Annotated in this window: 59 protein-coding genes and 6 tRNA genes (2 of these 65 running past the window's edge); 10 read left to right on the top strand and 55 right to left on the bottom strand. The window is 38.2% G+C overall.

Annotated elements, in window-relative coordinates:
• The 9 genes from EV282_RS07110 to EV282_RS07070 all read right to left on the bottom strand — a co-directional run.
• Window positions 1-66 carry the 5' portion of a molybdenum cofactor guanylyltransferase gene (locus tag EV282_RS07110; protein ID WP_130294937.1) on the bottom strand. 555 nt of this gene lie to the left of the window's left edge, so the window shows 66 of its 621 coding nt (coding positions 1-66); its start codon is at window positions 64-66; the stop codon falls past the left edge of the window.
• Window positions 51-842 (bottom strand): DUF92 domain-containing protein, encoded by a 792-nt coding sequence (locus tag EV282_RS07105; RefSeq protein ID WP_130294935.1) that lies wholly within the window; start codon window positions 840-842, stop codon window positions 51-53. Before EV282_RS07105 ends, EV282_RS07110 begins: the two co-directional genes overlap by 16 nt.
• Window positions 842-1,399, bottom strand: a complete 558-nt coding sequence (locus EV282_RS07100) for a 5-formyltetrahydrofolate cyclo-ligase (RefSeq protein WP_130294933.1) — start codon at window positions 1,397-1,399, stop codon at window positions 842-844. The genes EV282_RS07105 and EV282_RS07100 overlap by 1 nt, the downstream gene beginning before the upstream one ends.
• Window positions 1,400-1,493: 94 nt before the next feature.
• Window positions 1,494-2,192 carry an aspartate/glutamate racemase family protein gene (locus tag EV282_RS07095; protein WP_130294931.1) on the bottom strand — a complete coding sequence of 233 codons (699 nt, stop codon included), beginning with the start codon at window positions 2,190-2,192 and terminating at the stop codon, window positions 1,494-1,496.
• A gap of 97 nt (window positions 2,193-2,289) precedes the next feature.
• Entirely contained in the window at window positions 2,290-2,439 is a 150-nt protein-coding gene (gene rpmG, locus EV282_RS07090; protein ID WP_066242361.1) for a 50S ribosomal protein L33, read from the bottom strand.
• 100 nt (window positions 2,440-2,539) lie between these two features.
• Window positions 2,540-4,522, bottom strand: coding sequence for a glycoside hydrolase family 15 protein (locus tag EV282_RS07085; protein WP_130294929.1), 1,983 nt, complete (start codon window positions 4,520-4,522; stop codon window positions 2,540-2,542).
• Window positions 4,523-4,525: 3 nt separating this feature from the next.
• Window positions 4,526-6,937 (bottom strand): sugar phosphate nucleotidyltransferase, encoded by a 2,412-nt coding sequence (locus EV282_RS07080; protein WP_130294927.1) that lies wholly within the window; start codon window positions 6,935-6,937, stop codon window positions 4,526-4,528.
• Window positions 6,937-9,738, bottom strand: a complete 2,802-nt coding sequence (locus EV282_RS07075; RefSeq protein ID WP_130294926.1) for a 1,4-alpha-glucan branching protein domain-containing protein — start codon at window positions 9,736-9,738, stop codon at window positions 6,937-6,939. The genes EV282_RS07080 and EV282_RS07075 overlap by 1 nt, the downstream gene beginning before the upstream one ends.
• Window positions 9,739-9,749: 11 nt before the next feature.
• Complete coding sequence (locus EV282_RS07070; RefSeq protein ID WP_165389387.1) at window positions 9,750-10,391, bottom strand: DUF4912 domain-containing protein; 642 nt, start codon at window positions 10,389-10,391, stop codon at window positions 9,750-9,752.
• Between the two features lie 374 nt (window positions 10,392-10,765).
• On the opposite strand from EV282_RS07070, the gene EV282_RS07065 reads away from it, so the two are divergent.
• Window positions 10,766-10,957, top strand: a complete 192-nt coding sequence (locus tag EV282_RS07065; protein ID WP_066290945.1) for a hypothetical protein — start codon at window positions 10,766-10,768, stop codon at window positions 10,955-10,957.
• Window positions 10,958-10,977: 20 nt separating this feature from the next.
• Window positions 10,978-11,442: a hypothetical protein gene (locus tag EV282_RS07060; protein ID WP_130294924.1), complete on the top strand. Its 465-nt coding sequence runs from the start codon at window positions 10,978-10,980 to the stop codon at window positions 11,440-11,442.
• A gap of 268 nt (window positions 11,443-11,710) precedes the next feature.
• Here the strand turns inward: EV282_RS07060 and phoU are convergent, their stop codons facing one another.
• From phoU to EV282_RS07025, 7 genes are all read right to left on the bottom strand, one after another.
• A complete protein-coding gene (gene phoU / locus EV282_RS07055; RefSeq protein ID WP_130294923.1) occupies window positions 11,711-12,370 on the bottom strand; it encodes a phosphate signaling complex protein PhoU in 660 nt (219 codons plus the stop codon).
• 23 nt (window positions 12,371-12,393) lie between these two features.
• On the bottom strand, window positions 12,394-13,203 hold the full coding sequence (gene pstB / locus EV282_RS07050) for a phosphate ABC transporter ATP-binding protein PstB (RefSeq protein ID WP_130294922.1): 810 nt from the start codon (window positions 13,201-13,203) through the stop codon (window positions 12,394-12,396).
• A gap of 22 nt (window positions 13,204-13,225) precedes the next feature.
• Window positions 13,226-14,104 carry a phosphate ABC transporter permease PstA gene (gene pstA, locus EV282_RS07045; protein ID WP_130294921.1) on the bottom strand — a complete coding sequence of 293 codons (879 nt, stop codon included), beginning with the start codon at window positions 14,102-14,104 and terminating at the stop codon, window positions 13,226-13,228.
• Window positions 14,104-15,060: a phosphate ABC transporter permease subunit PstC gene (pstC, locus tag EV282_RS07040; protein ID WP_413466118.1), complete on the bottom strand. Its 957-nt coding sequence runs from the start codon at window positions 15,058-15,060 to the stop codon at window positions 14,104-14,106. The genes pstA and pstC overlap by 1 nt, the downstream gene beginning before the upstream one ends.
• A 99-nt stretch (window positions 15,061-15,159) precedes the next feature.
• Complete coding sequence (locus EV282_RS07035) at window positions 15,160-16,119, bottom strand: PstS family phosphate ABC transporter substrate-binding protein (protein ID WP_130294920.1); 960 nt, start codon at window positions 16,117-16,119, stop codon at window positions 15,160-15,162.
• 229 nt (window positions 16,120-16,348) lie between these two features.
• Complete coding sequence (locus EV282_RS07030) at window positions 16,349-18,403, bottom strand: penicillin-binding transpeptidase domain-containing protein (protein WP_130294919.1); 2,055 nt, start codon at window positions 18,401-18,403, stop codon at window positions 16,349-16,351.
• Window positions 18,404-18,525: 122 nt separating this feature from the next.
• Window positions 18,526-19,803 (bottom strand): MFS transporter, encoded by a 1,278-nt coding sequence (locus tag EV282_RS07025; protein ID WP_130294918.1) that lies wholly within the window; start codon window positions 19,801-19,803, stop codon window positions 18,526-18,528.
• A gap of 100 nt (window positions 19,804-19,903) precedes the next feature.
• Between EV282_RS07025 and EV282_RS07020 the strand changes: the two genes are divergently transcribed.
• Entirely contained in the window at window positions 19,904-20,179 is a 276-nt protein-coding gene (locus EV282_RS07020) for a hypothetical protein (protein ID WP_130294916.1), read from the top strand.
• A 1-nt stretch (window position 20,180) separates the two neighbouring features.
• Here EV282_RS07020 and EV282_RS07015 read toward each other — a convergent pair whose 3' ends face one another.
• From EV282_RS07015 to EV282_RS06975, 9 genes are all read right to left on the bottom strand, one after another.
• On the bottom strand, window positions 20,181-20,792 hold the full coding sequence (locus tag EV282_RS07015) for a superoxide dismutase (RefSeq protein ID WP_130294914.1): 612 nt from the start codon (window positions 20,790-20,792) through the stop codon (window positions 20,181-20,183).
• Window positions 20,793-21,007: 215 nt separating this feature from the next.
• Window positions 21,008-21,083: transfer RNA gene (locus EV282_RS07010), tRNA-Phe, on the bottom strand.
• Between the two features lie 137 nt (window positions 21,084-21,220).
• A tRNA-Ser gene (locus tag EV282_RS07005) sits at window positions 21,221-21,313 on the bottom strand.
• Between the two features lie 7 nt (window positions 21,314-21,320).
• Window positions 21,321-21,397, bottom strand: a tRNA-Ile gene (locus tag EV282_RS07000).
• Between the two features lie 32 nt (window positions 21,398-21,429).
• Window positions 21,430-21,505: transfer RNA gene (locus EV282_RS06995), tRNA-His, on the bottom strand.
• A 21-nt stretch (window positions 21,506-21,526) separates the two neighbouring features.
• Window positions 21,527-21,603, bottom strand: a tRNA-Met gene (locus EV282_RS06990).
• A gap of 4 nt (window positions 21,604-21,607) precedes the next feature.
• Window positions 21,608-21,682 (bottom strand) — tRNA-Asn (locus EV282_RS06985).
• A gap of 152 nt (window positions 21,683-21,834) precedes the next feature.
• Window positions 21,835-22,317: a DUF456 domain-containing protein gene (locus tag EV282_RS06980; RefSeq protein ID WP_130294912.1), complete on the bottom strand. Its 483-nt coding sequence runs from the start codon at window positions 22,315-22,317 to the stop codon at window positions 21,835-21,837.
• Window positions 22,318-22,395: 78 nt separating this feature from the next.
• Window positions 22,396-24,000, bottom strand: a complete 1,605-nt coding sequence (locus tag EV282_RS06975; RefSeq protein ID WP_130296923.1) for a Na/Pi cotransporter family protein — start codon at window positions 23,998-24,000, stop codon at window positions 22,396-22,398.
• A gap of 191 nt (window positions 24,001-24,191) precedes the next feature.
• Here EV282_RS06975 and EV282_RS06970 point away from each other — a divergent pair, with 191 nt between their 5' ends.
• Window positions 24,192-24,734, top strand: coding sequence for a DUF1189 family protein (locus tag EV282_RS06970; RefSeq protein WP_130294910.1), 543 nt, complete (start codon window positions 24,192-24,194; stop codon window positions 24,732-24,734).
• 288 nt (window positions 24,735-25,022) lie between these two features.
• On the opposite strand, the gene EV282_RS06965 is transcribed toward EV282_RS06970, so the two are convergent.
• Window positions 25,023-25,898: a DUF1002 domain-containing protein gene (locus EV282_RS06965; protein ID WP_130294908.1), complete on the bottom strand. Its 876-nt coding sequence runs from the start codon at window positions 25,896-25,898 to the stop codon at window positions 25,023-25,025.
• Window positions 25,899-26,068: 170 nt separating this feature from the next.
• Here EV282_RS06965 and EV282_RS06960 point away from each other — a divergent pair, with 170 nt between their 5' ends.
• Both EV282_RS06960 and ispG read left to right on the top strand, forming a co-directional pair.
• A complete protein-coding gene (locus tag EV282_RS06960; protein WP_130294906.1) occupies window positions 26,069-26,395 on the top strand; it encodes a LysM peptidoglycan-binding domain-containing protein in 327 nt (108 codons plus the stop codon).
• Between the two features lie 93 nt (window positions 26,396-26,488).
• Window positions 26,489-27,589 carry a flavodoxin-dependent (E)-4-hydroxy-3-methylbut-2-enyl-diphosphate synthase gene (gene ispG / locus EV282_RS06955; protein WP_130294904.1) on the top strand — a complete coding sequence of 367 codons (1,101 nt, stop codon included), beginning with the start codon at window positions 26,489-26,491 and terminating at the stop codon, window positions 27,587-27,589.
• A 315-nt stretch (window positions 27,590-27,904) separates the two neighbouring features.
• On the opposite strand, the gene EV282_RS06950 is transcribed toward ispG, so the two are convergent.
• The 9 genes from EV282_RS06950 to EV282_RS06910 all read right to left on the bottom strand — a co-directional run bounded on the left by EV282_RS06950 (window position 27,905) and on the right by EV282_RS06910 (window position 34,178).
• Window positions 27,905-28,270, bottom strand: coding sequence for a DUF4190 domain-containing protein (locus EV282_RS06950; protein ID WP_226535195.1), 366 nt, complete (start codon window positions 28,268-28,270; stop codon window positions 27,905-27,907).
• Window positions 28,271-28,395: 125 nt separating this feature from the next.
• Window positions 28,396-28,608, bottom strand: coding sequence for a DUF1540 domain-containing protein (locus tag EV282_RS06945; RefSeq protein WP_130294900.1), 213 nt, complete (start codon window positions 28,606-28,608; stop codon window positions 28,396-28,398).
• A gap of 67 nt (window positions 28,609-28,675) precedes the next feature.
• Entirely contained in the window at window positions 28,676-29,071 is a 396-nt protein-coding gene (locus EV282_RS06940) for a Fur family transcriptional regulator (protein WP_066294843.1), read from the bottom strand.
• A 32-nt stretch (window positions 29,072-29,103) separates the two neighbouring features.
• Window positions 29,104-29,946, bottom strand: coding sequence for a metal ABC transporter permease (locus tag EV282_RS06935; RefSeq protein ID WP_130294899.1), 843 nt, complete (start codon window positions 29,944-29,946; stop codon window positions 29,104-29,106).
• 12 nt (window positions 29,947-29,958) lie between these two features.
• Window positions 29,959-30,735: a metal ABC transporter ATP-binding protein gene (locus EV282_RS06930; RefSeq protein ID WP_226535198.1), complete on the bottom strand. Its 777-nt coding sequence runs from the start codon at window positions 30,733-30,735 to the stop codon at window positions 29,959-29,961.
• Between the two features lie 126 nt (window positions 30,736-30,861).
• Entirely contained in the window at window positions 30,862-31,512 is a 651-nt protein-coding gene (locus EV282_RS06925) for an HAD family hydrolase (protein ID WP_130294897.1), read from the bottom strand.
• Window positions 31,513-31,620: 108 nt separating this feature from the next.
• The gene (locus EV282_RS06920; RefSeq protein WP_130294895.1) at window positions 31,621-32,541 is read right to left on the bottom strand and encodes a metal ABC transporter substrate-binding protein; all 921 of its coding nucleotides are present in this window, start codon (window positions 32,539-32,541) and stop codon (window positions 31,621-31,623) included.
• A gap of 15 nt (window positions 32,542-32,556) precedes the next feature.
• Window positions 32,557-33,426, bottom strand: coding sequence for a metal ABC transporter permease (locus EV282_RS06915; protein ID WP_130296921.1), 870 nt, complete (start codon window positions 33,424-33,426; stop codon window positions 32,557-32,559).
• A gap of 2 nt (window positions 33,427-33,428) precedes the next feature.
• Window positions 33,429-34,178 carry a metal ABC transporter ATP-binding protein gene (locus EV282_RS06910; protein ID WP_130294894.1) on the bottom strand — a complete coding sequence of 250 codons (750 nt, stop codon included), beginning with the start codon at window positions 34,176-34,178 and terminating at the stop codon, window positions 33,429-33,431.
• A gap of 291 nt (window positions 34,179-34,469) precedes the next feature.
• Between EV282_RS06910 and EV282_RS06905 the strand changes: the two genes are divergently transcribed.
• Both EV282_RS06905 and EV282_RS06900 read left to right on the top strand, forming a co-directional pair.
• A complete protein-coding gene (locus EV282_RS06905) occupies window positions 34,470-35,729 on the top strand; it encodes an NCS2 family permease (RefSeq protein WP_130294892.1) in 1,260 nt (419 codons plus the stop codon).
• 97 nt (window positions 35,730-35,826) lie between these two features.
• Window positions 35,827-36,087 (top strand): DUF2624 family protein, encoded by a 261-nt coding sequence (locus EV282_RS06900; RefSeq protein WP_130294891.1) that lies wholly within the window; start codon window positions 35,827-35,829, stop codon window positions 36,085-36,087.
• A gap of 584 nt (window positions 36,088-36,671) precedes the next feature.
• Here the strand turns inward: EV282_RS06900 and EV282_RS06895 are convergent.
• Complete coding sequence (locus EV282_RS06895) at window positions 36,672-37,562, bottom strand: deoxyribonuclease IV (RefSeq protein ID WP_130294889.1); 891 nt, start codon at window positions 37,560-37,562, stop codon at window positions 36,672-36,674.
• 29 nt (window positions 37,563-37,591) lie between these two features.
• Complete coding sequence (locus EV282_RS06890; RefSeq protein WP_130294887.1) at window positions 37,592-38,875, bottom strand: DEAD/DEAH box helicase; 1,284 nt, start codon at window positions 38,873-38,875, stop codon at window positions 37,592-37,594.
• A 369-nt stretch (window positions 38,876-39,244) separates the two neighbouring features.
• Between EV282_RS06890 and vrrA the strand changes: the two genes are divergently transcribed.
• Both vrrA and EV282_RS06880 read left to right on the top strand, forming a co-directional pair.
• Window positions 39,245-39,883, top strand: coding sequence for a VrrA/YqfQ family protein (vrrA, locus tag EV282_RS06885; RefSeq protein WP_130294886.1), 639 nt, complete (start codon window positions 39,245-39,247; stop codon window positions 39,881-39,883).
• A gap of 117 nt (window positions 39,884-40,000) precedes the next feature.
• Window positions 40,001-40,945 (top strand): 4-hydroxy-3-methylbut-2-enyl diphosphate reductase, encoded by a 945-nt coding sequence (locus EV282_RS06880; protein ID WP_130294884.1) that lies wholly within the window; start codon window positions 40,001-40,003, stop codon window positions 40,943-40,945.
• A gap of 198 nt (window positions 40,946-41,143) precedes the next feature.
• Here the strand turns inward: EV282_RS06880 and EV282_RS06875 are convergent, their stop codons facing one another.
• From EV282_RS06875 to EV282_RS06790, 18 genes are all read right to left on the bottom strand, one after another.
• Window positions 41,144-42,265 carry a Nif3-like dinuclear metal center hexameric protein gene (locus EV282_RS06875; protein ID WP_130294883.1) on the bottom strand — a complete coding sequence of 374 codons (1,122 nt, stop codon included), beginning with the start codon at window positions 42,263-42,265 and terminating at the stop codon, window positions 41,144-41,146.
• A complete protein-coding gene (locus EV282_RS06870; protein WP_130294882.1) occupies window positions 42,262-42,963 on the bottom strand; it encodes a tRNA (adenine(22)-N(1))-methyltransferase in 702 nt (233 codons plus the stop codon). Before EV282_RS06870 ends, EV282_RS06875 begins: the two co-directional genes overlap by 4 nt.
• 114 nt (window positions 42,964-43,077) lie before the next feature.
• Window positions 43,078-43,422, bottom strand: coding sequence for a cytochrome c550 (gene cccA / locus EV282_RS06865; protein ID WP_130294880.1), 345 nt, complete (start codon window positions 43,420-43,422; stop codon window positions 43,078-43,080).
• Between the two features lie 235 nt (window positions 43,423-43,657).
• Complete coding sequence (locus tag EV282_RS06860) at window positions 43,658-45,274, bottom strand: AMP-binding protein (RefSeq protein WP_130294879.1); 1,617 nt, start codon at window positions 45,272-45,274, stop codon at window positions 43,658-43,660.
• Window positions 45,275-45,304: 30 nt separating this feature from the next.
• The gene (locus EV282_RS06855; RefSeq protein ID WP_130294877.1) at window positions 45,305-46,444 is read right to left on the bottom strand and encodes an acyl-CoA dehydrogenase family protein; all 1,140 of its coding nucleotides are present in this window, start codon (window positions 46,442-46,444) and stop codon (window positions 45,305-45,307) included.
• Window positions 46,445-46,695: 251 nt separating this feature from the next.
• Complete coding sequence (rpoD, locus tag EV282_RS06850; protein ID WP_066291044.1) at window positions 46,696-47,826, bottom strand: RNA polymerase sigma factor RpoD; 1,131 nt, start codon at window positions 47,824-47,826, stop codon at window positions 46,696-46,698.
• A 42-nt stretch (window positions 47,827-47,868) separates the two neighbouring features.
• Window positions 47,869-49,677, bottom strand: coding sequence for a DNA primase (gene dnaG / locus EV282_RS06845; protein ID WP_130294876.1), 1,809 nt, complete (start codon window positions 49,675-49,677; stop codon window positions 47,869-47,871).
• A 58-nt stretch (window positions 49,678-49,735) separates the two neighbouring features.
• Window positions 49,736-50,203: a YaiI/YqxD family protein gene (locus EV282_RS06840; RefSeq protein WP_130294874.1), complete on the bottom strand. Its 468-nt coding sequence runs from the start codon at window positions 50,201-50,203 to the stop codon at window positions 49,736-49,738.
• 187 nt (window positions 50,204-50,390) lie between these two features.
• Window positions 50,391-51,206 (bottom strand): pyruvate, water dikinase regulatory protein, encoded by an 816-nt coding sequence (locus EV282_RS06835; protein WP_130294873.1) that lies wholly within the window; start codon window positions 51,204-51,206, stop codon window positions 50,391-50,393.
• A gap of 17 nt (window positions 51,207-51,223) precedes the next feature.
• A complete protein-coding gene (locus tag EV282_RS06830) occupies window positions 51,224-51,883 on the bottom strand; it encodes a helix-turn-helix transcriptional regulator (RefSeq protein ID WP_278043763.1) in 660 nt (219 codons plus the stop codon).
• Window positions 51,884-51,973: 90 nt separating this feature from the next.
• Window positions 51,974-52,717, bottom strand: a complete 744-nt coding sequence (gene recO / locus EV282_RS06825; RefSeq protein WP_130294870.1) for a DNA repair protein RecO — start codon at window positions 52,715-52,717, stop codon at window positions 51,974-51,976.
• Window positions 52,718-52,758: 41 nt separating this feature from the next.
• A complete protein-coding gene (locus EV282_RS06820) occupies window positions 52,759-52,902 on the bottom strand; it encodes a YqzL family protein (protein WP_130294868.1) in 144 nt (47 codons plus the stop codon).
• A gap of 98 nt (window positions 52,903-53,000) precedes the next feature.
• Window positions 53,001-53,909, bottom strand: a complete 909-nt coding sequence (gene era / locus EV282_RS06815; RefSeq protein ID WP_130294867.1) for a GTPase Era — start codon at window positions 53,907-53,909, stop codon at window positions 53,001-53,003.
• Window positions 53,902-54,300: a cytidine deaminase gene (locus EV282_RS06810; RefSeq protein WP_130294865.1), complete on the bottom strand. Its 399-nt coding sequence runs from the start codon at window positions 54,298-54,300 to the stop codon at window positions 53,902-53,904. The genes era and EV282_RS06810 overlap by 8 nt, the downstream gene beginning before the upstream one ends.
• A gap of 19 nt (window positions 54,301-54,319) precedes the next feature.
• The gene (locus EV282_RS06805; RefSeq protein ID WP_130294863.1) at window positions 54,320-54,691 is read right to left on the bottom strand and encodes a diacylglycerol kinase family protein; all 372 of its coding nucleotides are present in this window, start codon (window positions 54,689-54,691) and stop codon (window positions 54,320-54,322) included.
• The gene (ybeY, locus tag EV282_RS06800) at window positions 54,688-55,125 is read right to left on the bottom strand and encodes an rRNA maturation RNase YbeY (RefSeq protein WP_413466127.1); all 438 of its coding nucleotides are present in this window, start codon (window positions 55,123-55,125) and stop codon (window positions 54,688-54,690) included. Before ybeY ends, EV282_RS06805 begins: the two co-directional genes overlap by 4 nt.
• A 26-nt stretch (window positions 55,126-55,151) precedes the next feature.
• Window positions 55,152-57,272, bottom strand: coding sequence for an HD family phosphohydrolase (locus EV282_RS06795; protein WP_130294859.1), 2,121 nt, complete (start codon window positions 57,270-57,272; stop codon window positions 55,152-55,154).
• Between the two features lie 104 nt (window positions 57,273-57,376).
• Window positions 57,377-57,671 carry the 3' portion of a PhoH family protein gene (locus EV282_RS06790; protein WP_066291073.1) on the bottom strand. Its footprint extends 668 nt past the window's final position, so 295 of the gene's 963 nt are visible here — the last part of the coding sequence; its start codon lies off the right edge, out of view — the gene reads right to left on this strand; the stop codon is at window positions 57,377-57,379.

The raw sequence follows: 57,671 nt of genomic DNA, 5'->3' as shown, positions 1-57,671 counted from the left end.
GCTTCCAAATCTCCTGGATTCGCCGCCAGCTAAAACGATACCTGCACAAATCACTGAACTGTCCATGTGTATAATCCCCCCGCTATTAACGCGCCAATAATCGTAGAGCTAAAATTAACAAGATTATTTGTTACCCATGGTAAACCAAATATTCTCACTGTTTTCATTTTGCAATGCCACTTACTCTCAGTTTCTGTTTTACAAACTTGGCAATAATACTTTTGTTCGAACCAAGCTCCAAAAAGGGTATCAGCAACATTTCCAAAAAAACCCGCAAAAATAATAATAAGAGTTCCCATGAAAGTTGATGAATCGAATAGAAAATAATAACTTGCCCCAATTGCTGCAGCACCTAAAACCGCAGCGATCGTTCCTAATCCCGTAACAGCTCCTGAAAGTCCTGCTTCAACCTTTCTCCACTCTTTTAAGTGAAAGGGCTTTGTTTTGGACAGTATTCCGATCTCAGAAGCCCACGTATCTGCTGTAGCGGTCGCAAGTGCACCTGCAAATACCATTAACCATAATGGGTCTGGCATTAAAATATCCCCTATTGCAGCAAGAGAAGATGTACCTCCGTTCGCAAACACTTGACCGGCTGTGCGCCCCTTCTTGTCTTCTAAAGGTTCTGCATTATAATCTATTTTCACTTCTCTTTTCCATTTTGTTAAAAGGGATGATGTTAGAAAAAATACCGCTAAAATAACTAAACCCTGCCATGCAAAAGAATAAAAGATAAGAGCACCTGTAATAAATGCTGCTGTACTTCCCCTAAGTGTAAGCAGCTTAAAAATAAAGGAGACCATACAAAGCAGACCAATCCCCACAAAAAAGAAAACTTCCATTATATATAGCGTCCTTCTTCAGTAATAATTTGTTCAACTGGTACATCAAATTCTTCAAAAGGCAGTTGTTCTGCCGTTTGAAATGAGTAGCAGATCGATAATGTTGAACCTTGATAGTTCTTTAAGAAACGGTCATAATAGCCGCCTCCGTAACCAATCCTGTATCCTTTTTTGTCAAAAACCAGCCCAGGTACGATAAGCAAGTCGATCGTTTCTTTAGGGATTACATTTGTTCTTTCAGCAATTGGTTCATAGAGGTCCATATACACATTCTCTAAATCATTAAAGGAATTCAGTTCTCTAAATTCCATCATTTTGTCAGCCGAATAGCATTTTGGTACACAAACAGTTTTTCCTTCCTCCCATGCTTTCTTTATAATAGTTGTCGTGTCTAGTTCAAATTTCCTGGAAACAGTAATTCCGATAAAGTTTGAATTTTGCCAGAGTTCTGTTTCAAATAATTGTCCCGCTATTTTTGCGCTCAGTACCTTTCGATCATTTGCCTCCATAGAGAGTAATTCATTCTTTATCTTTTTTCGCCATTCAGACTTCGTCATTTGCAGCACCTCTTATGAATTGAATTATGCCTTAATCATAGCACGTGTCCTATAAGAGACAAAAAAAAAACAGTGATAGAGTCGCCAGTATTTTTTAAGGCTTCTTTTTCAAAAAACGAATTAAGCTATCTACGTGAATCGATGTAGTATCAAATAGTTCAATATCTTTCCAGTCATCTTGTTTTAGAAAGATTGGAAGTTCAGTACACCCTAAAATCAATCCATTAATTTTATATTTACTATTTAACTGTTGAATCATGTTCTCTACGGCCATTATATCCTCTTTAATGAATATGCCTCTGGAAAATTGTTTGAAAATCTTTTCCTGCAAGAAGTCTTGCTCGGTTATTTCAGGAACAAAAATTTGGATTTCAGTGTTTATAAAAGGTTTTCTGTATAGATTGCTCTGCATAGTCGGAATCGTCCCTAATAGGCCGATCCGGTTCTTATTGCTTTTTATTACTTCATCAGAGGTCGCATCTAATATGCTGATCACAGGAACACTAACATTCCTTGTAATTTCTTCATAAAAGAGATGAGGAGTATTCGAAGCAATAAGGATAACATCAGCACCAGCTTGCATTAGATCATTCATGGATTCAGATAAATATTGTATGAGCTGCTGATCCTTCTTTCCCGTTGTTAAATGATGCACTTTACTCACATCTACACTTTCAATAACCATCTCAGGAAAAGCTGAGGAGTCTATCTCCGTTTGATACTTGTTTATAATCAGCTTGTAGTATTCTATCGTAGCCTGTGGAGTCAAACCGCCTAAAATCCCAATTTTCATTCTATCCGCTCCCCAATCCTTAGCTTTTATTAAGTTCTATGTACGAAAAAACGCCTGATTCCTCATTCTCATGGGAGTCAGGCGTTCTTAAGTGAAATTACTTCGTTTCACGGTGAACTGTGTATTTCTTTAAACGCGGGCTGTATTTTTTAAGCTCTAAACGGTCTGGATTTGTACGCTTGTTTTTAGTAGTGATGTAGTTACGATCACCAGTCTCAGTACAAGCTAAAGTAATGTTTACACGCATTGTTGTTTCCCTCCACATCTTTACCAAAGTACATATTAATGGTTACTAACAGTCATTATTCTCTATTAAACCATACTTTAACATGATAACAAATTCTTATCTAACGGGCAAGAGAGTTTTGTGAAAGTTTCTGATATACGGTCGTATATTCTTTTAAAACATCGACAAAAGTAGCATGCGACCATGTTAGAGGAGCCACTGATAATGCATCACCTGTGAATGGGTGGAGCTGTTCTGGCAATACCCCCGTTGAAAAACTATGCTCTTGGACCCAGCGCAAAATTTCGTGTGGCCGTTCTAAATCATATACTGTTTTTGCCTTTTGAATGTACCATTTTGCTACCCAAAGTGTACAAATCAGCCATGGGTTTCCTGGAACCCTTCCAACTTCATGTGTTTGCTGAAAATAGTAATCGTTAGTGTACCTTGCAATCCCACCGACGTTCGTTTTTATACTTAAATCCTCTTCCATCTGATGCATCGTACGGATCACTCTTTCATCATCTGCTGGAAATACACCAAAGGCAAATAAGGCATACATGCTTGATTCCATCGTAAAATCCTTTTTATAAGCATTATCATCTAATAAATAGATGCCTCTGATGAATCTGCCCGCACCTTCATCATACAGATGTTTTTCCATACCTGCTTTAATGCGTTCGGCACCTTTTTTATATCGTTCAGCCCGATCATCTTCTCCAAAAAGTGTTGCAAAGGAATATGCAGCCATCAGTCCCCCATATACACTGCTTGCTGTAAACGTAAATATCCCTCTCCTTTCCTCCCAAAGATCATAAGATTGCAGAGGTAGGTCGAGTTCACTATGCATATATTGGAGCAAAAATCTGGCACTTGGTCTGACAAGTGAACGATAAAGAGATTGAGCAAATTCAATATCACCCGTTTCTTTATAGTGCTCCCAGAACGCCCACAAAACAAGTGCAGTTTCATCTTCTTGAATAGGAAGCTGGCTTGCTCCATCTTTATCGATCATCGGATGCCATGAAGAACCAATGGAACCGTCTGGATTATATTTATGATGCAGGTACCCTTCTTTCGTAAGAACTTCAGCACATCTTCTATAAAAATTTTTAACCATGCCGTGAAATCCTGCTTTCGCAGCAGCTGCTGCTATTAACGCTCCGTCTCTTGGCCACATATAACTGTAATGATCGCGGTTATATTGTTGTATATCAGAGTCATTTGCTGCGATGATATAGCCATTCTCATTCGTTTGCGTACGCAAAATAAGCAGACTGCGGTTGTATAGATCGAGCAGTTCGTCTGAAAGATTGCATGGGTTAATCTTCGTTTTGTTAACCCATCTTCGCCAATAAACATCAATTTTGTCCAGTGTTAATGATGGGCCGATCTCCATTAGATAATCAAAAAGAGAAAAAACCTCTTCTCTGCTTTTCCCAACTGTCAGGGAATAAAATGCTTCTTTTGTTTCATTGGGCGGTATGACTCCAGTGACCGAGAACGTACTGTCTATCGATCCTTGAGCAATTGGATTCACATGAAGATGGCCATCTTCAGCATCCTTCCATGTACCCTCTGCGCTTAAAAACCGTTTTATACCTGTGGTGTATTGATCCATTCCTTTTCCATCTAAAGAAGCATGAAACAAAAAATATCGATTCTTTTTATAATGGATAATGACTGACTTATGAGGATCGTAGTAGGCAGTATCACCGACCTCGGTCTCGTAAATGGAAAGATCCTGGTGAAAGAAAAGCTTAATATTCTTTTCTACATCTGTTTCATTCATAATACTGATCTTCCTCATAAACATGTTTTCTCTTTGATGTACAGCATCTTCAATCTTCAGGCACACACCCTCTTTTTTATTCCTTGCGAAGGACTGAGTGACTAAAGAGTCACTGCGGTAACCAGGTTCTACCACCCATTCTCTAGAAGAAAGCCAAGAAAAGGAGCCATTGATACTGGCTCCTACTCGGTTTACATGTCCCTGAACATGATTCTGCTGACCAACATAAGGAAAATAGATGTCTCTAATCTGCAAAAAATCATCTAAGTTGATAAGTAAATTACCGTTACCTAAAACTAAATGTCTTGGCATACTTTACACCCGCTGATACAGCTGAATTTTTTCGATGTATTGTGAAGCAGCCTGTTTTGCTTGTTCGGGATCCGTATTTTGAGAATAAACTGTGAAAACAGGTTGTTCTACATCAGGTAAAATTAATGTCCAGCCCCCTTCTGGATGAAATACCTTTATTCCATCTAGAAGCTCTACATTGTTATCCCTTATATCTTCCATCAGCCTTCGCATTACGCGTCCTTTTTTATCCTTTGGACATGGTACATATTCTCTCAACATATGCACATCAGGCAGCATTTTTACGAGCTCTGAAAGTGTTATTTGCTGCATCGCCATCACTTCAAGGATATGAACAAATGCATATTGTGCATCGTATTGATAGTTTAGGACCCCTTCGCCAACTTCCATTATGGATCTTGGGTTGGCTTTGGTACGGATCAGTTTCCCTTTTAGCCGTTCTGCGATTGAATCTAAAGCAGAAGATCCATAAACAGGAATAGCCATTTCCTTTTGTTTGCCCTGAGAAAAAGCTGTGAAAACGTAAAGAGCCAGCATGGTTTCTTCGTCTAAGACTTCACCAGTTTCTGTAATCAATCGCAAGGTTTCTCCTGCTTCACCAATCAACACACCAATGTTGGCATTTGTTACTCTAACAAATGAAGCCATTTCTTCAGGCTTCGTCTGATAAGGAGCAGTTAGAATTTCACAGTTAAGCCTATTATAGAGATTCGGAATAAAATTCAAATACGGCTGATGATTATAATTCACAACAACCCTGAATTTTGCTTCTTGTATTCTTTTTTCCTGTATTTCTTCAAGCAGTGCAGAAATATAATCCTCGTGTTTATTGGCCTGTACCGCCCCTTTACCAATTCTATCAAACGATGCCCGTCTATAATCTTCCTGCCAGTATGCATTTTCAATTTTTCTTTCAAGATCGGAGTGGATCGGCAAACCTTTGTTATCATAAAACTCGATCATTAATTGTTTTTCACCAGTAGGGTTTGAGAAACGGACGTAAACCCCGCCTTCCAAACGCTCTTCCTCGATTGAAAATCTGACTACTGGTGCCACCGTCGGGCTGATATCAAGTGTATGTACACCTGAAGAATGAAGTCCTTGGATAAAAGATTGCTTGATCATTACAGAAAAATCATGCGAATCACTTGCGATCAGAATCTGTGAACCATACGGAAGAACCGCACCGTATGCAGACGCTAGTCTTGCGATATAATCAGGAGTAATTTCAACATTCGCTATCCCTGAAACTCCCCTTGAACCAAACAAAGACTTGGTCGCCTTTTTTCCCCACACGATTGAAGTATGAACAAGTGCCTCTTCAAAGATTTCTTTTTCCGGCCATATTTTCACATCCGGTTTTAAAGTTGCACTTTTGCCGATCGTACAATGATTCCCTACTACAGCATGCTCAAATATCGATGCATCTTTCTCAACTTTTGTACCATTGGCAATAGTAGCACCTCTCAGCTCACATTGATCGCCTACAAAAACATCATTCCATAAAACTGTTTTTTTCAATGAACTTCCCGAACTCACCACACTATTTTTTCCCACAACAGACAGTTTGCCAACATGAGCTCCTCTTCGTACGACAGCGCCATCTGCAATACTTATAGGACCCTCGATCTTAGCTCCTTCTTCAATAAAAACGTTCTCACCAATCCAGATGCCAGGTTCAACCTCTTTTCCAACAATGGGAAGATTGACAAGGCCATTTAACATATCATAATGAGACTGGCGATATTGCTGCAGACTTCCGATATCTGACCAGTAACCATCTGCTTGATACCCGAACAGATTTTTATCTTCCTTCATTAGTAAAGGAAATAAATCTTTACTGAAATCAACAGGTACATCTTTTTCGATATATTGGAAAACCTCTGGCTCAAGAACGTAGATACCAGTATTCACTGTATCACTGAAAACTTCATTCCAGCTTGGTTTTTCTAAGAATCGTATGATCTTACCTTCCTGATTCGTCATGATTACACCATATTCCAAAGGGGATTCTACTTGTTTCATAAAAATTGTAACAAGAGAATCCTTTTCTTCATGAAAATCAATCCCTTTTTCCAGGTCAAAATCAGTTAAAGCATCTCCGCTAATGACAATAAACCGTTCATCTAAAAAATCTTCAGCATTTTTAATCGAACCTGCAGTTCCAAGAGGGGAATCTTCTACAAAATAATGGAGATTGACTCCAAAATTCCGACCATCTCCAAAATAGTTTTTGATGGCATCTGGAAGATAATGAACGGTAACAGCAATATCCGTTATTCCGTACCTTTTTAACAGCTCAATGCCGTATTCCATAACCGGCTTGTGAAGCATGGGCACCATAGGTTTTGGCATGTTGCATGTAAGAGGTCTTAAACGTGTTCCTTTTCCGCCAGCCATGATTACACCTTTCATTACACCATTCCTCCTACTTTTGCTGTATTATTTTGAACTTTGTTATATAAGTCAGCAGTTTTTTCTGCAATCGAATCCCAGCTGAAAACGGTTCTAGCTGTTTCTTCACCTTTTCTAGTCATTTCTTTGCAATGTTCACGATTAGCAATCATATATTCTACTGCCCATACAATGCTGTGAGGGTCATTCGGATAGATTTTCAGGCCGGTTTCCTCGTGCTCTATAATTTCTTTTAATCCTCCGGTGTCAGAGACAATCGTTAATTTTCCAGCAGCCATCCCCTCAAGTGCAACGATGCCAAAAGGTTCATAATGACTTGGAAAAAGTGCTGCGTCCGCTTTTGCAAACCACGTATTTCTCTCCTCATCACTGACAAAACCGGCCAAATGAACATGATTTTCTAAATGTTTTTTTCTCACCATTTCATTTAGTTCATCAAATAGAGGTCCCTTACCGGCAATCACAAATTTCACTTGAAGTCCTTTGTTTCTTAAAATATCTGCAGCTTCAACAATCGTTTGAAAGCCTTTTTCTTTTACGAGCCTTCCTACTGAAAATAGCAATAGTTCATTATCAGATCGATTATCACCATTAAGTTCATCATTCGATGATTCAGCTATAATCTGCTGCGGATCTATTCCATTAGGCAGAATTGCAATTTTATCCTCAGGTATTTGAAAAACATCCGTAAGTTCTTTTTTCATGTAAGTACTGCAGACAATGAGGCTATCAGAACCATCCATCAGCTCCCACTCTTTTTGATTAATCTCATATTGAAGAGGTGAAGTGATCCCATTGTTTCTTCCATGTTCTGTAGCATGTATTGTCGTAATTAACGGAAGTTCTAAATCTCTTTTTACCGCTAACGCAGCAACAGATACGAGCCAATCATGAGCATGAATACAGTCAAACTTAATTTTCTTGGATAGTTCAATAGCATAATCGGCCATTGCTAGATTCAAGCTACCCGTCCAATGAAAGAAAGATTCAAAAGATGGCTGTTTCCCTTTAATCCTGTATACATGAACGCCATTATTAATTTCGTATTCTGGATAGCCGTCTACTGACGAAGTGAGCACATACACTTCATGCCCCAAGTCAGTTAGTTTTCTTGATAAATCAAATACATGTCTCGACAACCCGCCAACTACCATCGGCGGAAATTCCCAAGAGAGCATGAGTATTTTTTTGCCTTTACGGTCTTCCTCTGCATACTGCATATTCACATATAAATCATGCTGATTTTTAAAGTAATGCCATAAACTTATCATGATAAATGGATATTCATTTTCATATTCTGAGATTTCTTTAACGTTATAGCTTTCATTCTGAATAGCTTCATATAATGTATGAAACCTTTCAATGTGTTCTTGAAATCTATCTTTTGCATATTGTGCAGCGCTATTTCCTTCAATGATAAAAGCCCAATCAGAACTTGCCGCAAGCATCCATTCTCTTACCATTTGGTTAGCATAACGTTCGATTACAATATTCACTTTTTCTGTTGAAAGCTTAGCAGCTAGTTCAACTAATTTCTTCTCACAATAATGGAGATGTCGATACATCCATGCATTTTCATTGTTCAGCCAAACTTCTCCAGTCCCATTCCTTCCCCATGTTGAAAAGCTAGGTCTGACGGTGTCAAGGTCTTGATAATGTCTGTGTAAAAATTCTTGTGGTGTGATCCAGCTGATGCTTCTTTCATTCGAAACTTTCATGGATTGCAGTAAAAACTCGGGTCCTTCAAACCACCAGTGTCCAAAAAGTTCTGCGTCAAAAGGCGCCGTAATAAGTTGAGGAGGAAAAGATTGTTTGTTGTTATGTAAGTAGTCTTTGATGCGGATGTTAAAATCATTGGAGTGCTGTTTTACTTTTTCTTCAGCATACGTTCTGTTATACCAGTCTTTATTTTCGGTATCACCTGTAATTCGCCAATATTTCAGCGAAGTATCTACTCTGATACCGTCTGGATGAATAAACCCTTTTATATAATCAAAGTCACGTTCATAAGCTACGTCGCGATAAAACTCCCTGTAATCAAAATCACCTGGGTATCCAATAGAAGAATTCCAAATAGTCTCAGAAATAAACTGATTTCTAGGGAATAACGCTACCCCATGAGGGGAATATACAGGTGCTCCTATTCCTTTACTTGGAACAGGTTTGCTCTTAAGAAGTGTTTGTTCATCAACAAACGTGTAACGAATACCAGCATCAGCTAATATTTTATCCACACCTGGAGAATAAGCACATTCTGGAAGCCAAAATCCTGTTGGTTTACTTCCGAAATATTTCTCATACGTATTTATACCAGCAAGAATCTGCGCTTTTACTCCTTGTTCAGTTTGAACATACGGTAAAAAAGCATGAGTTGCAGCGGATGTAATACATGTGATTTTCCCTTCATCCATAAAGGATTTAAATGCTTGGATAATCTGGCAGTCATGATTTTGATAAGTATCCATAACCTTTTTATAGCGTTTTTCGTAAAAGCTTATAATTTCTTTTTCTTGTTTGTTTTTTGAGAAGCTTTTTTCTTTTTTGATGAGTTTTAAAGTAGAATCGAGATGCTCTAAATAGCGTTTCTGAATAACTGGATCATTCAAAAGTTCGAGTAATGGGGGGGAAAATGATAAGGTCCAAGATAAAGATTCAGGCTGTTCTTCGAGAACCCATATTAACGGGATATAAGACTCAGAAAGTGCCTCAAATACCCATCTTTCCTCTAATCTATTTGCTTCATTATGCCTCACATAGGGAAGGTGAGCGTGCAAAATCAATGCGAAATACCCGTTAGACATTGTATACTCTCCTATCTGATTTTTTGATAGTATGAATAAGTAGAAAAATTCTCAAGCCATTCTGGCTGCGTTATGTTCTGCTGTTTCCATCGGTCTATCTTTTCATCGTAAGAACTGTTCACTTCGGCTGCACCAGTTTCAGCTGGATTTGAACGCAACAATGTAAAAAAGCTGCCGTCAAATGTGCGAGTACCAATATCTGCAATGTATGTGCGGTCAGGCTCTAACGAGTGCAAGAACCAGTTGTTTGTCATGGGAGGAAGATCGATCTCAAATGTTCTATGTGCGTTATGCCCATAAAATAGAATATCCGTAACATCGTATATTTTCAGAACACTCGGAAGCTCCTCCCACTTTGTACGGAAGTGGTGTTCAGCCATATTCTTGATTGATTCTGAAAAACTCCAATATACATATAAACTCTCAGGAGTACGAGGCATGAGGCATGCATTTGCTTCCGTATACTCAAACGGCATTGACCATTTTTCTTTTTCCGTTCCTTTTGAAGAAGCAGGAACCTCTTGTGGTTCAATTTGCTGCTGCCGGTACTTATTCCAGCGGTATTGAACCTTGCCTAAAGACATATTCATTTTTTCAGCAATTTCTTGCAGCGTAAGTCCTCTTTCCTTTAATTTCACAATATCTTCGATCAAGTTCATCACCTCATCTTAATCAATTATTCTAGTAAACTTATACTTATTCATAGATTTTAAACAATCGTATCACTAGATATTTTTATGTACAATGTGTCAAAAAAGTCGAAAATTGACGGTTCTTTATCCTGCATGGGATTACAGTTTATGTAAAGTTTTTGTAACCGGTTGCTTCATCAGATTATTCTGAAATTAAGACAAAATCACACAAAAAGAACCCTTTTATTCTAATTTATGGAATTTATTTTTGTGGAATGTCATGAAAATAGTCGAAATGTTGTATTTTGTGTAAACTTTTGTGAAAAAACCTATACCGCAAATAGATACTATGTTATAAAAGTAAAGGGTATAGCTTTACTAATAGGGAGGATATTATGGAGTTTGCAATTTTCGGATTATTGCTAGTTGGTATTATTCTTTTGATTCTTTCCTTTCGAAAAAATCGTGAAAACTCAGTTGAAACACAGCTTGAAAATTTTACGATCCAATTAATGAAAGAAATTTATCAAATTAAAAAGAAGTTAAAAGTTCTTGAAGATGAAATGATGATAAACGATAAGAACTAAATTTGTGAGGGGAAATTAGTATGACGAGCAAAAACCTTCGCGGATTTTCAGCTGGTATTATAATTTCTACTGGAATATTAGCTGGTGTATATTACACAGCGGATACAGAAAACCGTACTGAACTGACGGATACTGCAGTGGAAGAATATCTTTCTGAAAAAGGCGAGTTGGCAATTTCAAAAGATGAATATACTTCTTTAACAGAAGCTGAGAGTGCAGCCGCTGCTCCTGCAAAAGAAGAAGCCAAGACTGAACCAGAAAAGGAAGAAGAAAAAGTCTATCAAATGACTTTAACGATCACACAAGGTATGAGTACTGGCGAGGTTTGTGACCTTCTGCAAAAAGGAAACATCATTAAAGACAGTAAAGAATTCTTAAAGTATCTAAGGTCCAATAATTTAGAAGGTGCCGTGAGAGCTGAATCTCATCAGGTGAACAGCAACATGAACTTTGATGAACTAGCTAAAGAGATTACAAGTTCATAAATTTATTACATAGAAAGAGCAGGCGTATCACGCCTGCTCTCTTTGTTTACTGTTCTTTTCAAAAAGATTATTGCTGCTGAGAGATTTTATCATTGAAAAGTGAATTGGAGTGGAAGGGCGAGACTCCAGCAGGATGAGTGGGACAGGTGAGACCGTTCAATGTCGCAAGGCGACGAATGGGCTCACCGCACACCCTGCGGAAAGCGAGTCCTGCAACGGAATTTCACCACTTCCATAAGCTACGAAGCTCGTTTAAAAACAGCCTAGTTTAATCATTCAATCCGTATCGCTTGCCTTTTACTAAGAAAATAATACTCTCAGCAATGTTCGTTGCATGATCCGCAGTACGTTCGATGTATCTGCATACAAACAACAATTGGCTAATCTGCGAAAGGTGATCAGGATTCTTGGTCATTAACTCTAGAAGCTCTTTAATAATTTTCCCGTATGTTTCATCAACGAAATCATCCATATCTGCAAGTTCTTTTGCAAGGGCAACGTCTTCTTCCACGTAAGCTTTAGTAGCCACAGTCAGCATCTTAATCGCATGTTGCGCCATTTTTGGAAGTTCTTCAAGAGGTTTAATCAACTCTTGTTTACCGATTCGAATCGTAGATTTTGCAATATTTACTGCAAAATCAGCCATTCTTTCAATATCAGATGAAATCTTAATAGCTGCGATAATTCGTCTTAAATCTGATGCTACAGGAGCTTGTTTTGCGATCAAAAGGATTGCCAAATCATTTATCTCATCTTCTAAGACATTAATTCTGTTATCATTTTCAATTACTTCTAATGCTTTATCTAGATCTTGATTTTTTAAAGCTTCTACCGATTCAAGCAAAGCTTCTTCAGTTAGCTTTGAAATCTGAATAACGGCTTGTTTCATTTCTTCTAATTGAAGCTGAAAATTTTCACGAACAACCATTTATCCCACTCCTATTCCTTTTATTAGCCAAAACGTCCTGTAATATAATCTTCTGTTCGTTTATCAGTTGGATTTGAGAACAATGTGCTGGTATCTGTGTATTCTACAACTTCCCCATTTAGGAAGAAAGCTGTACGGTCTGAAATACGAGCTGCTTGCTGCATGTTATGTGTAACGATAACAATGCTATAATCCTTTTTCAACTCTTGTACAAGTTCCTCAACTTTTAATGTAGAAATGGGATCAAGTGCAGATGTTGGTTCATCCATCAAGATTACGTCTGGTTCAATAGCAAGACAGCGTGCAATACATAGACGCTGCTGCTGACCGCCGGATAATCCATAAGCATTCTCATTCAGACGATCTTTAACTTCATCCCAGATCGCTGCGCCTCTTAAGCTTTTTTCAACCACTTCATCCAGTACTTTTTTATTTTTGATGCCATGGATTCGAGGTCCGTAAGCTACATTGTCATAGATCGATTTTGGGAATGGATTTGGCTTTTGAAACACCATACCTACTTGTGTACGAAGTTCTTCTACACCGTATTTAGGATCAAAGATATTTTTTTCTCTGTAAACAATTTCCCCGGACATACGAACGATCGGAACCATTTCCACCATTCTGTTCAGTGTTTTAATAAAAGTTGATTTTCCGCAGCCAGACGGTCCGATGATTGCTGTAACTTGCTTTTCAGGTATATTAAATTTAATATCTTTTAGGGCATGATCCTGTCCATACCATAAATTCAAATTATTTATTTTAAAAACAGGATTAAATTCCTGCTCTTTTTCTACTTTTTGAACTAATTGCTTATTAATTGTAATATCCATGTTTTTGTCCTCCCTCTCTCAGTTAAAAACGCTTGTGAAACTTGTTACGGATATAAACAGCGATTGAATTCATGATCAGTAAAATAATCATTAGAATAATAATCCCACTTGCAGCCAGCATATGGAAATCTTCTTGCGGCCTGCTAGTCCAGTTGTAAATCTGTATTGGAAGAACCGTAAACTGTGAAAACAGATTTTCTGGTACAAACGCTACATAAGCTAGAGCGCCAAGGACTAATAATGGTGCTGTTTCCCCTACTGCACGTGATAAAGCTAAAATGGTACCAGTCAAGATTCCAGGAAGAGCAGCAGGAAAGACAATTCTTCTAATCGTTTGCCACTTAGTAGCACCCATTCCGAATGAAGCTTCTCTTATTTCTCTTGGCACCGTTCGAATGGCTTCTTGAGATGCTACAACAATAACAGGAAGTATTAATAGACTCATGGTTAACCCGCCAGCTAGTACACTTGATCCTAGCCCAGCCAAGCGTACAAAAATAGTAAGTCCAAGTAATCCAAATACAATGGAGGGTACACCAGCTAAATTCGATATATTAATTTGAATAAATTTTGTAAAAGCATTTTTCTTTGCATATTCCTCTAAATAAATTGCTGTGCCTACGCCAAGGATAAATGATACTGGTGCAGTTACTGCCATAATCCAGATCGTTCCTAACAAAGCAGACCAAATTCCTGCACGTACCGGCATTCTAGAAGCAAAGTTCGTTATAAAATCCAAGCTTAAATAAGGTAATCCATCCGATAGGATTCTATAAATCAATACCCCTAATACAAGTAAAGAGAAGCATGTTGCAAGAATAAAAAGAAATTTAGCAAATCCGTTCGCCGCAATTCTGCTTCCCATTCTCTTTTTAACGAACTCTTTATTAATCAAAGCCATTAATATTCCTCCCTAAACTTGCGAGAAATAAACTGAGCAAGTAAATTCATTATTAACGTGAAAACAAACAATGTCATCCCTACCGCATAAATACTGTAATAAATCGTCGTTCCATATCCAGTATCTCCTTGGCTGACTTGGACTATATAGGCAGTCATTGTCTGAATAGATTCTGTAACATTGATATCTGCAGTAGGTCTTGACCCACCAGCAATAGTAACAATCATCGTTTCACCGATAGCTCTTGAAATACCAAGTACAAAGGAAGCAATAACACCAGATAATGCGGCTGGTAAAACGACTTTCATTGCAACCTCAAAACGGGTTGCTCCTAATGCCATTGCACCTTCTCTCATAGAATTTGGCACAGCATTCATTGCGTCCTCAGATAACGAAGCAATCATAGGTATAATCATAATTCCAACAACAATACCTGGGCTTAATGCATTAAAAATGGAGATTCCTCCAGGGATGATCTTGTCTAATAACGGTGTTACAAATGTGAGCGCAAAGAATCCGTAAACGATTGTAGGAATCCCAGCCAATACTTCTAGAATAGGTTTAATAAACTTTCTCGTTTTAGCTGATGCATACTCACTTAAATATATAGCTACAGCAAGACCTACAGGGATTGCAACAACCATAGCAATGGCTGTAATAGTCAAAGTACCCATGACCAGCGCTAGGATCCCATAGTCTGCATTTTTGTCAGCAGTAAAAGGAAACCATCTTGTATTTGTAAAAAATTCAACGATTGAGATTCTATTAAAAAAAGTAAAAGTTTCTGTTAGTAAAGTAAAGACAATACCTAATGTAGTAAAAATAGATATAATTGCACAGATCAAAAAGATTTTTGGAACTACCTTTTCCATTACCGCCGATTGACTTCTTGAAGATTTATTCTCCTGAATCATGGAGCGGATCGATTTTTGGTTTGATTTATCTCTTGACACCAACAAGCCCTCCTATAATTCGATAATACTAAACAGGTGAAAGGTGAGGAGCAGTAATTCTCCTCACCCTTATTATTTTGTTAAGTTATTCCATAAAGAAATTTATTTACCTGCAAGTTCATCGAGCTTTTTCATTTGCTCTTCGTATTTTTCCTTTGGAAGAGACACGTATCCGATCGTATCAGATGATGCAAGCTCACCAGCATTTTCAAGAGTAAACTTCATGTACTCATAAACCGCTTCGTTCTCTTTCACTGATTTGTTGTTCACATATGTGAATAGCGGACGTGAAAGTGGAGCATATTCACCGGATTCTATTGTTTCTGGATTCGGTTCAACAGGACCATTTCCGCCATCAATAGGAACAGCTTTTAATTTATCTTTATTTGCCTGGTAGTAGGCATAACCGAAGAATCCAATCGCATCTTTAGAACCCGTTACACCTTGCACAAGAACGTTGTCATCTTCAGAAAGCTGAGCATCACGACGCATAGGTTGTTCTTCAAGGATTACTTCATCGAAATAGTCAAATGTTCCAGAATCAGTACCAGGAGCAAAAACTTCAATTTTTTCCTTCGGCCATCCTTCACGAACGTCAGCCCAAGTTTTTGCTGCATCTTTTTCAAGGAAAATCTTTTTAAGTTCGTCTACTGTAAGGTGGTCAATAAAGTCATTTTCCTTTGAAACAACAACTGATAAACCGTCTTTTGCAAGTTCAAATTCTGTAAATTCAATTCCTTTTTCTTTCGCTGCTGTTTTTTCTTCTTCCTTAATTGGTCGAGAAGCGTTTGAAAGATCAAGTTCTCCACGAACAAACTTTTCAAAACCACCACCAGAACCTGAAACTCCAACTGTTGCTTTCACATCAGGATTCGCAGCTTGAAACTCTTCAGAAACAGCTTCCATGATTGGGAATACTGTGGATGATCCATCAATTTTGATTTTTCCGCTTAGATCTCCGCCGCCAGCTGCTCCATCTTCGCTCTTATTTCCACAAGCTGCTGCGAAAACTAAGATTAGTGACATTACAGCTAATAGGTACACAGACTTCATTTTCTTCATCTTGATAGGTCCCCCTAAATGTAATTTTCAACTTTTTCATGTTAGAGACTTTTATCTCTCGGGCCATGAATCCCGTAAAGCTTGTTTCTTTCTTACACTTACTACAATAAACCTGGAATATTAATTAGGTTTTAATGAATTGTAAAGAGATTGTTAAGACTGAATTGCAATTGAATATTTCTATTCTTTTACTTGTTTCCTAAAACTATACAAAAAAAAACCGCACTGATTAGCGCGATTCTTTCTCCTCGTTCGTTTGTTTAGATTCAGGATTAGTTGGTACCCCTTCTTTTTTCATTGAAAAATATGCGTCGAGAACACCTTCTGCGATCTCATTGTTTGTATAACCTTCTCTTATGTCTGGTACAACTACCGCAAAAGCCACTTCAGGGTTTTCGTACGGTGCATACCCGATTAGTGTTTTGTTAACTAAACCAGTTTCCTTATCGACTTCTGCCGTTCCGGTCTTCCCTGCAGGGTTGTAATCTTTGTTTTTAAAGATCCAAGCCGCTGTTCCATTAGATCCATGCATTACTTCGTAAAATCCTTTTTGAACGACTTCAATGTCACTTGGGCTCATTTCAATTTTATTTATAACATTCGGTTCAAAGCGATATTGTAGTTTACCTAGTTTATTCGGATCTACAGATGGTTCTCTTATCTCTTTTAATAAATGAGGCTGCATTCTTAAACCGCCGTTTGCAATAGTTGAAACATATTGTGCCAGTTGCATAGGTGTATATGTGTCAAATTGTCCGATCGAGAAAAACATAGCTTGGAACAATTCATTGCTCATTCCAGTGTTATAGCCTGTTGCTTCAGATGGCAGGTCAATACCCGTAGGCACACCAAGACCAAATTGACTATAAGAATTCCTCAGAATTTCAAAAGCTTCTCTAACATTATGTTCATTAAATCGTTTGTTTGAGTAATCATAGCCTGAAAGACGCATCGCAATATGCCACATAAAAACGTTTGATGATCCTTCTAATGCTTTTACTGCATCAACAGGTCCCATATTCGCATGTGATTTTAATTGTCTTCCATCTCCGAACTTGAGCGGAGCATCGTTTATTATAGTATTTCGATCAATTACACCTTCATGTAATCCAGTTAAAACAGTAGCTCCCTTAACAGTTGAACCCATCGCATAAGAATGGTAAATGTTACCGAATGGAATATCACTAAATTTGCCTGTCTTCCGATTATACTCTTTTCCAGCCATGGATAAGATTTCGCCTGTATTCGGATCCATCATAACAACATAAGCATTTTTTAATTCTTTGTTGTCATAAGCATACTTACCTCTAATAGCTTCTTTTAATTTTTCTTCGATAACCGTTTCTACTTCTTGCTGCAGTTCCATATCAACCGTTAATACAAGATCACTGCCTCTTGCACCATCTTCTTCGACCGGATCACCGACCGGATTCCCAACTTTATCCGTTACATATTTGATCTTTGTTTTCGTGCCACGCAGAACCGATTCGTATTGCTCTTCTAAAAAGCTCGTACCAACCATATCATTTCGGTCATTACCTCTCGAAGTGTAATAATCCATCTTTGATTTGGGAATTTGTTTCACCTGTCCAAAAATATCCCTAAAGGATTCTTCAAATGGATAAGACCGTTCTGCATCAGGTTTTATATCCACACCTTCTAACTCAGGAAGGTGTTCACTGATCAAAGCGATTTCTTCTTTGGTTGCACCAATTTTTATTCTTTGTGGGGAAAGTGTATACCCTCTATCCATTTCACTTTTAATCGCCAGCACTTCAAGCTGCTGTTCTGTTAATGAATCAATGTCTTTCTGAGTTACTTTTTCAAGCATTAAATCATAAAGCTCTTCTGGAGGAGTATTTTCATTTTCAGAGGTGGAAATTCTCTTTTTCACTTCTCCTTCATTTAAAAAGATAAAATAGTCCTTTTTATCTCGTTCGGTTAATTCTTCTGATTCTTTTTCGATCAGTTCTGCGAGCTTTTTCGCGATTTCGTGTCTTTTTACCGCGTCAGCTTCACGCGTTCTTGTGTAAGTGATCGAGAAAACTGGTTCATTATCCACTACTACCCGATAGTTCGCATCAAACATTTTGCCACGTGGGGCATCAAGCTTTGTCGTAACATTTTCAGTCAGATAGGCAGTCCGTTTGTACTCTTCACCTTTGACAATTTGTATGTAGCCTAATCTTAATACAAGCACTGAAAAGAGAAAAAATACCGATAAAAACAAGGCATTCATTCGAATCGGTACATGATTTTTCTTTTTATTTGATTTTGTTTTCATAATATTGTAAATCTCCCTTTAAAACAGCAGAGACACCTTTAAAAAAGGTGTCTTAAAGCCAACCGGTTATTATCTTCACATAACAATAGTATCCTTAGACTAGTTCGTATGTCAAAAGTTAATTATTGTTTATTTGGATTATTGCCATCTTGCTGAGTCTCAGCAAGTTCTATCGTTTGATTGGTTGGACTAGATGGTACTGATACATTTCTTAGACAAAAATAGATCAGAAAATGCCCCGCACCCAGTATTGGCAATAGTAGCGGAATACCCTCTTCTTCTGAAAGAACATTTATGACAAGCAAGAATATAAGAATTGAAAGGATTCTTCCTGCATTAAGGAAAAATTCCCGAACTACAATGTACTCAATTCTTTTTTCGTAAATCCCCCGGCATTTCCCAATGATGTCATACGTTAATGAAACATAAGGAACAAGAAGAAGCGGATAAGCGATAGATACAGATATACCGTAAATTATAAGCAGAGTGAAAGAAACAGGTACAAGAAGCATAAATGGAGAGATGAACAATAATAAACCGCCAGCGAATATTCCTTTTTTCCTATGCCATGGCTTTAGATAATGAGAAACGATATAGTATCCAATAAATGACACGAGCGATTGAACAAATCCGAATGTTCCAAGTGCAAATTCGCTCTGTGAGGTCGTGTAAACCCAGATTACAATCAAGAAAACAAATGTCCCTTCCCGCAAACCCTGAAAGAAATGGGCATTTAATAACTGGAACCAAGCTTTGTTTTCTCGTCTTTCTTGAAAAACTTCTTTTAATCCAAAATGCCCATCGGCTTTCCTTCTTTTTAAAAAGAAACTGATTACTACAGCAACTAGGAATAAAACCATTGAAATGGTAAAAATGGTTTCATATCCTAAATGTTTGTCCATCCTTGTAATAATAAATCCTGCGCTTAAAGGACCAATCATACCAGAAAACGAATTCAATACACCCAGGTAGCCATTAAAAAAATCTCTGGTCTCAGGTTCAGTTACTTCTAACGTCAGAACATTAAAGGCAAGCCAATAAAATCCAAGACCGAAACCTAACATAGCCCCTAACGCAAACAAATAATGACTTGCAAGGGAACCCATAAAAAGAACACCTATATAAAACAACGCAAGAATGACAACACCAATCCTTAACACAATGACCCGGTCAATTTTTTTAGCGAACCACCCAGCCAAATAAAATGCTACAGGCTGCATGACTACAATTGATAAATTATAGAAAGCGATATCTGTCAGTTCACCGGATTGCTTCCACAAAAAAATGTTAACAAATGTGTTAGATAAAGCCGTGCTTAACGTAAATAAACCGCCGACAAACAGAAGTAAAAAAAGATCTCTAGGGTATTGGTCGTCCTCCATGAATTTTTTCCACATCATGTTATTCGCCCCTTTACATATCGTCGTTAGTGTCTTTCAAGAGTAAAAGAGCTATTCATCATTTAAATAATTGGCTTTTATTGTATAAGGAGACAGAAATATGTTTGAATATTGGATTTATCATAATGAGGATTTTGCTTTACCCTTGGGGCTAGAAGAAGATTTATATTCGCGAAAAAGTGAAGAAGCTTCAGAGAATAACGGGGACCGTATATGGCTTTTTAAAGCAAAAAACCTTTTTGTCATTCAGTCAAATATCCCTTTTGGAGACGGAAATTTAGTACTCGATGATTTACTAATAAAATTGGCAAAAAATTACGAGATCCATGATAAAGGCATAATAAAAAGCTGCCGGGATGCCAGCAGCTTTCATTAACTTATTTTGCTTCGTTATAACGCTTTTCAACTTCATCCCAGTTTACTACATTCCAGAACGCAGCAATGTAATCAGGACGCTTGTTTTGATATTTCAAATAGTAAGCATGCTCCCAAACATCCAAGCCAAGAATTGGTGTCTTACCTTCCATAACTGGATTGTCTTGGTTTGGAGTGCTTGTAACTTCAAGCTCACCATTGTTTACAACTAACCAAGCCCAGCCAGATCCAAATCTTGTTTTACCAGCGTTTGCAAACTCCTCTTTAAACGCTTCAAGGCTTCCAAACTTGCTGTTGATTTTATCAGCAAGCTCTCCAGATGGTGCGTTCGCTCCGCCTGGTGCGATCACTTCCCAAAAAAGACTATGGTTAGCATGTCCGCCGCCATTATTTCTTACAGCCGTTTGAATGTTTTGCGGAAGAGAGTCAAGGTTTGAAAGAATGTCTTCTAGAGACTTACTTTCAAATTCAGATTGACCCTCAAGAGCAGCATTAAGGTTATCAACATACGTTTTGTGGTGGCGACCGTGGTGGATCTCCATTGTTTCTTTGTCAATATGCGGTTCCAATGCGTTTGATTCATAAGGTAATGCAGGCAGTTCAAATTTAGCCATGTTCATTTCCTCCTTATAATATGTAATGTTTTTATTTTCATTTTCAAGGATAATCTTGAAAAGTGAAACCATTTAATCAACTTACTTGTTTAAAAAGTGACTTAACAATTTTACCTTATCAAATTTAGTCTAAACTTTCAATTCTTAAACACTGTACCCTTTTTTATATAACAAAAAAACCTTACGATAAACGTAAGGTTTAGTATGTATACATATGGTGGCTCGAGACGGAATCGAACCGCCGACACGAGGATTTTCAGTCCTCTGCTCTACCGACTGAGCTATCGAGCCAAAAATTTTCAAAACCAAATTTTTTGGTCTTATTTAATTACTGTGTCTCTTCCTCTACACGTTTCTCGTCGGAATGTATCCAGCGAGACAACAGTATACTCGTGCTGTAACGTTCGTAGCTATCGAGACAAAAAATATGGAGGAGGTAGAGGGATTCGAACCCCCGCGGGCTGTTACACCCCTGTCGGTTTTCAAGACCGATCCCTTCAGCCGGACTTGGGTATACCTCCTCGACTTTGGTGGACCCTGTAGGACTCGAACCTACGACCAATCGGTTATGAGCCGACCGCTCTGACCAACTGAGCTAAGGGTCCATGTGAAAATATAGGTTATGTAAAATTAGAAATGGGGCGGACGAGGGGAATCGAACCCCCGAATGTCGGAACCACAATCCGATGCGTTAACCACTTCGCCACGACCGCCATCGTGAAGAAAAAACATTTTGGTAGCGGCGGAGGGAGTCGAACCCACGACCTCACGGGTATGAACCGTACGCTCTAGCCAGCTGAGCTACACCGCCAAAATGGCTCCACAGGTAGGACTCGAACCTACGACCGATCGGTTAACAGCCGATAGCTCTACCACTGAGCTACTGTGGAATAATGAATTAACATTATTTAAGGACAAGAACTACTATAGCATGTTGCCTTGATTAATGTCAATAACATTTTAAAAGTTATTCAAACGAACAGATGTACTTTTTTAGAACAAAAATAATATAGCATGCGAAAGAGGATTAAGCAAGGTCGATTTATAGTACTTGGTAATAAAAATAACCGATCATTAAAGCCTGCGTAAATACTTTGATGATAGTCGTTCCTACAAAAGCCAGAACAGTCCCTATCCCAATCGAAACTGCAGATTTAAAACCCGTTTTATGGAAAATCAGTTCAGCAAGAACAGCACCTAAAAATGGACCGATGAGTATTCCTGCTACTGGTATAACGAATGGACCAACGATCAGCCCTATTGTACTTCCCCACAACGCTGCTTTAGAACCGCCTTTCTTTTTTACCGCATAAGCATTACCTACATAATCTACAACAAACAAGCTGATCAACAATAAGACCTGAATGATAATAAATAATGGTGAAAATGGTTCAAAAGAAAAAGCAATTCCATAAATGAAGAATCCAGCTGCTAAGAATAATACTCCTGGCAGGATTGGGTAGACCAATGCTAAAAAACTGATAACAAATACAACAGCTATTAATGTCCAATATACCGTTTCCATATTATTCACCTTTCACCTTTGTAATTGATGCGAATGCAACAAATAAAAACCAGGAGAAAAAACTCTCCTGGTTTTAGTTTACTTCTCTAATACAGCTTCTGCAATGTTAACTGCATGGTCACCTATTCGCTCCAGATTACTAATGATATCAACGAATACGATACCGGCATTTCCATCGCATGCACCTTCGTTCATCCGAATAATATGTTGTTTGCGAAGCGTGCGCTCCATTTTATCTATCTTATCTTCTTGACTAAGAACTTCTTTCGCAAGATCAATATTGTTTTCTTCCAAAGCTTTTACAGCTTTATCAACTGTAGATACAGTCAACGTAAACATCTCATCTAAATCTCGTTTAGCAGTATCTGTAAGGCGCACATTATTACGAAGCTGATAATCCACCAGCTCAATAATGTTTTCCATATGATCACCAATACGTTCAATATCACGTGAAGTATCAAGAAGCATAGAATGTTCGTTTGATTCTTGAGGTGTTAATGGATGCGCAGATAATTTCACAAGATAAGATGTGATCTGGCGGTCTAAGTTATTTATGGCTTCTTCATATTGAAGAGCTAAATCAGAATTCTTTTTATCTTTTTCATTAAGATAGGCAATTGCTTCTTTTAAACCAGCTTGTGAATAGTTAGCCATTCTGATGATTTCCTGTTTAGCCTGGCTGATCGCCATTCCAGGTGAAGTTTCTAGAACGATCTCATCAAGATGTTTGGCTTTGTACTCAATTAACGTATCTTCACCTTTAATGATTTTGGTAACTATTAATGCGAGCAATCCTATAAACCAGAACTGTATCAACACGTTTGCAACGTTAAACGTACCATGTGCAAAAGCGATCTGCATGGCTGGTTCTAAGTCTAATTTTCCTGATAAGAATTCAATATAGTGTCTAAATGGAACAAGAATGATTAAGAATACTAAAGTTCCAAGCAAGTTAAAGATAACATGCGTTAATGCAGCACGTCTTGCTGCAACTGTTGTTCCGATAGCTGCAAGAATAGCAGTAATCGTAGTACCGATATTGTCACCAAACAAAACAGGTAAAGCGGCTTTTAGATCAATCATATTTTGTGAATACAGTTCCTGTAAAATACCAATCGTAGCACTTGAAGATTGAACAACTACCGTAAATAAAGTACCAATGACCACACCTAGTATTGGGTTGTCACTCATTGATACCGTCAGATCCTGAAATGCTTGAAGACTGCGAAGAGGCTTCATTCCGTCACCCATAAGTTCAAGACCTAAGAAAAGTGCACCGAATCCAAATGTAATCTGCCCGAAATAGTTGTACTTCGGATTTTTAAAGAAGAAGATCAAAATAGAACCAATAGCAATAATAGGCAGCGCATATGCACCCACATCAAACCCGATTATGAACGATGTCACCGTTGTTCCGATGTTCGCACCCATAATTACTCCGATAGCCTGACGTAATGTCAAAAACCCTGCATTAACTAGTCCGACTGTAAGAACGGTTGTACCAGAACTACTCTGTATTAATACTGTTACAAATATTCCCGCTAAAACTCCCATAAAAGGATTTGTCGTTAATTTATCAAGTATATCCCGCAAACGGTCTCCAGCAGAGTTTTGAAGACCTTCTCCCATATACTTAATACCGAATAAGAAGATCCCCAGTCCTCCGATAAATTGAAATAACATCTCTTGATAATTCAATATTTACAGCTCCTTATTATCCATCTTTTATCGACCTTTGCCATTATCTCGATTTGTGTGGTTTATGTAAATAAAAACTCGCAATTTGTAACATTTCCTTTACAATCAATTAGATATTGTCGGATTTAAGTGCTTCATGTACACTAAAAAAGCCATACTGCAAAGGAGCTTTTTAAATGAAATTACATATTCGATTTTTAAAAAGTTTATTTTCTGCAAAAGCCATTTCAAATTACCGATTATTCGGAGTTGGAAGCACCATAATATATGTTTTGTCCTTAACTTTTATATGTATACTTCCTGTACTCTTAGTTTTCTTGTTCAATTTATTTGCCGCGGAGGATAAACCACTACAAAATTTTCAAAACTATGGCCTAAACCCGGATCAGATGCAGGAATTTGCTTCTTCTGTAAACGGTGTATTACCTATTATAATGATCGTCATTTACCTAGCGATGTATATCCTATTTTCAGGTATATTGTTTTCTGGAGTATCCGTATTGTCAGGAATCGGTCTTTCTCTTTCAAAGTTATTCAATAAAAAACTTTCATACCGGCACTTATGGGTTATGTCTTGTTATTCAATTACCCTTCCCGTGGTATTATTAACAATCATCTTTTTAGTGAATGTTCATATCCCCTACTCATTTTTCTTATTCTGGGTTCTCACCTTTATCATTTTGGCTAGTGCCATTTATAAGTCTCCAGGTAAGAAATAAGCTGTTTTCGCATACATTGCTTTTGAAAGTAGTTGATTTTCCGCTCCAGGCTGCTAGCTTTCCGCGGGGAGTGTCCACCTGACCATTTCAGAATGAACCCTTGCTCCTGCGTCTACCGATGTGAGTTTCCTCGTCGCATGTCTAGCGAGAAGGTTGGGAGGTGGTAGGGCATGCACCTTGCGCTCCAACCAACTTGTATATGATGAGAATTGAAAAAGCCAGAAGCAACTATCTTTTAGAAAAGAGAAAAAATAAAAAGCGGCTGAGCAGCCGCTTTTTATAATGCCTTTATTTAAATAGTGATTTGATCGCTTCGATTAATGCGCTAAGAAATTCAAGAATCTTTTGAATAAACGATTGTGTCTCTTCTTTATTTAAAAAGTCTCCTAAGTTTTCACTTATGTTCTTCAAATCACTTTGAAGCTGATCCCAGTCAATATTCAAGTCTTTCATTTTATTAAAGAGAGCGATCAGTCCATTTAATTCTTCTTCGGTAAGTTCGATTCCCATATCCTTCGCAACTTTTTCGATTAATGCTCGAAGATCGTCCTCAGATTGTACCGGATTTTTTGCAATTTCTTCTTTTACTCGAGTCATCAGCTCGGTTGCTTCTTTTGCGCCAATTCTTTCCCCAAGCTCTGCAGTTTTCACCATCTCTTCATTTGCTACCTGCTTTTGAGCTTCTGGTATTTCGATCTGCGCTGTTGTTTCATATGCTTTAAGAATTCCAGTTAATGCTGCGGTTCCAGAAACTTCAAATGGTGCTGTTACATAGATTTCTGCATCTGTAACTCCTGCAGTAGTCAATGCATTCATATACATTTCTTCAGTCACCCAGTTGATATTGTTCGTTTCAACAGAAAGCCCCTGATCTTTTTCACCTACTGTAATTTTAGAAGATGATATAGCCTTCGAACCAATTTGAGCTTTCGATATATAATCACCTAAGTACTTGTGTTCTTCTTCATTTGTTACCGTTACGGTTTGGACATCAGCTGGCACATCCATCTCTTTTAAAAGAGAATTCTTCTGTTCGTCTGTAAGATTTTGTCCAAGCGTGACGATTACATCTCCTGGAGCTGCATCTGCAAACATCTTTAATGGAGCGATTAATAAAGCAGCAGCCATTATTGAAAGCAATGCAAATATTTTTGCCTTTTTCATACAGTTTCACCTCTCCCCTCGGTACAACTACAATGATACGTTTAAAATTTTATTTTCTGTCCATTACACCTTTCCATTTTACACCAATGCTCGTATGAAAGTCACTTTTAACTTGTCATAAAAGAAAGGGACAAGCATATAGTTCAATATGAGAAAGGAGAGGGAAAAAAATGAAACGTTTTTTAACAGGCTGTACAATTCTTCTAATTCTATATGTGGTTGCTTACGATCTTAAAATTGGAACACTCCCTCAAACTCAGCCCGTAAATGCTGAGATTCAAACAAATGATAAGAATCATACTTACAATTACAAAAGCTACCAGGCTGGCCCTGGAGATACATTAATTTCAATTGTAGAGGAATTAAATACTCATGGTGGTTATACGATCTCATCAATGATTAAAGACTTTACAACCCTGAATCCAGGAGTCAACCCTGAAAACATTCAATTAGGAAAAACATATAAATTTCCGTTATATAAAAAAGCAGGAAGGTAACAATACTTGTCAAAACAAAATAATCCCTGCTAAAATGAACTGATGATAGGACAGAATAATACTGTCAATTTGATAAAAGGAGCGATTCACCAAATGAGTGAAATCACCCACCGTTCTAAAACAAGACCTGTAAAAGTCGGACCTTTAACAATCGGAGGAACTGATCAGGTCATCGTACAAAGTATGACGACTACAAAAACACATGATGTTGAAGCTACAGTCGCTGAAATAAAACGTTTAGAAGAAGCTGGCTGCCAGGTTGTCCGAGTTGCATGTCCGGATATGCGTGCTGCTGAAGCAATTGCAGATATTAAAAAGCAGATCAGCATACCTTTGGTTGTAGATATTCATTTTGATTATAAGCTTGCCTTAAAAGCAATTGAAGGCGGAGCAGATAAAATCAGAATCAATCCGGGGAATATCGGAAGACGGGAAAAAGTTGAAGCCGTTGTTAAAGCAGCAAAAGAAAAAGGTATCCCTATCCGCATTGGTGTAAATGCTGGTTCTTTAGAAAAGAAATATCTTGAAAAATACGGTTATCCAACTGCAGATGGTATGGTAGAAAGTGCTCTGGAACACATCCGTATCTTAGAAGAACTGGACTTTCATGATATTATCGTTTCCATGAAAGCATCTGATGTTAATTTAGCTATTGAAGCATATGAAAAGGCATCTAAAGCATTCAATTACCCATTGCACCTCGGGATAACTGAATCAGGCACACTTTTTGCAGGAACCGTAAAAAGTGCAGCCGGCCTTGGCGTAATTCTGCATAAAGGTATCGGAAATACACTTCGTATTTCACTGAGTGCTGATCCTGTTGAAGAAGTAAAAGTTGCCCGGGAATTATTAAAATCCTTTGGTCTTCTTTCAGATGCTGCAACTTTAATCTCATGTCCAACATGCGGACGTATAGAAATAGATCTTATTTCAATCGCAAATGAAGTTGAAGAGTATATCTCAAAAGTACGTGCACCGATTAAAGTAGCCGTATTAGGATGTGCAGTTAACGGTCCTGGAGAAGCAAGAGAAGCTGATATCGGCATTGCCGGCGCTCGAGGAGAAGGATTGCTTTTCAGACATGGTGAGATCGTACGAAAGATTCCAGAGGATCAGTTGCTGGATGAGCTAAAAAAAGAAGTCGATATTTTGGCCAAAGCACACGAAGAAAAATTAAAAGCACAGCAAGCGTAAAAAAAGCTCCCATTCTGGGGGCTTTTTTTGCTTAATAGTAAGAAATGCATGATTTAGTATATTTATGAAGTCAAAAGAAGGATAATGTCTGCTCTATATGTATAATACTTAATTTTGTTTATATGTAATGTACAGTTTTATTAAGAAAAAATTAATCCCACGTTAGTGTGAAAAAATCCCACGTTATTTTAAATAATCCCACGTTAGACACCTAAAATCACACGTTAAATTTTATTTATCGAATTTTCGACAAAACGGTGTACTCCTAGATATAAAAAAGAAGAAGCCTCAGCTTCTTCTTTGCTCCTTCTTACGTTAAAAGAATGGTGCGAAAAACAAGGAAATAATTATGGAAACGATACCGAGTCCGATTGCCCAGTTCCCAAGCGTATGCGAACCTTGTCTTCTGGCCACAAATCCAACGATAATACCTGCTGCCCCAAACAAAACTGGAGCAATAAACAAAGAGAGAACAGAGAGGATTAAAGCGATGACTCCTGCCGCTTTTCCGCCTTCTCTTTCACGTTCTTCTTCATGCCCGCGTCTATGGTCCCTGTCTGCTAATCGCGGACGTTCACTTTCAGGATAAACCATGTCACTTTTTACTGGTACAGCTTCGGCTGCCATCTCTTCCCGATAGTCAGCTTCATTTATATTACGTTCGTATCTGTCATCTGCCATCATGTTTCCCCCTCTTTTAGTCTTAAGGAGCGTTCTTATTATGGCATTATTTGATACATTTCATAGATGTTAAGTTATGGGGATTGATCTAAATAAAGAAAGAGGCCTATTAACAGGCCCCTTTTTTAATGTTTTGATTTAAAAGTATGACAACAGGTCTCGGCTGGGTCATGTGCATGATCTTTGTGAGCAGCATCTCCAATTAGATCACCATCAGCACTCATGCCGTAAGAGTTATTTGCATGCTTGTCAATCTCAACAAGGATTGCATCCGCAATGCAGTTGTTTCCTTCACCCCAATAGGTGCAATTTGATACATTACATTTAACATCAGGCATAAAAAAACCTCCTTTACTTATAGCTTGGCTAATATAAAGGAGGAGCATACTTAAAATAATCATAATTTTATTCTTTGCAATCTCTGCAATATCCATAGATCTCGAATTTATGACCAGTCACATCAAACCCATTTAATTCACTGTTCAACACTTCCATAGGGCATGTATGAATGGACTTTGTACTTCCGCAAGTTAAACAAATTAAATGGTGATGATGCTCATTGTGAGAACATGTGAAACGAAATTTTCGTTCGCCTTCCCATTCTGTTTCCTCAAGCAGTCCAAGTTCCACGAATGTTGTTAAGTTTCTGTAGATCGTATCAAAACTTAACCCAGGATATTGATTCTTTAGGGATTCCTGAACATCTTTTGCAGAAAGATACCTTTTTTCACGTGCAAAGAGAGTAAGAAGATCTTTACGTTTTTCTGTGTATTTGTATCCTTTTTCTTTTAACAAATCCATTGCATCTTCAATTGTTAAAGTGAATTTCACAGTTATCCCGCCTTCCGTGAACCCATAAGCTTCTTATAGAATATTGACAAGCTTAAAATAATAATCAGGCACACTACAATTGTACCACCAGAAGCGAGATCCAGATAATATGATAAAAACATCCCCGCAATGACCGCAGTTTCGCCAAAAAGAACTGAAAGCCAAATGGTTTGTTTAAATCCAGTAGCTATTCTAATGCTTGCTGCTACGGGTAAAGTCATGAGAGAAGAAACCAAAAGGATACCTACAATTTTCATTGAGGCAGCAATAACTAACGCTGTAATCGCCATAAATGCAATCAATATCCAATTGCTTCTGATTCCTGAAAGCTTACCTTGCTCTTCATCAAATGAGAGAACAAACAATTCCTTATACATAAGAAAAACAAATGCTAGTACAACCACTAAAATTGCGAATACAGTCCAGACATCTGATTGCTTGACCGCTATAATACTGCCGAATAAATAATTAAACAGATCTGTATTGAATCCATCTGCCATCGAAATAAAAATAACACTTAATCCTATCCCAGCTGACATGATAATCGGGATTGCTAATTCTTCATAATGCTTATAAACTTTTCGAAGCTGTTCGATAAAAACAGCTCCTCCCACAGAGAAAGCCATACCCATATATACTGGGTTAGCACCGGCAAATACAGCAAACCACTTTCCGAGCAGCAAGTTTGCTGCAATCCCAGCCAGTGTTATGTGGGAAAGTGCATCTGCAATAAGAGCCTGCCGTCTAACAACGATAAATACGCCTAACACAGGTGCTAACAAACCAACCATAATTCCTGTTAAGAAAGCATTTTGTAAAAATTCATATTTTAAAAAAGGTAACATCCGTTCATCCCCTTACTCGTGGTCATGATCATGATGAATGACATGAACATGATGTCCATAAAAAGCAGACATGTTTTCTGAAGAACTTTCTTCAAATTCTTTTGTGTTCCCATGAAAATGTATCTGCTTATTTAGACAAGCTACATCAGTGACATAGTTAGTCATAACGCCTACATCATGTGTGACTAGAACGAGTGTCATTTTATTCTCACGATGTAAATTTTTCAGCATTTTATAAAATGACTCTGAAGATTCAATATCAACACCAACTGTAGGCTCATCTAGAATAAGAAGTTCGGGGTCACTGACCAAAGCCCTAGCTATAAAGATTCGCTGCTGCTGGCCGCCGGAGAGTTCCCCAATATTTCGGTTAGCGAAATCTTCCATATTGACAGCTTTTAATGCATTCCAAACCTTCTCCTTATCAGAAGACTTTAAAAAGCGGAATAAACCAACCTTTCCGAACAACCCCATTGAAACCACTTCAAATGCAGTCGCCGGAAATGCGGTATTGAAGCTATTTGCTTTTTGGGAAACGTAACCTACTTTTTCCCACTTTTGAAATTTTTGAACTTTTTCTCCAAAAAGGGATACACTGCCTTGCTGAGGTTTTAATAACCCTAGAATACACTTTATGAGGGTTGATTTCCCTGATCCATTCGGACCTACAAGTCCTAAAAAAGAACCTTGTTTCACTTCCATTGTTACATGTTCAAGAACGTTTTTCTCACCATAATGGAAGGATAGATCATCCACAAGAATCGCTGGATTATTTATTTTTTTCTCCACAATAATCCTCCCTGTAATAATTATAAGTAGTAATGAGTACGATTTAAAACTGTCTCATAGTATACACGAAAAAAATAGAAAGTAAAACAACATGCCTATGCTGTGTCACTTTCAATTCCATAATATTTATAGTCCTGTAAATAAACCTTTCACCGTATGTTCTAATTGTGACGGTGAAACAATCACATCAGCCTTCCTTAAATATTTTTCTTCAAGTGTTGTTTCAACAGCCAGACAAAAAGCCCCAGCTTGTTTTGCCGACTCTATTCCAAGAGGAGCGTTTTCAATTACGAGCCATTCTGAAGGACCAAATGAAAGATTACCCATTGCTTTTATGTAAGGTTCTGGTGATGGTTTCCCCTCATTCACATCATCACCTGTTATGACAGAATTGAATGTAACAGGGAGTTTCTCGAGCACTTCCTGGACAAATTCTCTCCTGCTTCCTGTTACTAAAGAAATTGGTATTTCTTTTTTATATAGGTATTCTAAAAGTGATAAGGTCTCTTTTATAAAGGTATAATTTGCATTTTCCTTAAAATAATTTCTTTTTTGCACATAAATCTCTTCAATATCTTCCTCGGATACTGGCACTTGGGAGGATTTAAAAATATCCATTATTGTTTTTCGGCCAGGCATCCCCTCTCTCAGATAAAACTCAAGGTCATTATGATCGTATCCTTTTTGATTGAATGCATAGCGCCATGCTTCTACATGGTGATGCATCGTATGGACGACAACTCCATCCATATCAAAACAAACTGCTTTAATACTCATTATTCCAACCTGCCTTTTATGTATAAATCTTTCATTATTATAGAACAAAATGTCCGATATTAAAAAAACAGAAGCTGAAATCTTAGTTTCAGCTTCTATTTGATATCTTTATTGTAATCCCTCTATTACAGTCTTCGTGTTCCATTCCATCATTTCTTTGTATGAATCACCATCTTCACCTGGCTTGCCTAAAGAATCAGTAAAGACTTTTCCTTTAATAGGTACTCCGGTTTCTTTGGATACTGTTTCCATACTTCTTGGATCAACACTTGTTTCTACAAATAGAGCGGAAACATTTCCTTGTTTAATAAAGTCAACCAGACTTTTGATTTGCTGTGGCGTACCTTGGTTTTCAGAGTTTATCTCCCAAACGTATGCCGTGTTTATATTATATGCTTCTCCAAAATACTTAAAAGCACCTTCACTTGTAATCAGTACACGTTTTTCTTCTGGGATCTTAGCAATTTCAGTGACGGTATTATCGTGCAGCTTCTTTAATTCTGAGATATACTCTTCTGCATTTTGTTCATAGTACTTTTTGTTATCTGGATCCTCTTTTATGAGCGCATCTCTTATGTTTTCAACATAGATGATTCCATTATTAATATTCATCCATGCATGAGGGTCAGGCTCTTTCTCCAACCCTTTGGATTCAAGATGAATCGCTTTTACGCCTTCGCTTACCCGATATACAGGTGCATCTTTCCCATCTTTATCTGCAGTCTTTAAAAGCTTTTTAAACCAAGAATTGCCTTCTTCTAGATTCAACCCGTTATAAAATACAACATCTGCATCAGTGGTTTTTAAGACGTCTTCAGGAAGCGGATCATATTCATGCGGATTAGAGCCGATCGGCACCATACTGTGTACATCCACTTTATCTCCGCCTACATTTTTGACTAAATCATAGATAATGGAATAGGTCGTAACTACTTCTACCTTTTCAGAATCATCTTTTCCTGAACTGCATCCTGCAGATGCCACCAATAATGCTCCAGCTAAAATAATACTTGCCATTTTTTTAAACATCTATAAACCTCCCTTTTATCGCATCAACTCGGCTCTGTTCCTTCTCGCTTTTAGTGCTTTCCACACTAATCCTTGAGAAGGAGAAAAGAAGAATGCCATAGCAAACATAAATGCAGAAACCAAAACAATCGTTGCACCTGATGCAAGATTATAAATAAAGCTAAAGTACAATCCGAACACAGAAGCGATTATCCCGAACAACGCAGCAAAATAGATCATGACTGACAGTCTATTTGTAAGCAGATAAGCCGTTGCTGCTGGAGTAATCAACATTGCCACTACCAAGACGATCCCGACTGTTTGAAGAGAAGCTACTGTGACCATTGTAAGAACGACCATAAGGGCATAATGAATCCATTTATTCGGAAGCCCATAGCTCTCTGCCATTGTCGGATCAAATGTTGAAACAAGCAGTTCCTTATAAAATAAGGTAACGAGCCCTATGACCAGAACGCCGATTCCAACTGTTATCCACATATCACTCATCCGAACAGCCAGAACATTTCCAAACAAGATATGATACAAATCCGCACTGCTCTTCATGAAAGTAATGATTACGATCCCTACTGCGAACATACTGGTGAACATGATGCCGATCGCCATATCATGCTTAATTCGACTGTTTTGACTGACATAACCAATTCCAATGGCAGTTAAAACTCCTGTAATTACTGCTCCGAAGAAAAAGCTGATTCCAAGCATATAACTGATTGCAACTCCAGGCAGAACAGCGTGGGAGATAGCGTCCCCCATTAATGACATGCCTCTTAAAATGATGAAGCATCCTACGATTCCGCATATGACACCAACCATTACGGAAGTAAACAACGCTTTTTGAAGAAATTCATACTGAAACAAAGCTTCAAAAAAATCGATCATATTCATTTTCATGATGTAACGTTCACCCCTTTTGGCTGAAGAAATGAAAATTGATTTGCATAAGCTTTCGTAATCACTTCCGGCTGAAGCACTTCTTCAGATGCACCATAATGGATCATGTGCTGGTTAAGTAAGAGCAGATGGTCAAAATAAGACTCCGCTTTGCTTAAATCGTGGTGTACGACAAGTATTGTTTTTCCTTCTTTTTTCAAATCTCTTAGAATATTAATAATGGTTTCTTCACTCGCCACATCAATACCAACAAAAGGTTCATCGAGAAAAAATAATTCTGCCTTTTGAGCAAGAGCTCTCGCCAGAAAAACCCTTTGCTGCTGCCCTCCTGAAAGTTCTCCGATCTGACGACCACTGAAATTCTCCATTCCTACCGTCTTTAGACATTCTTGCGCCCATTCTCTATCACTTTTGGTGGGCCGTTTAAACAAACCTAGCTTTGGGTAAGTACCCAGCAGCACTACATCGATTACCGTGATAGGAAAATCCCAGTCAATATCTGAACGCTGAGGAACATAAGCGATGTTCTTTTTCCACTTCTTTAACGGTTCACCGAATATTTTTATATCGCCTTTATCTTTTGAAATTAAGTTTAAAGTCGCCTTCATTAAGGTGGATTTACCCGCCCCGTTTGGTCCGATAATACCGACAAGACTTCCTTTTTTCACAGAAAACGTAATGTCTTTTACAACTTGATTTCCTAAATATGAGACGAACAATCGCTCGATCTCTAATGCATGTTCCATAGAAAAAAGACCTCCTTTTTCGCTTGGCAACCTCTTTTGCCTTAACGCAACTTTTAATTAAAAAAATAATCCCTTCACAATGTATGTGTCGAAATAGATGTAAGTGACTAATTTGAATAAAAGAAAAGTTTCCTTCGGGCAACTTTTTTACTTAAGTCAAATTATATAGTGTGGACACAAGATTGTAAATGATTTTTTCTAGCCATATTTCTACATTTGCTATATAATCATCTCTGGCAGGCAACTGCTGGGTGGGAGAGGGTTTGTTTTTTAGTTTTAAGAGAGGAATACATGAAACAAGATCAAGTTTCGATTAAAAAAGAAGTGCTCGCAGGTATAACTTCATTTTTCACGATCGCCTATATTATTATTGTTAATCCATTAATTTTAGCCGATGCTGGAATGCCTTATGAAGGTGTAGTATTAGCGACAATTCTTACTTCTGTAGTTGGGTGTTTAATCATGGGGCTGTATGCAAATGCTCCTATTATTCTGACTCCTGGAATGGGTGTGAACGCATTTTTCACCTATACCATTGTTCAGGGAATGAACTTAAGCTGGCAAGAAGCGCTAGCTGCTGTTGTTCTATCAGGTGTTTTCTTTTTAATAGCTGCTTCTACCCCTTTAAAGGACATACTTTCTAAAAGTATCCCTCAATCTTTAAAGCATAGCATTACTGTAGGAATCGGTTTATTCTTGACGTTTATCGGACTTCAAAAAGGCGGTATCATTGAAGCTAGTTCTGCTACTTTTGTGAAATTAGGACATTTAGACCGTCCTGATGCTATTCTCACTATGGTTGGACTTGCAATAACACTTGCTCTGTTCTTAAAAAACGTTAAAGGAAGTTTCCTTATCGGTATTGCTTTAACAACTTTGATAGGCTTCATGATGGGACACACTCAAGAAGTTAAAAAAATGTCTGAAGGATTTTCATTCAAGCCATTCGGTGAATTGCTGTTCGCTTTTGATTTTTCTGGAATTACTGAATTATCTTTCTGGATCGCTACCTTTTCACTCACCATGATTATTACGTTTGAAAACATGGGATTGTTGTATGGATTGCTTCCAGATCAGAAAAAGTTTCCTAAAGCGTTTCAAGCCAATGCTGCTTCTTCTATCGTATCTGGATTATTTGGTACTAGTCCGACTATTTCAACGGTAGAGAGTGCCTCTGGAATAACGGAAGGCGGAAGAACTGGTATAACAAGTATTACAGTTGCTGTCCTATTTATTGGTTCCATTTTTGCTGCTCCGTTCATTGCTTATATTCCCGATGGTGCCATTGCGCCCGTGTTAATCATAATCGGCGGCTTGATGGTTCAGCAGATTCAGCATATTCCCTTAGCGGACTTCACTGAAATGTTTCCATCATTTTTAATTATTGCTCTGATTCCACTAACATACAGTATTGTTGATGGTCTTGCTTTTGGATTTATTGCCTACCCTTTGATTAAATGGATGTCTGGTCAGAAAAAGCAAGTTCCCGCTACTATGTATGTAATAGCGTTCTTATTCTTTATGAACTTTGTACTTCACACCATCATTTAAATGTGAAATTTTAAGACTCTGGATAATTTCCAGAGTCTTTTTTAGCACTTTCTCCGCTCCTGACTCATACAATAAAAAAGTCAGGAGGGAGTTCCTTATGAATCCAATTATTGTGCACTTTGTTAACCAAAAACTGAATACAATCAGTCCAAACGAATTAATATCTCTTGCAGCACAATATCAGCTTCCCATTTCACAAAAAGAAGCCGTTCAAATCGTAAACATATTACGCCGGCAGACAATTGATATAAAAAATCTTAGTCAGCGTAAACAAATTATCGCAACGATCGCAAAAGAAGTCAGCCCTGAAAAAGCCAACTATATTCAGTACTTAATCCAGACATACATTGACAGATAAAAATTTTGATTGCGGTGATCTCCGCTCCAGGGTACATGTTTGTATCACAAATTCAAAAGAAGGATCAAACCATCTCGTATTAACAAGGTGGTATGATCTTTTTTTCTGTATAAAAAAAATCAAATACGAGTAGGTGTTATCTGTTGGCTCCATCCTCGGGTCTGATTGGTATGGAAATGCATGATCCTTCATGATATTTACGGTAATTTAAAAAATCATGAAGTTGATGAAATAAACAAGGGTAAGGCAAGAATAAAAAACAAGGGCTGTGCAAGTGAATTCCATGCGAAGTCCTTGTTTTTTTCTGTTTAAAAAGAAAAACCGGTGAAATTCAACCGGTTTTTCAGTGACCGCCAACTGCTATGCGGTCATATTGCTTTTTGAACATTTTTTGTCGATTCGCATCCTCGACTAGTTGATTGGAGTGTATGGTGCTTGACTCCTGCGGGATCAGCGGGACAGGTGAGACCATTCAATGTCACAAAGTAACGAGTGAGCTCACCGCACGCCCCGCGGAAAGCAAGCACCTGAAACGGAGATCAACTACTTCAAAACAACACAGTTTGCTCTATAATGCCCATTTATTAAACTAGAAGTTTGTTCTGCAGATCTGGATCAAACTCTTTTGCTTTTATCATCTCGATCTCTAATTGATAAGGCGGTTTCTTATTATTCTTATCTGTCCCAACATAAGGAGTTTCAAGAATTTTTGGGATATCCTTAAACGATTCATGGTGGACAATATAGCTTAATGCGTCAAAACCGATATGACCAAAGCCAATGTTCTCATGTCTGTCTTTGGAAGCACCGCATATATTCTTGCTGTCATTAATATGGAAAACTTTAATTCGGTCTTTGCCGATAATTCTATCGAATTGATCCATAACCCCATCAAAGTCGTTTACGATATCATACCCTGCATCATGTGTATGACACGTATCGAAGCACACAGATAGTTTTTCGTTGAGGGTAACTCCATCAATGATCTGTGCTAATTCTTCAAACGATCTTCCGCATTCGGAACCTTTACCCGCCATCGTTTCCAAAGCGATTTGTACATTTTGTTCTTTCGTTAACACTTCATTGAGACCTTCAATAATCTTTTTAATGCCAACTTCGGACCCTTCCCCTACATGCGCGCCCGGATGCAACACAATCTGTCTTGCGCCTAAAGCTTCTGTTCGTTCAATCTCTCTTCGTAAGAAGTCAACACCCAGTTCAAAGGTTTCAGGCTTCACAGCGTTCCCTATATTAATAATATAAGGTGCATGAACGACAATATCAGCTATGCCGTTATCAATCATGTGTTTTGTTCCTGCTTCGATATTAAGGTCTTCAATCTTTTTTCGTCTCGTGTTTTGAGGTGCTCCGGTATAGATCATAAAAGTGTTTGCACCATAAGAAACAGCCTCTTCACTTGCAGCCAAAAGCATTTTCTTTCCGCTCATTGAGACATGTGAACCGATTTTAATCATACTTTCCCCTCTTCCCCACGCAATAATCTCTATCTTTGATTTCTTCTTTTCTTTTTCATTAACTTTTTCTTTTGCTCATCCATCTTCTTTTTATAACCCGGTTTTACTTTACGAGGTTTAGGTACATAAATACCTTCCTGTTCTTTGGAAGCTGTACTCTTTTCTCTTTGCTTTACAGCTACCCACTCACCATTCTTATATTGTTCATACGTAAAACTGATTTTTTTCTCTTTCAGTTTTTGTACAGAATGCTGATCCGTTTGTTCAAACAGAGAGGCACAAATACCAGACATACCTGCACGGCCTGTCCGGCCGGCTCTGTGGATATAAAAGTCAAGATCCTTTGGAAACTCATAATTAATAATGTGGCTGACACCTTTAATATCGATTCCTCGTGCAGCTAGGTCAGTTGCAACCAAGAATTGAAATTCAGCCTTTTGTACACGCTTCATAATGTTCTTTCTCGTCCGAGGAGGGATATCGCCGTGTAAACGCTCTACGCTCAATCCTTCAGCAGCCATTGCATCTGCAATTTCATCGACTGTTTTTTTGGTATTTGCAAAAATAATAGCAAAATACGGATTATAATTCTTTGCAGTTTTAATAAGCATAGGAAGCTTATCATTATGTTTAGTCTGAATAAGTACATGCTTTATATCTTTAGCTGTAATTTGTTGAGGTTCAACATGAACATGCTTTGGAGTCTTCATATATTTCTTCAAAAATGGCTGCAGCTTCTCTGGCACAGTTGCTGAGAAAACCATCATCTGAAGTTCATTAGCCATGCGGGATGCAATCATATCAACATCTTCAATAAAGCCCATGTCCAGCATCTGATCAGCCTCGTCAACTACGAGCATGTTTGCCGTATAAACAACTAGCTCTTGTGCATTCACTAGGTCCTTAATCCGTCCCGGCGTACCTATAACAAGCTGAGGTACCGCCTTCAGCTTTTCAGCCATCCTTTTTCTGTCGGTTCCTCCGACTATTGCTTTTGCTTTGATCTGTTTATCTTCAGGCATTTGCTCTGAAACTTTCAAGAATTCATTATAGATCTGCTGTGCCAGTTCACGTGTAGGTGCTGTAATTACAGCTTGAACCTCATCTTTTTGTATATCGATCTTATGCATTAACGGAAGCAAGAATGCAAATGTTTTTCCTGATCCTGTTTGAGATTGCCCGATCATGTCTTGTCCATTAATGATTCCAGGAATTACACGTTCTTGAATATCAGTTGGTTTTTCAAATCCAATACCACTTAATGCAGCTTGGAGCGATTCATTTATTTTTAACCGTTCGAACGGAGATTTCATACGCTCACCTTTTCTTTTTCAAATATAAATCTGTTCACTTTTAGTATTATAGAGTAAGTTTTGTATTTCCGCCAATCATCCTTGTATTTTCGTTAGGCTGTTTTCTAAAAGATTGTTGCTTTCAATACATTTCTTCATTGAAAAGTTGATAGGAGTGCAAGGTGCGAGACTCCTGGGGGATTAGCGGGACAGGTGAGACTCCTATCGGCGCAAAGCGCAGAGGAGGCTCACCGCACGCCCCCCCCGGAAAGCGAGCATCCTGAAACGGAGATCAACTACTTTCAAAAACAACAATGTATACGAAAACAGCTTTCGTTAAGAAAACAGGGATAAATATCACACATGTTTTCATGAATTCATATTCTGTTTATGAGCGTATTATTTTGGAAAGGAGGGGGAATTATGCAGCCTTTTTACAGATACCCAACTCAGCCTCAGCATCCCATGCAGCCATTTCAGGTAAATCCTCATATGCAGAATATGAATGGTATGCATGGTATGCCGCGTCATGCGGGCTCTGTTGACCGATTCTTAGGGACCATTGGCAGTGGAGGAAGTATAACTGGCGGAACAAGTATTTTCACTATGCTAAATAACGTACAAAAGGTTTTAAAAGTTGCTGAAACCATGGGGCCGATGATTAAACAATACGGACCGGCGATGAGAAACCTGCCATCCATAATGACAGCATTAAAAGACTTTCAAAATGGTGGTTCAGAAACTAAAGCCGAGAACAGCCCTGAGGCAGACACCTCCAAAAAAGCGGAAAATAATGATAAAATTGCTGAAGTGGAAGAAAATACAGAACCAAAAGAAAAAAAGAAGGAAAAAAGAAAGAAAGAAACAGAAGAAAAAGTAACTGTTTCAGGTCCAAAATCGTCAAAAACAACTAAGCAGCAAGCTCAAAAATTAAAAAAGGCACCGGCTAATACCAAATTAGTACCCGCAGCGCCAAAAACGAATTTACCTAAAGGTTATCACCTCTCAGGACCGAAACTGTACGTATAAGTATAGTGTTTGAGTTCTTATGTTCTCTCCTTTATAATAAAGAAATACAGAAGTAAATCTCCCAAGACAGCATAGACATCTGTGCTGTCTTTTATATGAATAAAGGAGAGGTCCAATATGGAAATTATTAAAATATCTCCCCGTGGATATTGTTATGGTGTCGTAGATGCTATGGTCATGGCTCGTCAAGCAGCAAATGATCCAACTCTGCCAAGACCCGTTTATATTCTTGGGATGATTGTTCATAACAAACACGTAACTGATGCCTTTGAAGACGAAGGAATCATTACGCTTGATGGAAACAATCGTTTAGATATCATTCGTAACATTGAATCAGGAACTGTTATTTATACGGCGCATGGTGTCTCTCCAGAAGTTAGACGCATCGCTCACGAAAAAGGACTCTATGAAATAGATGCAACATGTCCGGATGTCACAAAAACGCATGACCTGATCAGAGAAAAAGAAAAAGAAGGCTATGAAATTATTTATATTGGTAAAAAAGGACACCCTGAGCCTGAAGGGGCTATCGGAATCGCACCTCATATCGTTCATCTTGTTGAAAATCAGGAAGACTTAGAATCATTGGATGTAAAAAGTGAAAAGATTCTTATTACCAACCAAACAACTATGAGTCAATGGGATGTTGCAGAACTTATCAAGCAGCTGTTGATCCGTTATCCAAGTGCTGAAGTGCATAAAGAAATCTGTTTAGCTACACAAGTCCGTCAAGAAGCAGTCGCAAATCAAGCTGGAGACTGTGACTTAGTGCTTGTAGTGGGTGACCCTCGAAGCAATAACTCTAACCGTCTCGCACAAGTTTCCGAAGAGATTGCCGGGACAAAAGCGTATCGAATTTCTGATGTGTCTGAGATCGATTTAGCGTGGTTAGAAGGCGTCGAAAAAGTTGGGATTACGTCTGGTGCGTCTACGCCAACACCGATTACGAAAGAAGTGATCGATTTCCTTAAAAATTATGATCAAAACAATCAAGAAACTTGGAAAACAGAACGCAAAGTTCAATTAAACCGTATCCTTCCAAAAGTAAAAGAAAAAAAATAACAAAAAGCAAAGCTGAATCGTCAGCTTTGCTTTTTACATAGCTTCTTTGAGCGAAAAAAGAAGATTTTGAGCGAAACTAAAGGGGTTTGAGCGTAGCTTAAAAATCTTGAGCGTAGCTCGGTAATTTTGAGCGAACGTGTAATAAATATAAAAACACGTACCGTAAATCAACAAGAAACTGAGAATTGGGAAGGTTTATTACATAAATATAAAAGGCTCAGTTTTTATAGTGGATTCTATAACAACTGTATCGTACTTTCTATCTGAAAGTTCTTTCTCAAGCACGTTTTTAAGCTCACTTTTCATTATTTCTTCGATATGATGACCAGCATCAATTATCGTCAGACCCTCTGCTTGTGCATCGTGAGCATTATGATAATAAATATCCCCCGTCACTAGAACATCTGCCCCTTTTCTGACAGCAGGATAAATGTATTTGTTGCCATCACCGCCAACAACCGCAACTTTTTTTATTGGGTGATTGTGTCCTTTGATTACCCGAACACACGAGATTCTAAAAACATTTTTAACATGCTGAACAAATTCTTCGATATTCATCTCTTTATTCAGATTTCCGATCTTTCCAATTCCAAGTTCAGTTCCTTTGTTAAGCAATGGATAAAGATCAAAAGCCACTTCTTCGTATGGGTGTGCTTTTTTCATGGCAGATAAAACTGAATGCTGGATAGAAGCAGGAAAAACGGATTCAAGCTTTACTTCTTCTGTACGCTCTAATTTCCCTCGCTCTCCAATGTATGGGTTTGTACCTTCTAGCGGTTTAAATGTCCCCCATCCGCTTGATGAAAAGCTGCAATGACTATAATTTCCAATATGACCAGCTCCTGCATCCCCCAAAGCTTGTCTCAAAGCTTCTTCATGTGAAGTTGGAACAAAAACGGAAAGTTTAACTAACTGGTCCTCAAATGTAGGGGCTAATACCTCAGTTTGACTAAGTTCTAATCGCTGTGAGAGCCATTCGTTAACTCCTGAAGCCGTAACATCGAGGTTCGTATGAGCTGCATAAACAGTTATATCGTTCTTAATCAGCTTTTCAATGACTCTTCCTCTTGACGTACTTGTGTCAATTTTCTTTAGTGGCCGATACAGCAGGGGGTGATGAGCAATAATCAGATCTACTTCATTTTCTATTGCTTCATCTACAACTGTTTCAAGAACATCCAGCGCTATCATTACTTTTTTGACAGGACGGTTCAATGACCCAATTTGCAATCCGATTGGGTCACCTTCGACTGCCATTTTTTTAGGTGCGAAGCTTTCCAAAAGCGAAATAACAAACTGTCCGCTAGCTGATTTGCTCAATCGACCCACTCCTTTGCAAGATTAATATGATCTAACAGCTCTTTTCTTTTTGTATCTGCAGCTGTCCCTTGGCTTTTTTCCATCTGAGCCAAGATTGCCTTCCATTGCTTCACTTCCCCGGTCCATTTTTCCTTAAACGCTTCATTTTGAACTTTTAATAAGAATGGGCCAAACAGAAGTTCCGCTTCAATATTATTTGTATAAGGCTGTTCACCAGACCGGTCTGCCACTAAAATTTCATAGATTTTACCATCTTCTTTTATAATTTCTTCAGCAGAAAGTACCCAGTCTTCTTTCAAAAGCCATTTTCTTACGGTTTTAGCACCGATATTTGGCTGCAGAACTAACCTTTTTGCTTTCCCAAGTTTATCCTTCCCTTTCTCGAGGATGGAAGTAATAAGAGATCCACCCATGCCGCAGATTGTTACAACTTCGGCTTCATTTTCTTTAAGAACGGAAAGTCCATCTCCTTTTCTAACTTCGATGATATCGGATAATCCATCTAGCACTACTTGCTCTTTTGCTGATAAATATGGGCCATCTGTTATTTCGCCCGCAATTCCTTTTTTGATCTTCCTTTTCAGACCTAAATAACAAGGCAGGTAAGCGTGGTCTGATCCGATATCAGCCATTACGGATCCCTCTAATACATAATTTGAGACTGTTTCAAGCCTTTGAGATAGTTTTTCAGAATTCATATTTTTATCACCGCTTTAATTTTCGATAGTATAGTATTTGTCTTCCTCAGCATTTATTGCAAAGCTGAATGAAAAAAAGCTTCTTGTCCAAAAAACAAGAAGCTCTCTTTTATTTTATTTTTTTTCTGCGAGCCATTTCACTACTATTTTTGCTTCTTCACCTTTAACAACACCAGCAGGCATTCCACCAGACTTACCATTTTTCACGATATCGGCGATCTCTTCTTCTGAGTATTTTCCGCCAATTTTATCAAGTGCAGGCCCTGTTGCGCCTTCAAGGTTTTGCCCGTGACATGAAGCACAGTTCTGTTTGAAAATAGCTTCAGGATCCATAGCAGCCTTTTCTTTATCCTGGCTTGCTTGATGAATCTTGTTGATACCATATCCGCCCATTGTTAGCATAAGAACAATTCCAATAACTCCTATAATGGCAAAAGGAATGAGTGGATTACGTTTCATTCAAATTCCTCCTTCTTCTGTACAGCACATTTGTTGTTGTCTTCAAATCTTACTATGTATTGGTTAACAATCCATAACCTATTGTACTTTAAAAGCGTTTACTTGGGAAGGGCAAACTATATTTTTCCCAGTTTTGTCACAAGATATTACAGAATTTATTTTAAACCTATAATAGCAAATATCCCATCTTTAGCGTGAGCTGACCCCAAAGTAAAAATAGCCACACAACTGGTGGCTATTCATGGGTTACAGATAGAGCCTCTAATGCTTGTTCTCTAAGTTTGTATTTTTGTATTTTCCCTGAAGCTGTCATCGGATACTCATCAACAAATAAAAAGTATTCAGGTATCTTAAAATTAGCTATTTGGCCTTTGCAATAATTTTTCAGTTCATCAGATGATAGTGATTGACCATCTTTTACCTGTATACAGGCAGCTACTTTTTCACCAAACTTTTTATCGGGTACTCCAACGACTTGCACATCTAAGATTGCAGGGTGAGAATAAAGAAATTCTTCAACTTCTCTTGGATAGACATTTTCTCCTCCCCGGATAATCATATCTTTTAAGCGGCCGGTTATTCTGTAATACCCATCACCATCTACAGTGGCTAGATCCCCGGTGTGCAGCCATCCATCACTGTCTATGGCTTCTTTCGTCGCTTCAGGCATTTTGTAGTACCCTTTCATTACGTGATAGCCTCTAGTGCAAAGCTCTCCTTGTTCGCCAGCTTTTACTTCATCGTTAGTTATCGGATTCACTATTTTTGTTTCTACCTGTGCATGTTTCTTACCGACAGTTTCTACTCTTCTTTCGATTGGGTCATCCGTTCTTGTTTGTGTGATCACAGGAGAAGCTTCTGTTTGACCGTAGGCAATTGTAATCTCACTCATACCCATCTTATCGATCACTTTCTTCATTACTTCTATCGGACAAGGCGACCCGGCCATTATTCCAGTTCTCAGTGTACTTAAATTATACGTTTCGAAGTCAGGGAGGTTCAGTTCTGCTATGAACATCGTAGGAACGCCATGCAACCCAGTACATTTTTCTTTTTCTACAGTCTCTAAAACTTCTTTTGGATCAAATTGAACGATCGGCACCATAGTGGCACCAACGGATACAGCTGCAAGTGTTCCAAGAACACATCCGAAGCAATGGAAGAACGGAACAGGTATACACAACCTGTCAGCATTAGTTAAATTCATGCTCTCAGCAATCTGGCGTGCGTTGTTCACAATGTTGTTATGAGTAAGCATTACTCCCTTAGGAAACCCTGTTGTTCCTGAGGTATATTGCATATTTATAACGTCATCATAGTGCAGAGAACCCTCTCGTATCTGAAGCTCTTCATCAGAAATAGCTTCACCTGCTTCCAACATATCCTGAAACGTATCGTAATTTGCAGAATGATTATGGTCGATTTGAACAAAATGTTTAAGATGCGGAAACTCTGTTATTCTCTCCTTAACAGCGTCAATCATTTTCCTGTAAGAAGTTGCTCGGAATTCTTCTATAAAAAATAGAGCTTTTGAGTCAGATTGTTTTAGCAGATAGTCGAGTTCTGCACTTTGATAATTTGTGTTCACCGTAACTAAAACAGCTCCAGCCCTTGCAGAGCCAAATTGCAGAAGCAGCCATTCTGGAACATTGGTAGCCCATACAGCGATATGATCACCTTTCTTGATTCCCATAGCCATTAAGCCTTTTGCGACTTTTGTCGTTAATTCATAAAATTCCTGATAGGTGTAGCGAATTCCAAGTTTACTGTAAACAATGGCTTCTTGAGCCTTGTTCTTCTGTGCTTGTTCCTTTAAACAATCTCCAACAGTTACTTTCATTAACTCAGCCATAATTCACCCCATCATATTAAATTATGAAAATCAGCAGCCGATCTCTCTCGCTATAACGATGCGCTGAACCTCAGATGTTCCCTCTCCGATCTCAAGAAGCTTAGCATCTCTGAAGTAGCGCTCAACATGATAATCTCTCATATACCCATTTCCGCCATGAATTTGTACCGATTCGGAACAAATCTGCATACAAGCTTCGGAGGCATATAATTTCGCCATAGATGCTTCTTTTGAAAACTTTTTACCTTGGTCTTTCAGCCATGCAGCTTTATACACCATCATTCTTGCCAGTTCAATTTTCATAGCCATATCAGCCAGCTTGAATTGTATTGCCTGAAACTTTGATATTGATCTTCCAAACTGCTTGCGTTCTTTTGCATAAGCTAGCGCCTTCTCATAGGCTGCTTGAGCGATTCCTACCGCCATAGCACCAATCCCTATTCTTCCTCCATCAAGAGTTACCAGGAACTGTTTAAAGCCGTCTCCGCGCTTCCCTAATAAGTTTTCTTCAGGAACTCTTACATCTTCCATAAAAAGTTCTGTAGTGTTTGAAGAATGAAGTCCCATTTTTTCGTAGTTGTCAATTACTTTAAAGCCTTTTGCATCAGTAGGAACGATAATCGCAGAGATTTCTTTATCATTGCCATTTCTATTAGTGATTGCGGTAAGAGCCAAGTGTTTCGCATAACTTGCGTTCGTTATATAACACTTGCTTCCGTTAATTACCCATTCACCATTTTCTACGACAGCTGAAGTTTCAGTACCTCCTGCATCAGATCCAGCGTTTGGCTCTGTCAGCCCAAATGCACCGAACGATTCACCTGTACAGATCGGCGTTAAATATTTTTCCTTTTGTTCATGGGTACCAAATAAATTTAAAGGTGCTCCTCCTAAAGAAACGTGTGCAGAATATGTAATACCTGTAGAGCCGCAAGCCCGGCTTAGTTCCTCAACGGCAATCGCAAAACTGATCGTATCAGCTCCGCCGCCGCCATACTCCTCAGGGAAAGGAAGTCCCATCATACCAAGCTTAGAAAGCTTTTGAAAAATCTCCACTGGGAACTCCTTATTTTTGTCTCTTGCTTCTGCACCCGGTGCTACCACTTCATCCGCAAATTCCCGCATCATTTTCTGAATCATCAATTGCTCTTCTGTTAAAGTAAAATTCATGGCTGTATCCCACCCTTTTAAAATTTATTACTCTCTATTGTATACGCTTTCATATTTATTATAGATATAAAGGCTGAATTTTTACAAGATTTAAACGATTTTAAATTTAATAATGAGAAGAATACATAAGAATATGCTAGTAATTGCAAGCAAAATGAAGTAATAATTGAGATTTTGGGGTGTTTGCATTGAAGTGGAATAATCAGTAAAATAAAAACAAATAAAAAAGCCTGCCATAAATGGCAAGCTTTCTATTCTAGAAAATCTTTTAATCGTTTGCTTCTGCTTGGATGGCGGAGCTTACGAAGCGCTTTTGCTTCGATCTGACGGATACGCTCACGCGTAACTCCGAAAACTTTACCTACTTCTTCAAGAGTGCGTGTCCGTCCATCGTCTAAACCAAAACGCAGACGAAGAACGTTTTCTTCACGGTCTGTCAGAGTATCTAGAACATCCTCTAGCTGTTCTTTTAGTAACTCGTACGCCGCTGCTTCGGATGGAGCAAGTGCATCCTGGTCTTCAATAAAATCACCTAAGTGGGAGTCATCTTCCTCACCGATTGGTGTTTCTAATGAAACTGGTTCTTGAGCAATCTTTAAGATTTCACGAACTTTTTCTGGTGTAAGTTCCATTTCAGCTCCGATTTCTTCAGGAGAAGGTTCACGGCCTAAGTCTTGAAGAAGCTGACGCTGAACACGGATTAGCTTATTGATCGTCTCAACCATATGAACCGGGATACGAATTGTACGAGCTTGGTCAGCGATTGCGCGTGTAATAGCTTGTCTAATCCACCATGTCGCATACGTACTGAATTTAAACCCTTTATCATAATCGAATTTTTCAACCGCTTTGATCAATCCCATGTTACCTTCTTGAATAAGATCCAGGAACAGCATTCCGCGTCCGACATAACGTTTTGCGATACTTACAACTAGTCGCAAGTTCGCTTCTGCCAAACGGCGTTTTGCTTCTTCATCGCCATTTTCAATTCTTTTTGCGAGTTCAATTTCTTCATCAGCAGAAAGCAGGTCAACCCGGCCGATTTCTTTGAGGTACATACGTACTGGGTCATTAATTTTGACTCCAGGAGGAACACTAAGATCATTTAAATCAAACTCTTCCTCGTCTTTTTCCATTTCGAACTTTGGATCATCTTCATCATCTGAATCTTCTGAGGCTTCTGCTACCTCAACACCTTGCTCTTCTAGATAATGATAGAATTCATCCATTTGATCTGAATCTTGTTCAAATGGAGCAAGTTTGCCTGTGATTTCTGTATATGTCAGCCGACCTCGCTTTTTACCGGCTTCAACTAATTGTTCTTTGACTTGATCGATGGTTAATTCGCCTTCCGTCCCTTGACGGTTTGGTTTCTCAGCCATTCGATCCCCTCCTTCCAAAACTTCAACCATCTTGCGTCCCGATTATTTTAGAGATCTTTTCATTCTCATAATTTCTTGGGCAATTTGGGCTGCCAGTTTTATTTCATTCCTTCTTATTGCGTTTTCCTGCTGTTTTTCTTTTTCTTGTATCTCCCGCAATAATGGATAGCTAGAAATAATTCGAATATAATCTGCAAGCTCAACTTCATTCATTTCATCACTGATGGTGAGCATTGCTAATTCTGATGCTAGTTTTCTTAATTTGTCATCGTCAATCCGCTGCATGAACAGCCCTACATTGGGTTTATTTCCTTCTTCATAAAAGGCATACAGGTAGGCAGCGATTGCATTATGTTCTTCTACATTAAAGCCTGTTTCAAGCTTTTCCTGAATGAGGAAAGCTGTTTCTTCGCTTTTAAGCATGTGAGCTAGAACAATTCTTTCAGCATTTAAATTTTTCGGCAATAAAGACTTCTGCAAAAGTGTTTGTATTCTAAAATTATTATCCCGTTTTTTTGGGCCGTTATCCTTTGACTTTTGCTGCTGCTTGAAAGTCTGTATTTGCTGTTGTTTTAATGCGTCTAATGACAAATTAAATTCTGAAGCGATCTGACGGAGATAATGATCTCTTTCAACCGCTTTTGGAAGACGGGCTATTTCGCTGATAACCTCTTCGATATAGATCATCCGTTCTCCTTCATCACGAAGGTTTTTACCGCGTCTATAGTATTGTATTTTAAATGCCATAACTGTAAGACTAGCCCCTATTATATCCTTTTGGAATGATTCGCCTCCAAATTTGGAGATATAGTCATCGGGGTCCATTCCGTCTGGCATCTGCGAAATTTTAACTGTACAGCCTTGTTTCGTCAGTATTTCTGATGCACGAAAAGCGGCTTCAACACCTGCTCGATCAGAATCATAACAGATTGTGACAGATTGAACATTTCTTTTCAATATGGAAGCATGATCCTCTGTTAATGAAGTCCCCAGTGTCGCAACTCCATTTGTAACACCTGCTCGATAAGCGGCAATGGTATCGACATATCCCTCAAAAACAACGGCATGTTGTTTCTGTCTGATATCTGCTCTAGAAAGGTTCAAACCGTAGAGAGTTTTCCCTTTTTGAAAGATTTTTGATTCTGGGCTGTTTAAGTACTTCGGTTCATCGTTTCTATCTAAAACTCTTCCTCCAAAGGCAACCACTGCACCAGTACGGTCCCATATCGGGAACATGATTCTGTTTCGAAAACGGTCATAAGGTTTTCCATCAGATTGCCGCTTTCCAATCAAACCAGCTTTCTCGGCAAGTGTAATATCCAATTCCCGCTTTTGAATAAATTGTGAAGCTGTTTCCCATGAATCAGGAGCAAATCCTATTTGAAAGCGTTCGATAGACTCTCTTGTGAAACCTCTGTTTTCCAGATAGTCCAGTGCTGGTCTTCCCTGCTTAGTATGAAGGAGACAATGATGGTAAAGCTTAGCCAGCAACTCATGAATATCAGCCATTTTTCTTTTTTCGTCAGTACTTTTTAAGGAGTAATTTTGCTGATGCATTTGAGGCAGCTCGATCGAGCTCTTTTTCCCGAGTTGTGTTACGGCTTCAATGAAAGAATATCCTTCGATATTCATTAAGAATGAAAAAACATTTCCTCCTGCTCCACATCCGAAACAGTGGTAGATTTGTTTTTCCGGTGATACAGAAAATGAAGGTGATTTTTCGCCATGAAAAGGGCATAAACCAAAATAATTTCGTCCTTGCTTTTTTAAAGGTACATAATCACTTATCACATCTACAATATCGTTTGATGACCTTACTTTTTCAATTAAATCTTCTGGTATACGTTCCATATGACCACCACAAAATCTCTGTTTCTTTTGACACTAGATATATATTCGTGCCCCAAGTCTATTTTCCTTCAACATTCGACAGGATTTCGCAAAAAACTGAACTGAACCTTTCTGCATCCTCCTTTGTGAATTTAGCAGGACCTTTAGAATGTTTTCCTGAACGTCTTGCTTTTGCAGACAGATAGCGTTCATGAAGAACTCTTTCCATTTCATTCTCTTGAAAATGTTTCCCTCTTGGGGTGATAACATAAACCCCTTTTGGAATAAGAAGACTTGCAAGAGCATGATCCTGGGTTACTACGATGTCATTTCTTTTAGAATGATTATGTATGTACATGTCAACTTCCTCTGGACGGGCATCTACAAGGATCCAGCGTCCAGGTTGGTCTGTACTGCTTGCATGTGCAAATGAAGTCACAAAAATAGGTTCGAACCGATACACCTTTGAATATTTATTAATCTCTTCTTTTATCACTACAGGACAGGCATCTGCATCTACATATATATCAGCTTTGAATTTTTCCATATTTTTATGTTCTACTTTTCCAGTGATTCTCCTTTATTTGCTGGCATTTACATAAAAATTGCATTCTGAATGTATCACTATTTTAGTCAAAGTTTTTATTTTTAATCACAATGTAATATTATAATAAAAACGGAATGATTTTACCAGTAAAAAGATTGAAATAAAAAAAGCGCAGAAATTTGCGCTTTTATTTATAGGATTTCCCTTGAAAAAGGTTGTATATGACATTAGCTGATTCCTCAACCGCCTTATTAGATACTTCCACTACTCTGCAACCAATTCGGTCTACTATCTTATTAAAATATATGAGTTCTTGTTTGATTCTTTCCATGTTTGCATAGTTAGCTTCTGAATTTAGTCCTAAAGCTTTCAGACGCTCTCTGCGAATATCATTTAACTTTTCGGGAGTAATCTTTAGCCCAAAACATTTATTAGGCGATACTTTAAACAATTCTTCCGGCGGTTCCACTTCAGGAACAATAGGTACGTTTGCTACTTTTAGGCGCTTATGAGCAAGATATTGAGAAAGTGGTGTTTTTGAAGTCCTTGAAACACCAATTAGTACAACATCAGCTTTTAAAATTCCTCTTGGATCTCTTCCATCATCATACTTAACTGCAAATTCTATAGCTTCAACTTTTCTGAAGTATTCATCGTCTAGTTTATGTACGACTCCAGGTTCATATCTCGGCACCTGATTTAGCCTGGATTGAAGCTGATTCATAATAGGTCCCATAATATCCACAGTTGGAATTCCGTTAGCAGCAGCCTGCTTAGCTACATATTCGCTGATTTCAGGAACTACCAATGTATAGGCAATGATCCCATTGTGATCCTTTGCTAAAGAAATGACTTCATCGATCGTTTCTTTGTCTTCTACATAGGGAACCCTTTTTATCTCTATTCCATTTGAATTAAATTGGCTAGCAGCCGCTTTTACAACCAGTTCTGCCGTTTCTCCAACTGAATCAGAAACGACATATACGATTGGACGTCCTGTCATATTGACCTCCCCATTTATTAAAGTATTTCGTCATGAGCAAGTTCTACAAAAGCCTTAGTAATATTAGTTTTAGTGATTCTTCCAACTACCTCTAGGCCGCTCTCATTATTAGAACGTTTCACTACCGGGAGCCCGTCAATTTGCTTTTCAATCAAAATATGAGCGATATCCAACAGGAAATCCTCTTTATAACAATACGTAATATTAGGCATTCTTGTCATGATAATATTTATTGGAATACTGTTGATCTCTTGTTTCCCCATACTAGCCCTCAATAAATCTTTTCGTGAAGCGACCCCTGCAAGATGTCCGTTTTTATTGATAATGAACAATGTTCCTACATCTTCTAAAAACATGGTACAGATCGCTTCATATACTGTTGCAGAGTCTTGTACGACTACTGGCATAGAAGTAAATTCAGCTACTTTAATTTTTTTCACTTTTTCTGTCAGTAACTGTGAACCTGTTTTGCCTGTGTAAAAATAGCCTACTCTCGGTCTAGCGTCCAAATAACCTGCCATGGTTAAAATGGCTAGATCTGGACGAAGTGTCGCCCGCGTTAAATCAAGCTGTTCAGCAATTTGTTCTCCTGTAATAGGTCCGTGATCCTTGACGATCTCAATAATCTTCTGCTGCCTTTTGTTTAGTTCGATTTTGTACACCACCTTTTGCTGCATCCAATGTGTTATACTTATTTTTCATTATTATAACTCATTAAGTAGAAAATGCGAACAAAAAAACTGTAAAGATAGTCTTCACAGTTGAATTTACGTTAGGTCATCAAGTTGTTTTAAAAACTTTTTTGATTTTAAAAATACACCAGAATACTCCTCCATGTAAGCATCAAAAAGCATTCTCAACTCTCTTTTCGTTTCCTTTTTCAAAGATACATTTCCAAGTCTGGCAAGATCGAGATGATAAAACATATTTAGCAGCCGTGCAGTTCCTTTAGAAATATTCATTCTATAAGGGTCTTTGTATGCACATCTTTCACAGAGAAAACCTCCTTCTCGAATGGAAAAAGAAAAATTCCCTTCAGCCGCATGACAAGAGACACACCTACTAAGCTCTGGTACAATCCCCGCTGTTTTCATCATTTTCATTTCGAATAAAAAGGTAATGACCTCAGGATCAACCCCATGGTTTATATATTCTAAAGCCTGCTTCAGCCAGCCAAACAAGTCAGGCTTCATGTCTTCCTCAGAAGTAAACCGATCAAGAAGCTCCGAAAGATAAGCTGCATAGGCAGTCTTAACTAAGTCTTCACGAATATGCCGGAAGGAAGACAATGCTTCTCCTTGTTGCAAAGTTCCCAGACCTCTTCCTCTTTGAAAAACAAATATTCCATATGTAAAAAGCTGCGTAATGGAAGTGAAGCGGCTTTTAGGTTTCTTTGCTCCTCTTGCCATTACGCCTATTTTTCCAAGTTCCTTCGTGTATAGAGTAATAATCGTATTTGATTCTCCATACGGAACGGTTTTAATGACTATTCCTTCCACTTTATAAAGCAAGGTATATCACCACCCTCTCGTTAAGAAGGCACCTTAGTTAATTAATGAAATGGAGGTTCCTCTAGAGACTCATCATAGGGAATAACTGCTGATAGTGCTGTTATTTCTTGGTCAAGCTCTTTGTATAACAAATAGGTATCAATATTGCCCGTTTCACAGAATACTTTCCAAGTAAATTCTTTCATGGTTTGGACACACCTTTCTATTTGTTTTTACTCCTGATATAACTAGGTTCACCTTAAACATTGTTTTCATGTGAAGGAAAAATTAACAGTTTTTACTATTAATAATCATCCTCATTAAAACCAAACTCAGCTAGCTGTTTCTGACGGTTTCTCCAGTCAGTTTGCACTTTTACATAAAGCTCCAAAAATACTTTGGATCCTAAAAGAGTTTCGATATCAGCTCTCGCCCTTTTTCCGATCTCTTTTAGCATTTTCCCTTGTTTTCCAATGATAATGCCTTTTTGAGATGATCTTTCAACAATTATGGTAGCATTGACAAAAACAACATTTTTCTCTTCCCGTACTTTCATCTCTTCAATTACTACAGCAACAGAATGAGGAATTTCTTCCCGTGTTAGATGGAGAACTTTTTCACGGATTAATTCTGCTGTTATGAATCGCTCAGGATGATCCGTTACTTGATCTTCCGGATAGAACTGAGGTCCTTCTTCCATATAGGAAACAATCTGATTCAATAAAGTATCTACATTGTTACCTTTCAATGCAGAAATTGGAACAACTTCTGCAACATCCACTTTGTTTCTGTACATATCGATCAATGGCAGTAAATCATCTGGATGGACTTTATCAATTTTATTTACCACCAAGAAAACAGGGTTCTGTACATTCTGCAATCTGTCTATAATAAATTGGTCACCCCGGCCATAGCCTTCTTCAGCATTGATTACGAAAAGAATGAGATCAACCTCGTTCAATGTCTGCTGGGCCGTTCTTGTCATAAAATCCCCAAGTTTATGCTTAGGCTTATGAATTCCAGGCGTATCAATAAATATCACCTGAGCTTCATCCGTTGTGTAAACTGCCTGAATTTTATTTCTAGTGGTCTGAGGCTTATCACTCATAATAGCGATTTTTTGTCCGATCACCTGATTTAACAATGTAGATTTACCTACATTTGGACGGCCAATTATCGTTACAAATCCTGATTTATACCCAGGTTTAATCATTTAAATCCTCCGGTGAAAAAGCACCTGGCAACAGGTCCTTAACCGCAATTTCCTGAACATCTCCATGGAGGTTTGTTAAGTAGACCGGCATGTCAGGAGGACATAATTCTGAAATAACCTGACGGCATGCACCACAAGGTGGGACAGGTCGTTTTGTATCGGCAACGACAGCAATCGCAGTAAATGTAGTATCGCCTTCTGTATACGCTTTAAATAAAGCGGTTCTTTCAGCACAGCAAGTTAAGCTGTAAGCTGCATTCTCAATATTTGCACCATGATAAACTTTTCCTTCAGAGGAAAGCAATGCAGCACCTACCTGGAATTTCGAATAAGGTACATAGGCTTTTTCTCTTGCTTTTTTTGCTTGTTCCATTAATTGATCTTTGTTCATAATACATTTCACCTTTTTCTTAACTTTCTATGCTTTTTAATAAAGGTTCTATAAAGAGCAGTACACCGATTATAACAGCAAATATCGAAAAAACCAAAACTGCACCTGCTGCAGCATCTTTCGCTTCCTTTGCTAACGGATGACTTTCCATAGTTATTAAATCAACTGTTTTTTCGACAGCAGTATTCATGAGTTCTAAAGCGAGTACAATTCCAATTACTATCAGTAAAACCGTCATGCGCAGGGCAGAAAAATCAAGTGTAACCGCTGTTAAGACAACGATTACACTTACAAAAATGTGTATTTTGAAATTTTGCTCGCTCTTAAATGTTTTTATTATTCCTGTAAAAGCATATAGAAAACTGTTTAATAACTTTTTCCATGCAATCATCTTTTCAATCCGTACTGCTCCAAAATTTCCTCTTGTCTGCCAAACATTGCTTTCTCATCTGCTTCATTCATATGATCATAACCCAAAAGATGAAGGAATCCGTGAACAGCAAGGAATCCCATTTCTCTCTCAATAGAATGCCCATATTCTTCTGCTTGTTCTTTTGCAACGTCTAAACAGATGATGATGTCTCCTAGGAATCTTGTTTCTTCACCGCCGATAATCTCTGTTTCATCTTCTCCCATTTCTTCCATGGCAAAAGAAATAACATCTGTCACCGCATCTTTTTGCCGGTATTCACTATTAATTTCCTGGATCCTTTCTTTCGTAACGATCGTCACAGACACTTCTGCCGGTCCCGTTTCTTCCATCTCTGAGGCCTTCTGCAGTACATTGGCTAATAACTCTTGGAACTCTTCACTGTTTTCGTCCATTTCATTTAAATACTCAACATGTAATGTCATTGTTTTTCCACCTTTTTCGTTTCTTCTGGATACTCGATTCTAGAATGAAATATTCCTTGAAGCGTTTCTGTTAAGGTTTTTGCCACGGTATCCAACTCTTTTAGCGTAAGATCACATTCATCAAACTGCCCATCTTCAAGTCTGTCATTTATAATTTTTCGAATGATCTGATCGATTTTTATTGGTGTGGGCTTTGCTAAAGATCTTACAGCAGCTTCAACAGCATCTGAAATACCTATAATTGCTACTTCCTTCGTTTGTGCTTTTGGTCCAGGATAACGGAAATCCGATTCGGAAACTTCTTTCTCCGTTAATTGAGTAGCCTTATGATAGAAAAATTTCAGAAGCGTAGTCCCATGATGCTGTTCGGCTATATCAATAATCTCTTTAGGTATCTTGTCTGCCCGAAGCATGTCCGCTCCATCATAAGGATGAGCCGTGATGATCGTTTTACTTAACTGAGGTGCGATCTTATCATGCGGATTCTCCATATTCATCTGGTTTTCAATGAAAAAATGCGGCCGTTTTGTCTTACCGACATCATGATAGTAGGAACCCACCCTTGCTAGAAGCCCGTTAGCACCGATCGACTCACAGGCAGCTTCAGATAAGTTTGCCACCATGATACTATGATGATAAGTACCAGGAGCTTCCATAAGGACTTTCCGCAGAATCGGGTGATTCGGATTTGAAAGCTCGATCAGTTTCGTAACAGATAATATATTAAAAGATGATTCAATCACCGGCAGCAACCCTAATGTGAGTACTGCTGATATAAACCCAGACAAAGCAGCACAGCCAAGATCCAATCCAATCTGCCAGGAGGTGAATTTCCCATTCTGAAGCAAAAGTACACTCGCTACTGTTAGAATGGCTATAAAAGAGACGAAAAATCCTGCTTGAAGAATTTTCGATCGCTGCTGTGTTTTTCCTAAGAATACGATTCCGGAAATGGCGTTAAATAAAACATACAGACTCATTATAAAATTAAAGTTCCCTGTTGTTTGTTCATTAAAAATAAGTGCAGCACTAAGTGCAAAAATTACGGATGTAACGACAGCAAGTTCCTCATTAAACAGCATTTTGATCATCATCGCACCGGCAGCTACTGGAACAAGATACATTAAACTGTTCAATCCAATTTCAGTACTTATACTGATCAGCTTCATCACTACAAGTGTGAGTGTAAAAAGCAGGGCATAAATCGTTACATATTTTCTGAAATGCTCTTTCTTCCGTTCTTCTTTCATAAAGTAATAAAGTCCCGCCATTACAAGTAAAACAAATAAGAAGAGCCCGTAGTACGGATATGTTTTCATTTCTTGATCAAGCAGGCCGACCTTCTTAAGTCTTTCATATATTTCAGGTGTGATAACTGAACCGCTTTTAACTAAAACTTCCCCTTCTCTTATAAAAACTTCTTCAACTTTTTCACTCGCTTCTTTACGTTTTTGTCTTGTTTTTTCTGTATCGAGTGTCCGGTTCGCAATGATAAACGTTCTTGTTATTTCCTCTGTTGCGTTCCTGAGGGAGTAAGATAAATTTCCATTTTCGCGGATTAATCGAACGGCTTCATCTTTTTTTCCATCAACCTCTTCAACCATGATTGGTTCTTCAAGTACACTGTTAACAACATCGGGTCCTAGATTCCTTACATTTGTCAGCTCAGTCTCACTAGCCCGAAACAACGTGTCAAATGTCTCATCAGAAATTTCTGATGTATCGATATAATCTTCCAGTTGATCAATCTTTTGTTCGCGGGTTAAAAGCGGTTCATCATCTTTTTTCTTTTCTTCTGTTTTGTTTATTGAAATAATTGTATTGATCAGTATTTTCATCGCGTCAGCCTGTTCAAATGCGATGTCGTTATTGAAAGTATATTCATTTTTCACATTTTCTTCAGCAAGCCTTTTTCTGGCTTCGGTCTGCTCTTCCAATGGAATCGTAATTGGAGATTGTATATCGCGAGGAGCACGCTCATACACGTTTACATCAACGACATTAGGAGTTACATTGCTGACTAATATAGCAAATAGAATAATTCCCATAAGGATAAATGATACGGTTGCTACGCTTAAACGGAAATAATTTGAAAGGACGTGCTTCAAGTTGGCCAAACGCTACCACTCCCTAAACTGTGAATCCTATACTAATCTTAGCAAAAGTTGGACAAATATGGTACTTATTAAAAAGTAAAAAAGGGCTCCTGAAACAGGAGTCCTTATTTATCATATGTTTCATATGCTTCAATAATCCGCTGAACGAGCGGATGTCTTACCACATCTAATTGTTTTAAGTATATAAAATCAATGCCATTAACGCCTTCTAGTCTTTTCTCGGTTACTTTTAATCCAGACTCTTTTCCTCTTGGCAGATCAATCTGTGTAAGGTCACCAGTAATCACCATTTTAGATCCAAATCCCAGACGTGTCAGGAACATTTTCATTTGTTCAGGGGATGTATTTTGTGCCTCATCTAAAATGACGAAGCTTTCATCCAAGGTACGGCCTCTCATG

Origin of the sequence: Fictibacillus sp. BK138, assembly GCF_004216955.1 — a bacterium.
GTDB lineage: Bacteria > Bacillota > Bacilli > Bacillales > Fictibacillaceae > Fictibacillus.
This window is presented reverse-complemented; position numbering and strand designations above follow the sequence as displayed.

Coding starts and splice junctions, on each gene's coding strand:
- rpmG (WP_066242361.1), bottom strand. CDS start 2,439: ATGCGTGTAAACATTACTTTAGCTTGTACTGAGACTGGTGATCGTAAC.
- EV282_RS06900 (WP_130294891.1), top strand. CDS start 35,827: ATGAATCCAATTATTGTGCACTTTGTTAACCAAAAACTGAATACAATC.
- EV282_RS07065 (WP_066290945.1), top strand. CDS start 10,766: ATGGAGTTTGCAATTTTCGGATTATTGCTAGTTGGTATTATTCTTTTG.
- EV282_RS06910 (WP_130294894.1), bottom strand. CDS start 34,178: ATGGAACATGCATTAGAGATCGAGCGATTGTTCGTCTCATATTTAGGA.
- vrrA (WP_130294886.1), top strand. CDS start 39,245: ATGAGCGTATTATTTTGGAAAGGAGGGGGAATTATGCAGCCTTTTTAC.
- EV282_RS06925 (WP_130294897.1), bottom strand. CDS start 31,512: ATGAGTATTAAAGCAGTTTGTTTTGATATGGATGGAGTTGTCGTCCAT.
- EV282_RS06830 (WP_278043763.1), bottom strand. CDS start 51,883: ATGCAGCAAAAGGTGGTGTACAAAATCGAACTAAACAAAAGGCAGCAG.
- EV282_RS06945 (WP_130294900.1), bottom strand. CDS start 28,608: ATGCCTGATGTTAAATGTAATGTATCAAATTGCACCTATTGGGGTGAA.
- era (WP_130294867.1), bottom strand. CDS start 53,909: ATGATTAAACCTGGGTATAAATCAGGATTTGTAACGATAATTGGCCGT.
- EV282_RS06890 (WP_130294887.1), bottom strand. CDS start 38,875: ATGAAATCTCCGTTCGAACGGTTAAAAATAAATGAATCGCTCCAAGCT.
- EV282_RS07095 (WP_130294931.1), bottom strand. CDS start 2,192: ATGAAAATTGGGATTTTAGGCGGTTTGACTCCACAGGCTACGATAGAA.
- EV282_RS06950 (WP_226535195.1), bottom strand. CDS start 28,270: ATGGCAGATGACAGATACGAACGTAATATAAATGAAGCTGACTATCGG.
- EV282_RS06835 (WP_130294873.1), bottom strand. CDS start 51,206: ATGACAGGACGTCCAATCGTATATGTCGTTTCTGATTCAGTTGGAGAA.
- dnaG (WP_130294876.1), bottom strand. CDS start 49,677: ATGGAACGTATACCAGAAGATTTAATTGAAAAAGTAAGGTCATCAAAC.
- EV282_RS06855 (WP_130294877.1), bottom strand. CDS start 46,444: ATGAATTTTACTTTAACAGAAGAGCAATTGATGATTCAGAAAATGATG.
- EV282_RS06870 (WP_130294882.1), bottom strand. CDS start 42,963: ATGAATTCTGAAAAACTATCTCAAAGGCTTGAAACAGTCTCAAATTAT.
- pstA (WP_130294921.1), bottom strand. CDS start 14,104: ATGGCTTTGATTAATAAAGAGTTCGTTAAAAAGAGAATGGGAAGCAGA.
- ispG (WP_130294904.1), top strand. CDS start 26,489: ATGAGTGAAATCACCCACCGTTCTAAAACAAGACCTGTAAAAGTCGGA.
- phoU (WP_130294923.1), bottom strand. CDS start 12,370: ATGGTTGTTCGTGAAAATTTTCAGCTTCAATTAGAAGAAATGAAACAA.
- EV282_RS06980 (WP_130294912.1), bottom strand. CDS start 22,317: ATGGAAACGGTATATTGGACATTAATAGCTGTTGTATTTGTTATCAGT.
- EV282_RS06805 (WP_130294863.1), bottom strand. CDS start 54,691: ATGATTGCATGGAAAAAGTTATTAAACAGTTTTCTATATGCTTTTACA.
- EV282_RS06840 (WP_130294874.1), bottom strand. CDS start 50,203: ATGGAAAAATTCAAAGCTGATATATATGTAGATGCAGATGCCTGTCCT.
- EV282_RS06880 (WP_130294884.1), top strand. CDS start 40,001: ATGGAAATTATTAAAATATCTCCCCGTGGATATTGTTATGGTGTCGTA.
- pstB (WP_130294922.1), bottom strand. CDS start 13,203: ATGGATATTACAATTAATAAGCAATTAGTTCAAAAAGTAGAAAAAGAG.
- rpoD (WP_066291044.1), bottom strand. CDS start 47,826: ATGGCTGAGAAACCAAACCGTCAAGGGACGGAAGGCGAATTAACCATC.
- EV282_RS07060 (WP_130294924.1), top strand. CDS start 10,978: ATGACGAGCAAAAACCTTCGCGGATTTTCAGCTGGTATTATAATTTCT.
- EV282_RS06935 (WP_130294899.1), bottom strand. CDS start 29,946: ATGTTACCTTTTTTAAAATATGAATTTTTACAAAATGCTTTCTTAACA.
- EV282_RS07080 (WP_130294927.1), bottom strand. CDS start 6,937: ATGAAAGGTGTAATCATGGCTGGCGGAAAAGGAACACGTTTAAGACCT.
- EV282_RS06965 (WP_130294908.1), bottom strand. CDS start 25,898: ATGAAAAAGGCAAAAATATTTGCATTGCTTTCAATAATGGCTGCTGCT.
- EV282_RS06960 (WP_130294906.1), top strand. CDS start 26,069: ATGAAACGTTTTTTAACAGGCTGTACAATTCTTCTAATTCTATATGTG.
- EV282_RS07030 (WP_130294919.1), bottom strand. CDS start 18,403: ATGAAAACAAAATCAAATAAAAAGAAAAATCATGTACCGATTCGAATG.
- EV282_RS07025 (WP_130294918.1), bottom strand. CDS start 19,803: ATGATGTGGAAAAAATTCATGGAGGACGACCAATACCCTAGAGATCTT.
- cccA (WP_130294880.1), bottom strand. CDS start 43,422: ATGAAACGTAATCCACTCATTCCTTTTGCCATTATAGGAGTTATTGGA.
- EV282_RS07035 (WP_130294920.1), bottom strand. CDS start 16,119: ATGAAGAAAATGAAGTCTGTGTACCTATTAGCTGTAATGTCACTAATC.
- EV282_RS06820 (WP_130294868.1), bottom strand. CDS start 52,902: ATGAAAGAATTTACTTGGAAAGTATTCTGTGAAACGGGCAATATTGAT.
- ybeY (WP_413466127.1), bottom strand. CDS start 55,125: ATGGACGAAAACAGTGAAGAGTTCCAAGAGTTATTAGCCAATGTACTG.
- EV282_RS06810 (WP_130294865.1), bottom strand. CDS start 54,300: ATGAACAAAGATCAATTAATGGAACAAGCAAAAAAAGCAAGAGAAAAA.
- EV282_RS07100 (WP_130294933.1), bottom strand. CDS start 1,399: ATGACGAAGTCTGAATGGCGAAAAAAGATAAAGAATGAATTACTCTCT.
- EV282_RS06860 (WP_130294879.1), bottom strand. CDS start 45,274: ATGGCTGAGTTAATGAAAGTAACTGTTGGAGATTGTTTAAAGGAACAA.
- EV282_RS06970 (WP_130294910.1), top strand. CDS start 24,192: ATGAAATTACATATTCGATTTTTAAAAAGTTTATTTTCTGCAAAAGCC.
- EV282_RS06975 (WP_130296923.1), bottom strand. CDS start 24,000: ATGTTATTTCAATTTATCGGAGGACTGGGGATCTTCTTATTCGGTATT.
- EV282_RS06920 (WP_130294895.1), bottom strand. CDS start 32,541: ATGTTTAAAAAAATGGCAAGTATTATTTTAGCTGGAGCATTATTGGTG.
- EV282_RS06915 (WP_130296921.1), bottom strand. CDS start 33,426: ATGAATATGATCGATTTTTTTGAAGCTTTGTTTCAGTATGAATTTCTT.
- EV282_RS06905 (WP_130294892.1), top strand. CDS start 34,470: ATGAAACAAGATCAAGTTTCGATTAAAAAAGAAGTGCTCGCAGGTATA.
- EV282_RS06940 (WP_066294843.1), bottom strand. CDS start 29,071: ATGGATTTGTTAAAAGAAAAAGGATACAAATACACAGAAAAACGTAAA.
- EV282_RS06895 (WP_130294889.1), bottom strand. CDS start 37,562: ATGATTAAAATCGGTTCACATGTCTCAATGAGCGGAAAGAAAATGCTT.
- EV282_RS07075 (WP_130294926.1), bottom strand. CDS start 9,738: ATGTCTAACGGGTATTTCGCATTGATTTTGCACGCTCACCTTCCCTAT.
- EV282_RS07020 (WP_130294916.1), top strand. CDS start 19,904: ATGTTTGAATATTGGATTTATCATAATGAGGATTTTGCTTTACCCTTG.
- EV282_RS07015 (WP_130294914.1), bottom strand. CDS start 20,792: ATGGCTAAATTTGAACTGCCTGCATTACCTTATGAATCAAACGCATTG.
- EV282_RS07085 (WP_130294929.1), bottom strand. CDS start 4,522: ATGCCAAGACATTTAGTTTTAGGTAACGGTAATTTACTTATCAACTTA.
- EV282_RS07105 (WP_130294935.1), bottom strand. CDS start 842: ATGGAAGTTTTCTTTTTTGTGGGGATTGGTCTGCTTTGTATGGTCTCC.